The organism is Pseudoalteromonas sp. SWXJZ94C (genome assembly GCF_015864385.1).
Classification (GTDB): Bacteria; Pseudomonadota; Gammaproteobacteria; order Enterobacterales; family Alteromonadaceae; genus Pseudoalteromonas.
This window is the reverse complement of sequence record NZ_JADYXF010000013.1, coordinates 1-57671: the sequence shown is the minus strand read 5'-3', so window position 1 is coordinate 57671 and position 57671 is coordinate 1. Positions and strand designations below refer to the sequence as shown.

Here is a 57671-nt window from a genome sequence, read left to right as displayed (position 1 = left end):
CGTTTGCAGCACTATTACCTGAAGGTGTAGTAATTTTACCGCGCATTGCAGATGACGTATCTGCAGCCATTGCACTTGTAGAAACACCTAGCGCTAAAATTACCGCTCCAGTTAGTTTCGAAAGGCGAAGCTTAGTCATAATGTTGATTTCCCGTGTGTAGGTTATTTAAATTTAATTTGCAGTTTGTGTATCAGTATTCATTTTAAGTGCTGTTTCTAACTCTTTTGCAGAAGGGTCAAATAAAGCATTGAGTAATCCGGCTAAGCGAATTCCCGCTTGTTGAAGGCGAGTTTTTATAATTGGTGTACTTTCATATATGTAGCTATAACTAACTTCATCGTTTGTTGATTTATAAATTTTATTAGCTAAATTACGAGATTCTTCTAGCCACGTTGTTGGCGTGCTTTGTAAGTACTCAGCAATTAATTCGCTATTATTTGTATCAATAAATTGTGCAAACTCGGTATACGATAAGTTTTGGTTTTCAATAAGCTTTGTATCCCAAAGGCTATGAAGATTTGTATCTTGACCAAAAAACTTAACCTTTATGCTGTTGCCGCCTCTGTCTTCGCTTCTACCTGCATGAAATGGTTGATGGCTATCACCCACTAAATGAACTAAAAAACGTAAACTAAACTGTTTAGCATCTAAAGAGCTATTATCGTCAGTTAATGTTTGCATTGAATAATGAATGCCTTCAAGAATATTACTCACCGATTCTTTTGTTTTTGTATGTGAATGATCAAGACTTAAAGGTTGGTTAGGTGCGGCATTAATATAGTGCCAGCGAGATGATTTTTTTTGCCAAAATTCACCAGGAGCTGAGCGCATTTCATCAGGCCATGTTGATATTTGAGCAAGTGACTCACCATTCAGATACGGCAATATTGTTGTTTTTGTTGTTTCGCTTAAATGTAACTCTGCAATTTTACCGACAATACGATGACCATTTTGGCCCCATGCATAGGTGTCACTGCTTGTAAAAACGGCACTAATTAATAATGCTGAGGTTATTGATAGCTTTAAATTGTTATGCATTAGAACTTCCTAAATGAATGTTTCATGTTGCTATTATAATTTATGCGGTCAATTGTCCTTACTTTTGTAGTTAATAGAAAGGAGTCAATAAGATTCATAGTTTCTTATTATTAGTTATTTAAAATCATGCATTTAAAGTTAATGAGTAAAATTACTTGTTGTAATAAGTAAGTAAAATTGTTCAAATGCACGGATAATATATTTTGGGATGGTTTTTCTTTGAATTTTAAACGTATGCTGCTGCATAAAACATTGTTTGTTACATTTTTGTTTATGTTGTTTGTGCTTATATGGCTGTGGGGGCAGGTAAGTATAGACGATGCAGAACTACGTTTTCCGGTCATGATTGAAACTTCAATAGAGTGTCAAACAACCGCAATCGAAAATAAAGATAAGTTAATTGTTTTTACACAATCAAAAAAAATAGCCAAAATATTAACTAAAAGCTTGTGCGACGATAACGTTGTGGCTAAACAATATGGCTCTGTTGTTGGTTATTGGGGTTACAGAACGTCAGATAGTTTTGAGTTTGTAGGGAAGGGAATTGCAGACTTAATTTTAGCGAAAAATAACATAATGGCAGCTTTTAAAGCTGAGTCTACCTACAATTATCAGCCTGTAGTTGGTTTTGCTGATTACACCGCATTTTTTATTTCCTCTAAAGAAAAACCACGACTGACTAAAGAGTATTTTTTAGATAAACGAATTGGTTTACTTGATTACCCTACAAGCCGCTCAGGGCATATTTTACCAAAGCAAACGTTTAAAGAATTGAATATAAATTTAGCAAATTTGAAAATCACCTATGCGCGTTCTCATAACGAGTTACGTGATTTACTTGCCAATGGCAAAGTAGATATTATTGCATCTTTTTGGAAAGAAAGTGATGCTCAGCGTTTTTCAAAAAACTATATTACACCGCTAAGTAATAATGTGTCGGGTACGCGTTGGTATTTAAAAATGCAGCAAAATAATACTGATTTATTGTGTACGGTGCAAAAACACCTACTCGAAATGTCTAAAGATCAAACCTTGCACTACTACCAGGATGTTAAACCATATTGGAATTGCGACAGTAAAAAAATAATCTTTAAAGGAGATAATAATGAGTAAATTTAACTCAACAATTATAACTCTAATATTATTTTTACTGTTTTTGTCAGTGTTTTATTTATCGGTTAATCAAAAGCAACACTATGTAATTAAACAAAAAATAATACAAATAGAAAAACAAATAGCGCTAGATTTACCATTACTCGATTTATCAAATGAGTTATTAAAGCACTCAGGCAATAAAGATGCGGTCCGCAGTTATATTAATAAGTTAAACCGTGTATTAATCGATGAAAGCGTATCTCTTGAGCATATTATTCCTGGGAATGGGTTATCTATTAAATTAGAGCCTAATCAACACATTGATTATTTGCGAACCAATAATGGTCGGGTATTACTTGTATTTAATATCAATTCAAATTTTATAACACTTAGTAATATGGCTTTTTGTTTGATGCTTTTTATATTGAGTATTAGCTTAAGTATGTGGCTAAAGCTTATTTTAGCTAATAATAACAAAGATTTAAAAGCTATTGAGTTGAATAAGCCTATTATAGAGCTAGCTCCATTTATGCTCATTATAGATCTTAATCATAAAACTCTTTCTACTAATTATGCGCACGAGCAACTTACATCATTGGCTAATAAGCCCCTTTGCTTTTATTTGGCTCTTGTGGAGTTTTGCAAGGAAAACAATGATATTGCACTTAACCAAAATAAAAATGTGCCAGAAGAGCTTGTAGAGTTAGCAAATAAATATTTTCATCGATTAGTTGAACTAGGTCACACCGTAAGAAAACGACCTAACTTTAATAATAGTCTTGAAAAAACACTAAGTGAGATTCGCGCTGCACTTGATGAGGTGTTAAGCGAATACCCTGAACAAAAAGAGATTTACTATCCACCAAAGGCATTTGGTGAGGGCTCTCGCTCACGATTACATAGCTACGGGTTAGTGAATATAGATAAAGGAAATATTGATATAAAAGGAAAGTAACTAAGCTATTTGTTACTTTCCTTCTTATTAGCGTTTACTTAGGAGTAAACTCTGCGGTTTTAAGTGGGCTATTTTTTGATATAAAGTCTTGTAGTGCTTGAGCATCTGTTTCGTCAGTGCTAACAAATCCTTTAAGATCTGTAAGAGCAGGGTAGCCGTCACCGCCAGAGGCATTGTAGCTATTTAGGCTCATTCTATAAGTCTTATTTTTATCTAGCGGTTGACCGTTAATCATCACGTTTATTAGCTGATTATTTTTACGTTCAAACGATAGTTTATGATATTGCAAATAAGCACCAGCATCTGGTGGGAAGCTTGTTACTGTATTTAAATAATCCCATAAATCGCTGCCTTGCCAATCCATATAAGTAATGCGATTTTTAAAAGGATGTACTTTTAAAATATCTTTGTAACTTACTTCGCCAGCTTCAATAGAACTACGAATACCGCCACCGCTTATTAATCCAAAGTCTGCACCCACTACATCCATTTGTGCCTGAATTATAACGCGTGCAAGATTAGTTTGTTGATAGCGAACTTTGTTTCTGTCGCCTTCTAAACGGGCATCGATATTACCAATTTTACCTTCAATTTGTTTTGCTCCTTTAGCTTGATATACCGCTAAAAAAGATTCAAGTTTTGGGTCTGGTTTAATGTACTCGTTTGCTAATACTTCTTTTGTAGAACCATCAGTTTGTACTTTATCAACATATAAGTTCACAGGGATAAGTCTGTAATCTAATAATGTTAATTTACCATTTTCAAGTTTAAATTCAGCTTTACCAACATATTTACCCCATTCATGGGCTTGCATTATGTAGGTGCCATTTTGTTGATCTGGTTTACAAGCAAGACCGGGTTTAAAGTTTTCGTCGCTAATATTTTTGCCGGTCATACAAACAGGTTCTTGCGAGTGTCCGCCAATAATCATATCTAATGTATGAGCAGGAAGTGAGCGAGCAAGTGTAACGTCGCCAGGTGCATTTATACCAAACTGAGCATCTACATAATGACCCATATGTGTAAGTGCAATAGTAATATCTGGATTATATTGAGCTTTAATTTTTTGTGCTAATTTTGCTGTAATTTCAACCGGATCTTTAAACTCTAAATGACCAATATATTGCGGGTTCCCAATTTTAGCCGTGTCGGTAGTGGTTAAACCAATAACAGCGATTGTTAAGCCATTCTTTTTGAATATTTTATAGCTATCAAAAGCATGTTCACCAGTAGACTTTTCAAAAATGTTTGCTGATAAAAAAGGAAAGTTCACCCATTTTTGCTGCTGTTTTAATACATCAATAGGGTTATCAAATTCATGATTACCTAATGCCATCGCATCGTAACCAATTAACGACATACCTTTAAAGTCAGGCTCCGCTTTTTGTAAATCTGACTCAGGAATACCTGTATTTATGTCACCACCAGAGAGTAGTAATACTGCATGACCTTGTTTTTGTGCTTCATTACGTAGAGAGTCAATTAACGTTTTACGAGCTGCCATACCATACTCGCCTTTTTCATTGTGCCAAAAGCGCCCGTGATTATCATTAGTATGAAGTACTGTTAAATATTGAGTAGAAGAATTGCTGGAGACGGAGTTTTGAGTTGCAGAAGTGCACCCAACGATACTTAAAATAACTGAGAAAAAAATAATTATACGCATAAAATACCTGTTCATTAAGGTCTACTTAATTTATCAAGCGGGTAGTTTAAACTAGTTTTACGCTAAAAAAACGTAGTTATTTACATTTTTAGTTTAATTGCGGTTTGTAGCTGCTTGCTGCCTGCGTTTTAGTTCTTTGCTCGCATACTCAGATTTTTGATGTTTAGCAGCTATCATCCACGTTAAAAAGCTTGCTGGTAGCTTTGTGTAAGCCTCGCCTTTGTGTAAACCGAAATCGCAAATGGTGTGTTTAGTGTCTGACATGAACTTTACCCGTATTTTATTATTTTGATTGATAGTAACAAAAACACTAAACAAGGAAAGATGATTTGGTTTTAACCCTATAGATTTATATAACTTAAAGGTATATAAAGTTATGTAATTAAAATGTTATCAATACGGTCTAATTTGTATCAATTAGCACTTTGCTATCGATTTATCTGGCAAGTGATATTAATCTACTTGCAAATTAACAATTCGTTCAAATAAATATAACAACAGGATGTAACATGAAAAAACTATTACTTGGCTCATTACTAGCCTCTGCGAGCTTTGCAAGCACTGCAACTATTGTTGAAATGCAAACCAGCCAAGGTATTATTGTGATAAATTTATTTGATCAAGAAACGCCGAATACAGTCGAAAACTTTTTAAGCTATATTGATGACGAAGCGTATAATCAAACTGTTATTCATCGCTCAATTAATAACTTTGTTATTCAAGGTGGCGGTTTTACTTTTTCAGATGATTTTGATGCTATTGAAACTAAACCTGCGATTATTAATGAGCCTATATTTTCAAATGTTAAAGGTACGATTGCGATGGCAAAATTAGGCGGAAACCCTGATAGCGCTACAAGCCAATGGTTTTTTAATATGTCGGATAATAGCGCCGGCAGTTCTCAATTAGATACCCAAAATGGTGGTTTTACAGTATTTGGACAAATTACTGCAGCAAGCCAAGTTACACTCGATAATATTGCAGCCTTGGTTCATTGTGGAGAAACGCCTGTTGTTGGTATTACGTCAGAGCAGTGTTCAAGCAACGATGTAACAATTAGCAGCACTAACTTAGTTTCTATACAAAGCGTTTCGGTATTAGATGACGATCCCAATTCATCACAAGGTTTAACCGTAACATTAAACACGTTAATAGATAATGATACGTCACCTTCAGAACCGGTTTCTGAGGATAGTTCGGGTGGTGGAATTGCTTGGCTTTTAGGTGCTTTTTTACTTGTGCTTCCTCGTTTAAAACGTACTAAGTAAACTTAATATTATAAGCGGCGTAGCTAGGCTAGCGTCGCTTATCACTTGGTATTGTTACTTCAAACCAATGTATAAAAGACGGTTACTTAAAAAGCAAGTATTCGCCATATCATCACAAGCCACAATGCAAATACACAAATACACCCTAGTAAAAATACATTAAAGCGCGCCCGTATATTATTCCCACCTAAATGAATAACACTATGTACAATGCGCGATACTACAAATATGCACGCCAATATAGCCACGAGTGTACTGGCACTATTTAGTTGCAGTGCAAGTAAACACCCCGCAAAAAAAAGTACAGGTATTTCAAACTGGTTTGAAAAGTTTCTATCTGCAACCCTAACAGTGTCGCCAGCGTTATCTAATTGCATTGTTTTAAAATCGCTTAAATTTAGCTGCTTGTTTTTAGCTGCAGCAAAGCGTCTTTTCCCCATTATAATCATTACGATAAGTGAGAGAGTTACTTGAACGAACATTGCTAAAATTATTACTTTTTCCATTGATCTTCCTTATTTATTTGAGTTTACAATTGAGTATGAAGATGTTTTTCACAATGTGTTACACAATTAAGCGTTATTTTGTGGCATATCATTAATTTAAAATGTTAGTTTAGCTTTACTATATTGCTTTCAACTGGCGCACTCTATATTTTGCGCGATGATTTTTAATGGAAAATAAAATGAAAAAAATAATTGGTTTTAGTGCTATCGCATTAGCCGTATTAAGTGGTTGTTCTAACATATCACCTGTTTCTGTGGCGCCTCCGGCCTCTTTATTATCAGACACGTTAGTTGTAAGTCCTAACGATAACCGCGAATATAAAACACTCAAATTAGCAAACGACATTGAAGTTATTTTAGTGTCTGATCCGAGCGCGGAAAAATCGGCAGCAGCACTAAGCGTTGGTGTTGGTTTACTGCACGACCCAATGTCGCAACAAGGTATGGCGCATTATTTAGAGCACATGCTGTTTTTAGGCACCGATCGTTACCCAGACACAAAAGGGTATTCTGATTTTATGACCAAAAATGGTGGCGCGCACAATGCTTACACGTGGCTCGATATTACTAATTACATGTTTAAAATTAATAACGACGCGTTTGATGAAGGGCTAGACCGTTTTGCTGACTTTTTCAAAGCGCCTAAGTTATACCCAGAATACACAGATAAAGAAAAAAATGCAGTGAATGCAGAGTGGTCAATGCGCCGCGAAATGGACTTTTTTGGTCAATTTAAACTCGCGCGTAAAATGATGGGCGATCATCCTGCTAACCGTTTTTTAATTGGTAACCTAGAAACACTTGGCGACAAAGAAGGTAGCTCACTTCATAAAGAAACAGTTGATTTTTATAATAAATATTACTCTTCAAATATTATGAAAGTAGCGCTTATTTCAAATCTATCTATTGCTGAAATGGAGCAAAAAGCGCAAAAATACTTTGCTGATATAAAAAATAAAAATATCGAAAAGCCAACAGTGACTGCAAAAGTTGATTTTGATAACGCTGGCGGAAAACGTGTGTTTTACGCACCAAATGAAGATGTAAAACAGCTGCAACTTGATTTCACCATTGCTAATAATAATAGCGAATTTGCACTTAAGCCAAACCGGTTTGTAGCGTACTTATTAAGTAACGAAATGCCAGGCAGCCCAGCACAACTGCTTCGCGACAAAGGGTGGGTAGCACAGCTTTCAGCTTCAGCTGCACCAAATCAATATGGCAACTACGGGTCATTAAACGTAAATGTAGAACTTACGGATGAAGGTATGAAAAATCGTGACGAAATAGTTGCGACTATTATGCAGTACATCGATTTAATTAAAAAAGAGGGCGTTGATAGCAAGTACTTCAACGAAATTCGTACATCACTAAATAACCAGTTTAAGTTTTTAGAAAAAGGTGATGAGTTTAATTATGTAAGCTCGCTTACACAAAGCATGCAAGATTACCCGTTAAATCACGCTATTAATGCACCTTACTATTATGCAAAGTTTGACGCTGACGCTGTAAATAAAGTACTTGAGCAGTTAAATGCCGATACTCTTCGTATTTGGTATGTATCGCAGCAAGAAGAGACTGACTCGCAACTACACTTTTACGACGGCAAATACCGCATTAGTGATATTAGCGAACAAGAGATTGCCAGCTGGAAAAAACCAAGCGAATTTAAGTTAGTACTACCGACTGTAAACAATTTATTGCCTGATAATTTTGCAATAAAAACTCAAGCATTTAAAGAGCAAAAACACCCAGAACTTGCTTACGATAAAAATGGTGTAAAAGTATGGCGCCAAGCAAGTCAAAAATTTGCAGAGCAGCCAAAAGGGCTTGTTGAAGTTTATATAAATACTCAACCAGGTTTGAACGATATTAAAGCAGAAGTCCTTTATTCTGTTTGGGCCGATTTATATAATATTCAACAAAGTCAGTTAAGTACTGAAGCGGCCGTTGCCGGCATGAGCGTAAGCCTTGCGCCAAGTAATGGTCTTGTTTTATCTATGAGTGGTTTTACAGATAAGCAAGATGTATTGCTTAAACAAGCTTTAACCGGATTAAAAGCCGATGAAACAGCACAAGCATTTAGCCAAGCAGTTGATCGCTTTAAACGTAATTTACTAAACCAACAAAAACAGTTTCCGTATGCACAAGCATTTGGCGAGTATTCAAAACTAACGCGTACAGGTGGTTTTGATACAGACGCACTTATTAAAGCCGCTGACTCAGTGAGTGTTGCCGACTTAGCACAATTAAAAACAGCTACGTTTGCACAAAACGATTTACGCGTATTTAGTTACGGTAACTACAATCAGCAAGATATAGACGCGATTGCAGACGAATTAAGTGCAACATTACCAAACAACCATACACACAGTGAATTTGCACGCAGCAAAGCGTGGTTACCACAACCGGGCGAAACGCTGGTATTGCAAAAAGATATTGATGTAGCAGATGTAGCGGTGGTTGATATGACCGTTCACCCTGTTGCGGGTTACAAACAAAAAGCAGAAGCGGCTGTATTACAAAGCCACTTTAGAACAGTTGCGTTTGATAAAATGCGTACAGAGGAGCAACTTGCATACGCAGTAGGTGCATTAGCTCGCCCAATTGAAGATTACTCAGCAATTGGTTTGTATATTCAAACACCAGTTAAAGGACCAAAAGAAATACAAGCTCGTTTTGATAAGTTTAAAAAAGAGTACGCAGTTGAACTTGATAACATGAGCGAAGAGACGTTTGGGCAACTTAAAAACTCTACCCTTGTATCGCTTAAAGAGCAGCCTAAAAACTTAAGTGACGAAATGAGCCCGCTTATAAATGATTGGTACCGTGAAAACTTTACTTTTGATTCTAAGCAAAAGCTAATAGATGAAGTTGAAAAAGTAACACTTGCTGATATAAAAGACTACTACAAGCAAACAATGCTTAACCCTAATGCGGCACGTTTAAATGTGCAGTTACGCGGTACTAAGTTTATTGAAAGTGATTTTGCCGATTTACCAAATCAAACTAAAATTACAACGCTTGATGCCTATTACAATGGTATTAAACTACAAAAATAAGCTTTATTTATACCAATTCGCGTCAGATTTAATCTCTCAAATTGATTAAGTATTACTGCGGTTTGGTATAATACAGTTAAAAATAAACCCCAATGTATTGCTACATTGGGGTTTTTATTTAAGCAAATTCAAGCCATTATTAAAAAGCCTATAACAGCTAATGTCGCAGCAATTAGCGTGTAAGGCAATTGTGTAACGGCATGGCTCATTAAATTACAACCAGAACCTTGCGCTGCGAGCACCGTTGAATCTGAGTAAAAACACGCTTGGCTACCAAAAGAAGAAGCCGATAATAGCGCACCAATGACCAGTGGTATGTTTGCATCAACCGCATTTGCCAGTGGCATAACAATCGGAATTGATACAGCAAAAATACCCCAACTCGACCCTGTTGCAAACGCTAAAATAGCCATTGAAATAAATACCACGGCTGGTAAATATGCAGCGGTCATATAAGGGCTTAAACTGCCAATAACAAACTGAGGTAAACCAATTAAGTCGCATACATCTTTGAATATAAACGCCGCTATAACAGTACCAATAGCGGGGATCATACTTTTAAAGCCATCAAGCATGCGCTCAATCATTTCACTTACGCTCATTAATTTTTGTAGCGCATAAAACGGGAGAGTGACCGCCATTGTTGCTAGTAAGCCTTTGTATACGTCTATTTCAAAGTAAACCGTAAACGCCACCAATAAAATAATAGGCACTAAAAAGTTACGTAATTTACCTTTAGGGTCGGCATCTTCAAAGTTTTCTTCAGCTGCTTTTACTGCGTATTCATCTGCTGTTTGAACGTCACTGTATTGAGCAGGGTCGACTTGAGCTTGCTCAATTTTCGCCATTTGTTCTGCTTTTTTCATCGGACCAATTGCAGGAATAACACCTAGTACAACAAGTAAAACAACAAGCACGGCAAACCACGCGTAAAACATGTACGGAATAGCTTGAATATAAACAGCAATACCTTTGCCTTCTTCAGCAATACCGTTATCTACCAGTAAGCCACTAAAGAATACCGCCCAAGTAGATAAAGGAACAAGTACACAGATTGGTGCGGCAGTAGAGTCAACAACATAGGCAAGCATTTCACGGCTAACTTTAAATTTATCGGTAATGCGTTTCATGGTTTCACCCACGGTAAGCGCATTTAAGTAGTCATCAATAAAAATAACCACACCTAAGCAAAAGGTCATAAACAAAGATGAGCGTTTACCTTTGGTGTATTTAAGAGCTAGCTTGCCAAAAGCCGATGCGCCACCTGTACGTACTAATAGCGCGATGAGTGCACCAAAGCCACCACATACAAGTATTAGCCAGCCGATGGTTTCGTCTGTCATCACTTTTAGCGATGTACTCGCAAAGTTAGTAAGTACCTGTGCAGGGTCGGCTATAACTAAACCAACTAAAGCACCAATAAGTAAAGATAAAATAGGGCGGCGTAATACAACAGCCAATACAACCACCACTAACGGTGGTAGTAAACTCAACGCAGAAGGTTCAAGCATTTAAGTATTCACAAAATTAAAAGCATGCATAAAAATTAAAAGTATAATTTTTAAACTGCTTATACAAAAACAAAGAAGATGATAAGTTTGTTGTTAAATCATATTCCAAGTCACTGCTTTTGTACGCGCGGGATGGTCACTAAATGGTTATGTTAAATAGCCATTTTAATGAAACGCGTTGGCTTTGGCGCCAGACGGTGCAAGGAGTGCAAACCGCTATTGTTGTGCCTGTAAAAACATCAGCGCAAAAATAATCTGCTTTTTAATTTCAGTCAATAAATAAATGCATTAAATAACATTTATTTTAATCCACAAAGATCAACACGCCCTAGTATTGAACTTTCATTCATCTTAAAAAGCGAATCATAATGCCTAAAATAAAAAGCCTACGCTGTTGGGAAAATAGCGTAGGCTTTAATTATTAACTTGAACTGTAAGTAACAAACCTAAATATCATTATGATTTAACGGACTCGTAAATCCTCTTAATCAGATATAAGCTCGACCAACGTTAATAGCCTTAGTTAATGACTTATTTTAAAGCGAATTTAAAAATGTTAACAATGCTGATTGTTCTGATGAAGTGATGCTTTCATAGGCAATACGTGCACTTTCAGCCTCGCCGCCATGCCACATAATTGCTTCATTGATAGTACGCGCTCGTCCATCATGCAAATAGTTAGCGTTAGGCTTACACACATCATCACCTTGATAACCGGTAGGGTTAGTAACACCACCAGTAACACAAGCGGATAAACCTAAGCCCCAAAGTGGAGTTGTGCGCCATTCTGCGCCTGTTACATTACCAGCGCCTAAGTTATCAGCTAAACCTTCGCCCATATCATGCAATAATAAATCACTAAACGGGCGAATAGTTTGGTTTCGTAATTCGGCTAATGGTGCAAACTCACTGGTTTTCATTGTGCTGCGATGACAACTTTCACACCCAATCTCATTAAATATGGTTTCGCCTAGAATAACATTATCGTTATCAAGGTCGCGTTGTGCACGAACACCTAACAAAGAAATATATTTAACTAAATTATTTAAATTTTCATCGGACAGCTCACTACCCAATTCATTTCCACAGGTTGTTTGATTAGGGCCACAATCAGGTGTTGGCTTTACCGATGTCATTACACCCATGTCAGTATTTAATGCACCAGCAACTTGATGTTTAATAGACGTTGCATTGCCCTTGTAGCCAAAACGACCTAAACGCGTTTCACCAGTAAGTGGGTCTATTGATAATCGCGCTTTACCTGAGATACCATCACCATCAATGTCATCTTTATCTTCTCGCTCTAATATTGTTTCTTCGTTGATTGCCTCAAGCAAACCTAAGCCCACTAATTGAGGTGCCAATCGAGCTGAGAAACGGGCGGGTCTGCCACTAGAAAATTCATAATTTGGAGAGCGCAGACCATTATTTTCAGTCCATGAGGCAATTGTTACCGTACCTTCACCCAAGGCGGAGTTAATCCCAATATTACTAGGCTGTAATACACTCCCTCTCAAAAGGTCTGGCTGAGAGTCAGCATCAGCGATTGCAAATACCCACTTATCTAAAGGAACGCCGGTATCAGCAACTGAAGCCCGACCATTACGTTCATGGCAACCAGAACAAGAGGCATTAACATAATGGGTACCAGCTTTACCTACAAGCTCAGTGAAAATACCATTTTCAACACTTTCGTCGTGTCCACCCGTGGTAAAGTTAGTGTGGTGAATTCGTCGACCTAGTACAAATGCTTGACCGTTTACGTTTGATAAATTGGTAGCCATTTGCATAAAGTGGTTATCAGGTTCGTTAGTGTAGTTATAAGGTAGGGTGGTACCGCCACCTAGGCGACCATTTTGAGCAATTGGGTATGAATCTTCACGTTCAGAATTCTTATCATCGAAGTCGCCAACGGTTTTCCAAGGGGCTAAACCTTCACCAACAATATATAAATAAGTTGTTCCATAGTAGTTTGTGCGACCTTCAGGAACTGATACATCTAAAAATTGGCTCACTTCAAACTCCATACGTTGACCAACTTCTAGAGGCATAACATTAGTTGGAGACCAATTTAATGGGCGATAATCATTAATAACTAATTTATATCGATATTGATTACCTGTATCGCTTATTTTATTAAAATCATGGTCATAACTACCATTATCTAATTCAATCACTCCACCGCCAAGATTACCATGGTATTCTGCAACGGTATTTAAACCTCGATACCAAGCTCTAAATTCTTTGGCGTCTAATTTCCACTCTGTGATAAAAGTGATTTCAATTGAATCGCCGCCTTTAGCAACATAATCAACAAATTCGAATTGTGCGGTACGGTGTGTCCAATAATGCGATAAATAGTGATCGTAAGCTTGAAATTGATCCTCTTTTGCATGGCGATCCCGTCCTCTGTCTGCAAAGCGAGTAACGAGTGCATCACCACGATCAAAAGAAATAGCATGCTCAAGTACTGTTGAATTGTCATATAACGGGACAATACTACCTACGTCAGTTTCTTCTTCATTATCATTAGGCTCAATTATACAACCGACTGCATCAACAACTACGTTAGTTGCTGTGTTAGGGCATAGATCTTCGGTGTCATTAACACCATCATTATCTGAATCTGTACTATCAACAACAGCATTAAAAATATAGGTACTCCAAGGTGAGTCTTTTGCTGCTCCACTCTCATCTAAATAAGTATATGAGTACTTAATAATGTCGCCATTGCTCAAGCCCGGTAGTGTCCTGGTATTACGTGAGCCATTTATAATCATGCGAGCATTATGTTGATTATCGCTGTTTAAAATATAATGTACATCAGCCCAGTCAGATGTATTTACAAAAAATGTAATACTCGTTTGTGAGCTTATTTCAATACCAAACTGTTCATTAGCAACAACATTAGTATCTGTACTTAAGGTATTAAAAATACCTTTATTTAATTGATTATTAACCGTTGCATGTACTTGTGTGATTGAACACAAAGTAATACTAATAGCACAGCCAAGCAGTGTGCTTTTTTTCATATTATTTTCCTTAAAAAATATCCAATTACTAAGGGATTAACCTCAGTTTTTACTACACCTACCGCTTTTATCTTTTATAAAACAGATAATTAAACGTGATATATAAATGGTTTAAAGCTGTTAAATGGTAAGTAGAGTTGCGCAGGTTTTAGGGTTTTATGAAGTTAATTTTTACTTGCTAAAAACAAAGTAAGAATTAAAAAATCATTTACCAACTGCCCAATACCTTTACTCCTTACTATTAAGTTCCTTGCTTTTCGATAATTTATACCTTGTTATCGACACCGTTTTATTACTTCAAAATAGACCTCTAAATTAAGCGAATTGGTATTAAACGAGCATGTATTAATTACATTCATGTATATAAATACACAACCCAAAAGCATGAATGCAAAATACATTGTACCTAAAGTGGGGTTTACAAGGTATCGGTAAATAGTGTGGGGGATGTGTCAGAATTAGGTTTGTGTTTAAATTTAGAGGAGGTATGTTTTTAATTAAAAATACTTTGATATTTGAATTCAAAAAAATGATATTAAGTTTAAAGTTGGTTGCACAATTACGAATGGGGTTTTAGTGAGGTTTTAAGGTATGTTGGAAATGATATTTGAATCTATAAAACGCTAGGGTCTGTTGATCTTTCAAGGTTAAATTTGCAGCAGTCTGTTTGGTATTTAGGCAAGGCAGAGCCTATACAGTGTGGTTATTCCCCATAAATAGGCGATAACGTAGCATTAATGCCAAACAGGCGCTGCCCAAAGGGTTCTTCCTAGGGGCTATTTACTCTTTGTTGCTCGGTTTTGACTTAGCCCACTAGGTTACAAATCTCGCGCCGCGATTAAATAGCCCCTAGTTTGAACAAATTTTAATCCGCAAAGATCAACAGACCCTAGTCAGGGTTAGCAAATATTAGCGAATGTTATGAAATTTTATCGATGTAATATATTTGGAATATACAACAAATTATGAAAGGGCTCTAACACCTTTCGCGCTCGTTTTTCGCTCAGTATAGAGGACCTTCGACCTTTTTATGAGACATTATGCCTTCACATTTATAACTACAGTTACAGCGAGTAAAACTATAACTGTAGTTAGTGCTTTTATTTAATCACTTTGTTCTTGTACTTTTTTGTCTTTTAACGAATAAAGAAAAAATGGCACTAAAATGACCGGCAAAAAAAACAAAATAGAGAATATGCTACCCGATAATATTCCTTGTATTTTTACCATTAAGCTACCACTCAAATATAATGATAAAGGAAAAATGACCAATCCAAATACGATGTAATAACGCGTAAACATTGTGCCTATTTTGTCTTTAGTTTTTCTTTTGGAATTTGTTAAGGCTAATCGAATACCTAAAAATGGGTAAAACATTACATTCCAAGCAATAAATATACCTAAGCCGAAAGGAAGATCTTTTGTAAGTATAAGCAGATGAGCAAGGATGAAGTAGGTTGCAAATACAATGAACAAACCACCTAAGTACTGAAAAAAACCATTAACTTCAAGCGTTGGTTTGTTTTTGCTAAAACCTAATATTACGTCGTAACAAATACGATAAAACATAGAAAAGCAGATAACCAACACGAGTGAGTTAATAAGCATAATACCGCTCATAAATATTTTATGTTGTTCAAGAGAAAGTGCTCTAGATATAGTTAAATGTTGTAATTTTGAACCTATATCTCCATAGGCAAGTTCGTAAAATTGACTCAAATTACTAAAGAGATAATCGAAATTAATGCTCGTTCCGAAGTAAAAATCTTGAATTGTAAACGTAAAAGTAAAAAGGAAAGGAAGGGAGACTGTAACCCAAATAGCTAAGAGTGTTCTAAAAAAAACAGACCTTGTTAAAAATAGTAACGGTATGCACCAGAAAGGGCTAGTAATAAAATATAAAGGTTCTATTAAAGGAACATCAAGAAAGAAAAACTTTGCAGCAATAAAAAAGCTATATGCAGCGGCCAATAAAACAAGCCCGCCAACCCCAGCACTAATCATCTTCCTTTGACTTACAACATGAGCTCGTTCATCATTTCCCATTTGCATTAATTCTAAGTCGGTATAAGCGACCTCAACTTCTTTCATTTATAATTCCGTTTTAAGTTATTGAAAATAGGCAATTTACATGCTGGTTGTTACATACTTTTAAAATAATAATATATTATGAAGGGGTTCATTTTTATTAATTTTAATGACCCCTCATTCTTCTTTTTTAGCTAACTAACAAGTGCTTCTTTAGTGGAAAGCAATGAATAAGCTCAAAACTACAGTCTTGCTTGTTCTATTTCTTTAGCGACATTTAGGTTGATGTTTAGCCATATATTTTCTAGTGCCGAAACTAAACCGTCGTAACCATCATCATCAATAGGGACTAAGTTTGAAAAGTTATGGATGCTGATCAAACGCCTGCCGGTCTCTGGGTGTGTGTAATATAATCGCCAAAGACCCGATATATCTGCATTACCCTTTAAGTCACCATTAAAGTGATGTATTTCGTACTCTAGTTCGTAAAACTTTTGTTGGTCTATTTCTGTTATTACCGGCAAGCCTTTTATTACCATCCAATTAGGCATTGCGTTAAACAATGTTTGCTGAGCCGTAGCAGTTAGCATTACATCTGGCGATTCGCCCCATAAGTTGTAATTAGCAGCGTGGATTTGGTTACTGTCTATTTTCATAGCAATACCTAAGTTATTCAACGCGCCTCTAAGCACAACAGTTTGTATTCTTAGCTGTGCATCTGTTGCGCTAACATTGCGAGACGACGCCCCAATTGGTTGCTCAAACTGATAATATTGCGTCGCAGTTTGTATTGATGAACTGCATGCACTCAATAGCAAAATTAATGTGGCTGATAAAAATAGCGATTTCATTATTGCTTCCTTGGTGTTGGATCGGTAGGGAGTGACTTATCAAAAATCAACATATTGGGTTGCTCGTTTAAACCTCGGGTTAATGGTTGTAGCCCTTCACTCAAACGTTTAAATTCTTTTAACGTTTGTTGTATTTGATGGTGAAGCTCTGAACCGGCTTGGTAACTTGCCATTGTTTTATCAAATTGACGCATAGTCACTTCAAACTGCTCCATACTCTTTGTCATTTTTTCAAAGTTACGGTTAAAGTCACCAGGTAAGTTTTGCGTATCTTTTTGACTTAACAGCTTTCGCATATCGTTAGCAAGCGCTTGGTAATCAGTGAAGGTTGCTTGCATTTGCTCTAAGCTATCTTCAATTTTTAGATCGTTTACTTTATTAAGTACATCAGAAACCTGATCTGCTAGTACGGTTATACCACTAGAAATACTTGGGAAAACATCATACTGCACAAGTTTGTCTAAGTGTGCTTCTGGTGCATCAGGATAAATATCAAAGTCGACATACACAGCACCTGTTAATAAATTACCCGGTTTTAGTGAGGCGCGCATACCGTTTTTAATCCAGCCTTTTAAACTGCCTTGCCAATATTCTTTTGCTGATGAACTATCGTGATAAAGGCGTCCATATTCAACTTTTATTAATACTGGAACGGCGGTATTGTTATTTCTAAAGTGTGCAGGCTTACCGTCAATAATAACATTGGCAGGGGCTTCTACAACGGTACCAACTCGCATACCGCGGTATTCTACCGGAGCACCAGAACGCAAGCCTCTAATAGATTGCTCAAACTCAATAAGGTAGTAATCAAAGTCATAAAAGCGCTCTTCAAGTGCTTCTTTATAGCTTTGGCTTAGTGAAAAGCTATAACCATCATCTGCTATATCGCCAGGGGCTTGTTGCTCAGGCAAACCAACAGATATACCACCTTTTAAAAGTTTACTTAACGAACCTGTATTTATATTAATTCCGTCGGCAGAGAGGTCAATTTCGATTCCGGCATTAACCCAAAAAATAGAATTTAATGTAATAAGATTTTGATACGGTTCTTTAATAAAAATACCGTATTTCATTGCTTGGTTTTCCCAATCAAATGTAGCGGTTTCTATCTGTCCAATTTTATAGTTTTTGAAAAATATACCTGTACTCACATCAAGCACTTCTGCTTTATAGCTTAGTAGCTTAAAGCGCCCACCTTTAACGTCTTTACCAATAAGTGCGGGTTCGTCTTGTAATGTAAATTTTTCTTTTAATTGTTTACTTTCACCAGGCGAAAACTCTAAATACACACCCGATAAAAGGGTACTCATACCGCTTATACCGGTTTCATCAATGCGGGGTTTTACTACCCACATTTTGGCATCGTCAGTTAATAACTCGTTATAATGTTTATCTATTTGGGCTCTAGCAATTACGCTGTCTTGCGTGTCTGATAGGCGAACATGATCTATTTGACCTATTTTAACACTGCGTACTTTTATTTCGGTTTTACCCGCAATAATGCCTTCTGCTTGAGGCATCTCAATAAAAATAGTAGGTCCTTTATTCGACTGATACTGATACAGCATCCAAACACCCACTAACAGCGCAATAGTCGGAATGATCCAGATGGCGGAGATTTTAGGTTCTTTTGTTATTTCGGCTGTTTCGGTCATGCTTTAGTCTCTGAAGTTTTGTTTTTAGGTGAATCCCACAGTAATCGTGGGTCAAAGGCGTGGGCAGCCATCATTTGGCATATTACCATAATCGTAAAAAATACAATGCCTAAACCAGGAGTTACCGACATTAAATTACCCAATTGAACTAAGGCAACTAATATAGCAACCACGAATACATCTATCATAGACCATTTACCTATGAATTCAGTTAGTTGATAAATACGGGTATAACCTTTTGTGTGGCTATTAGCGGGTCTTGCAACCATGATACATAAAAAGCTCAGTACAAATGCTTTAGCGAGTGGGACAACAACACTGGCTAAAAATATAATCGTTGCAATAGGGTACGAGCCACTTTTCCATAGCGTGATTACACCGCCAATTAAAGTCGAAGGCGATTCGTCTCCTAAGCTGGTGGTGTGCATAATTGGTAAAATGTTCGCCGGAATATAGCAAACAACAGAGGTTATTAACCAAGCTGCCGCTTTTTGCACACTATAAGGATTTCTTACATGTGTTTTTGTATGACAACGCTGGCAAACATTCCCACTACATAATTGATGGCACACATGGCATGCCTTTATGTTTTCATCAATTGCACGTTTTGCATGCTGAGCACCTTCAAGTATTTTTATTGGCTTAATTTGAGCCCATAATCGGGGACGGTTTAAGTGGGCAAGCGCTGCTATATATAAAATAACAAAGCCTACATAAGCCCAAAAGCTAATACCAAAGCTAATATCAGCAAGCGACATAATTTTAACCATGCTTACGAGCACACCGATTAAAAATATTTCCGACATGATCCAAGGCTCTAGAGCAAGTGTAAATTTTAGGAGTCTCCTAGCAATGCCTTGTGGTAGTGTTTTTAATACACCAAGATGCAAAGGTATTAAAATAAGGAGTAAGCTCATAGGCAGAGCAATAATGCTTAAATCTATAAATAAGCCGAGTAATTCACTGTCGTAATTAAACAATATACGCGCGGCATCGGGTAGGGTAATCGTTTGTGTTATTCCGCTACTACTAAATGAAAGAAACGGGTAAAAAACACTGCTTAAAAGCATTAGTAAAGCGCTAAAACTAAGCGCAACAATACGGTTATCATGATTAACATCAGCTTCGCACAATTTATGATGACAATGCGGACATATAGCCATTTGTTTTGCAATGATGCGAGGGATATCAACAATTAGGTCGCAGCAAGGGCATACAGTTTGCAAATTGTTAACCTAATATAAAGTGACGTTACTGAATTTTGCTATATTTGCTGCATTAATACAACGCGAAAATCTAATTCGTACTTAGTTGAATACAAAGGCCGCGCGTTAAACTCACATTAATTACGTAGTCATTATAATTTAACACCTTCATTAAGCTGACTTGCTATACAAAGCCCGCTTAATAATTAAGTGAAGTAGGGGCAAGAAAATAGCGCAGTAAAAAGGGTTAAGTTTAGTCATTAAGGCTTAACCACTTAAAAGTTACTTGGGCATTTAAAGGGGTTTAATCAAATAACGCTACAGTTTGGCGTGTTAGTGCAATTAACTCTCCTGATTGCGACCAAATACAACCATCCTCTAATCCATAACCATCTTTTGAATGATGAGTGATTGCTTCAAAACCTAGCCATTCCCCAGGTGTTAAGTTTGGTTCTTGAACAAACTCTAAATACCACGACATGCTACTTGCAGGAGCGGGTTGTTTAAACATTTGTAAAAGTGTTGGCGGCCATGCGTCAGTAAGCGCAATAACATGGGCCTCTGTTATTTGCTCTGGTGTATGTTTAAAGCGCATCCATCCACCTAAATGAGAGGTTTCTGCGCTGCTAAATGGCATAGCGCCTTGTTGTGGACATAAATCAACGTGTTGAAAAAATGCAGGCATTTGATCTTTAACAAATGGTAAAGTATGGCGCTCATTTACTGGTTTTAAGCTTAGTGATTTTGATACAGGTACATTTATTGCTGATTCTCTACTTTTAGCAAAACATGCTTGTACTATTACACAGACTTGATTGTTTTGAATTGCTTTAGCAAGTACTTGAGTGCTGCTTTTCCCCTGGCGTAGTATTTCAACCGATAAAGAAAAAGGCGTGTCGGCAAGTAAAGGACCTACAAAATTAGTACTTAAAGACAGTAAACGACGATCCTCCGTTACCTTACCTCTTATTGCTTGATATAGCAGCGCAGCAGAAAGACCACCAAAAGCCGTTCTGCCTTGGCACCAGTTTTCTGGAAATTGCATTGTAGCCGTTAGTTGTTCTGTACTTTGTGCTTTGCCAATTTTTGCTGCTTGCTCAAGTAAGTGATCAAAATACATGGTAGATATCCTTAATAAGTGCGATTTAGTAAATTTATAACACAGAGAAACTTGTCAGACCAGTAATTAAAAGTCACTGCCAGCGCTTCAAAAACAGTCATTCCTTACAGTTATTAGGGTTATTTTGTAAATAAATCATAAAAAATGAATTTTTTTTCATTTTTACAGTTGAAATAAGTTTGGAGCAACCCTATTTACTAGTCATCGAACGTTTAACGAATATTGAAGTTGGAGAAATTTCATGGGTAAAATTATTGGAATAGATTTAGGTACTACAAACTCTTGTGTTGCAGTACTTGATGGTGGCAAAGCACGTGTTATTGAAAACGCGGAAGGCGATCGCACAACCCCGTCTATTATTGCTTATACGCAAGACGGTGAAACATTAGTAGGTCAATCTGCTAAACGTCAAGCGGTTACTAACCCGACAAACACATTATTTGCAATCAAGCGTTTAATTGGTCGTCGTTTTGAAGACGAAGAAGTACAACGCGATATCGGCATCATGCCGTTTAAAATTGTTAAAGCCGACAACGGTGATGCATGGGTAGAAGCGGGCGGCGAAAAACGCGCTGCACCACAAATTTCTGCTGAAGTACTGAAAAAAATGAAGAAAACAGCTGAAGACTTCTTAGGTGAAGAAGTAACTGAAGCCGTAATCACAGTACCTGCATACTTTAACGATTCACAACGCCAAGCAACAAAAGATGCTGGTCGTATTGCGGGTCTTGAAGTTAAACGTATTATTAATGAGCCAACTGCTGCGGCACTTGCTTACGGCATGGATAAAAACCGTGGCGAAAACGTAGTTGCAGTATATGACTTAGGTGGCGGTACTTTCGATTTATCAATCATTGAAATTGATGAAGTTGAAGGCGAGCACACATTTGAAGTACTAGCTACAAACGGCGACACTCACTTAGGTGGTGAAGATTTCGATAACCGTGTAATCAACTACCTAGTAGCTGAATTCAAGAAAGATCAAGGCTTAGACCTTAAAAATGATCCGCTTGCAATGCAACGTGTTAAAGAAGCTGCTGAAAAAGCAAAAATTGAACTTTCATCTGCACAGTCTACTGAAGTAAATCTTCCGTATGTAACTGCTGATGCATCTGGTCCTAAGCACATGAACGTGAAACTAACACGCGCTAAGCTTGAGTCACTAGTTGAAGATTTAGTAACTAAAACAATTGAACCACTTAAACGTGCACTTGCTGATGCTGATTTATCAGTAAGCGACATCAACGACATTATTCTTGTTGGTGGTCAAACACGTATGCCTTTAGTACAAAAAATCGTTGCAGAGTTCTTCGGTAAAGAACCTCGTAAAGATGTTAACCCTGATGAAGCAGTAGCCGTAGGCGCAGCGATTCAAGGTGGTGTACTTGCTGGTGACGTTAAAGATGTACTATTACTAGACGTTTCTCCATTATCTCTAGGTATTGAGACAATGGGTTCAGTAATGACTGCATTGATTGAGAAAAACACAACGATTCCTACTAAGAAATCGCAAACGTTCTCAACAGCTGAAGATAATCAATCTGCTGTAACAATTCATGTACTTCAAGGTGAGCGTAAACGTTCAAGCGACAATAAATCTCTAGGTCAATTTAACCTAGAAGGTATTCGTCCAGCACAACGTGGTACACCGCAAATTGAAGTAACATTTGATGTTGATGCCGATGGTATCTTACATGTATCTGCTAAAGATAAAGATACAGGTAAAGAGCAAAAGATTACGATTCAAGCATCTTCAGGCTTAAGCGATGACGAAATTGAAGCGATGGTTCGTGATGCAGAAGCACATGCTGAAGACGATAAAAAGTTTGAAGAACTTGTAGCTGCTCGTAACCAAGCTGACGCTTTAGTTCACGGTACACGTAAGCAAGTTGAAGAAGCTGGCGATGCATTACCAAGCGAAGACAAAGAAGCGATTGAAGCTGCTGTTGTAGATTTAGAAGCTGCAATTAAGAGCGACAATAAAGAAGAGATTGAAGCTAAAACTCAAGCTCTTGCTGAAAAGTCTCAAAAACTGATGGAAATTGCTCAAGCGAAAGCACAGCAAGGTTCAGCAGATGCAGGCGAGCAACAGCAATCATCTAAGCAAGACGACGATGTTGTTGATGCAGAGTTCGAAGAAGTGAAAGACGACAAGTAATTGTTGCTACCGCTTCTCGCTAGCCAAAAACACTTAACTCAGTTAGGTGTTTAGGTTAGGATGAACAATTGAGGCGCGCGAGCAATAGCTTGTCGCGCCTTTTGCATGTATTCAAGGTTTAAAAATTCAATGATAAATCGATGCGATTTATCGGTTTATCCAGCAGCCTACGCTGCAAATAGAAAAGAGTAGTGTGATAGATATGTCAAAACGCGATTATTACGAAGTCCTCGGCGTAAGCAAAGATGCGAGTGAGCGAGACATAAAAAAAGCGTATAAACGCTTAGCGATGAAATATCATCCAGATCGTACCGCAGGCGATAAAGATCTCGAAATAAAATTCAAAGAAGTTAAAGAAGCGTACGAAATTTTAACCGACGATCAAAAGCGTCAAATGTATGACCAACATGGTCACGCAGCCTTTGAACAAGGTGGCGGCGGTGGTCACGGTGGTTTTGGTGGCGGTCAGGGCGACTTTGGTGATGTATTTGGTGATGTATTTGGTGATATTTTTGGTGGCGGCGGTGGTCGACGCCAATCTCGTCAACAACGTGGATCTGACTTACGTTACAACATGGACTTAAGCTTAGAAGAAGCGGTTCGTGGTAAAGAAGTTGAAATTAAAGTGCCAACATGGGTTGGTTGTGAACCATGTGACGGCAGTGGTGCTAAAGCTGGTTCTAAACCTAAAACATGTACAACGTGTCATGGTGCTGGCCAAGTACAAATGCGCCAAGGTTTCTTTGCTGTACAACAAACGTGTCCAACGTGTCAGGGTCAAGGTCAAATTATTTCTGACCCTTGTAACAGTTGTCATGGTCAGGGTCGTGTAGAGAAAACTAAAACGCTTTCAGTTAAAATTCCAGCAGGCGTTGATACAGGTGATCGTATTCGCTTAACTGGCGAAGGCGAAGCCGGTATGCATGGCGCGCCATCGGGCGATTTGTATGTGCAAGTGTCGGTTCGTGAACATGAAATATTTGTACGTGAAGCGAATAATTTATATTGTGAAGTGCCAATTAGCTTTACAACGTCGGGTCTTGGTGGCGAAATTCAAGTGCCAACACTAGATGGTCGTGCAAAACTTAAAATACCTTCTGAAACTCAAACGGGCAAAATGTTCCGTATGCGTGGCAAAGGTGTTAAGTCTGTACGCAGTGGTGCTCAAGGCGATCTAATTTGTAAAGTAGTAATCGAAACGCCAGTTAATCTTAACGAGCGTCAACGTGAACTACTTAAAGAACTAGATGAAAGCATGGGCACAGACAGCTCAAAAAACCGTCCTAAAGAGCAAGGCTTTTTTGACGGTGTTAAAAAGTTTTTTGATGATTTAACTAAGTAAATTTAAATTATTATAAATAATGAAACGACGCTTTTAGCGTCGTTTTTTTTGCTTTAAACTTAATTTTTGTTACTGTTAATAAAAACACGATTAGATAGTATGACACCAGCAATAGAGCTACTTAAAAAACAAAAAATTCCTTTTGATGTACTAAGTTATGAGCACGATACAAGTAATAGCCATTACGGGCTTGAAGCGGTAGAAAAGCTAAATCTAAATAGTGAACAAGTATACAAAACCCTTGTTCTTGAAACGCACGAAGGGCAATTAATCGTTGCTATTACACCGGTATCTCAGCATGTTAACTTAAAGCAACTTGCAAAGTGTTGTGGTACTAAAAAAGTGGCTATGGCTGCCGCTCAAAAGGTACAAACTAGCACTGGTTATATTTTAGGAGGTGTAAGCCCATTAGGTCAAAAGAAGCGTTTACCAACCTTTATACATAGCAGCGTATCACAGTTTGAAAATATATACGTTAGTGCAGGAAAGCGAGGCTTAGAAGTAGCCTTAAAACCAGCTGATTTAGCCTTATTAACGAATGCTAAATTTGGCGATTTTTAATGTTTTTTAAATAAAGCAAAGTCGTTTTTGGGATAATTATAAGCGTTATATTTGCTGCATTAACAATTGTTAACTACAGTCTAAGACCTTCTGAGTGCAATAATTACGGCTAGCAAGATGAACTTTAATGATGTTGATTACTTTGCAATATTAATAGCTGCTCTTTCCTCATTTATGCTTCGTGGTGTGTGGTATTCAAAAGTAATGTTTAAACAAGCATGGTTGGAAAGCTGTGGTTTAACAGAGCTTGATTTACAATCGGCAAACCCAAATTGGATATTTGTAGGAAGTTTCATTTTTGCATTAATATCAGCGTTTACTCTATCTCTTTTTTTAGGCGCTGATGTAAGTACTGGTGAAGGCGTTTTTACTGGTTTTGCTATCGGCTTATTTTGGGTAAGTAGCTCATTAGGCTTAAATTGTATTTTTGAACAGCGCCCGGCTAAATTATTTTTAATTAACAGTGGTTATCATATATTGCAGTTCTCTATCATGGGCTTAGTTTTAGAGCTTTGGTCATAGTTTGATAAATATTGAGGTTAAATTGTAATGAATAATAACGGGTTATACTTTTTTCTTGATAGTTTTATATTAGTAAGTTAACGTTTATTCATACTTAAAATTTTAACCAGTGGTAGTAAAACGTATGAAAATACTGGTTGTTGATGATATGCCGTTAATGCGTCACGTACTAATAAATATGCTCAGAAAGTTAGAGTATGACGATATTGTTGAAGCAACTGATGGCATTCAAGCGTTTACCTTGCTTCACCAACAGCACTTTGATTTAGTGATCACAGATTTACACATGCCAAAAATGGATGGTAAAAACTTACTAAATCGTATTCGCGATGATGTTAAATTAGCTTCTTTACCTGTACTAATGGTGACCTGCGAAGATAACGGTGATCGTGTGAAAGAAATAATTGCGGCAAACGTTTCAGGTTTTATAATTAAGCCATTCAATTTAAATGTTTTGTCTACCCAGTTAAACATCGTTATTGGAAAAATGAATAAAACCTAATTTTAAATAGATTGTGGAGTGTGTAGTGGCTAAACCGAATAAAAAAGGACCTTCGAGAACAGTCGATATTTTTTGTAGCCAATGTAAAACTCAATTATATACTTATCGCAAGGGAGGAAAGGGGGCGCTTATTAAGTGTTTTGTTGAGCGTATTGTACAAAACTATACACAACAAATTGGTATTTGCCCTAGCTGTGAGCGTCAATTTGCACGCACAACTGTAATTAGAGGTGTACCTGCTTATAAGATGATTGGCGGTAAAGTTACGTTTAAATAGTCGCTAACCTCAAACCTGAATAATAAATTTATACCAGTGACTATTTTTCAGTGCTAACGGTGCTAACTGTGTTAAAAGCAATTGCAATAAACTAGCTATTGATGTTCAAATTTCCCCTGTTATTTTAAAAATCTCCTACTAAAATTTTATTAAGATTGAAGCTTATAAGTCAGTATCTAGTAAATCACTTAACCTGGTTTTAAGTACGTTAGTATAACCATTACGCTTAATTTTAATATGCCCTACCTGTGTTATGTAAACATTATCAGTGCTTATATTAGTAAACTATTGAGTAATACACTTTTATGATTATATGCAGGACATTTATCCTTGTTCGATTTAAGCAGTTTGTTAGAATCGCCCGGTTTTGCTGTTTCAATGAATGAAAAAATACCCTCCCCATGGATTGGGCCAGTTTTTTGGGTTATTTAAAAAATGGATAAAGGATAGTTTCGTGATAGCACTCTTGTTTGACATTATAGGTATGGCTGGCACCTTTTTGGTTGTTGGTTCGTTCTTTTTATTACAGCTTGGTAAGACTTCTCCGACCAGCCTAATGTACAATATAATGAATTTAACAGGGGCAATTTTATTATTAATTAGCCTGTGTTATAACTTCAATTTAGCCAGCTTTGTGATAGAAATATTTTGGATTGCGGCTTCGTTAATTGGCTTATATAAATACGCAAAAAACAAATCTACTTTAGCTGCAAGTTAATAAATTATAGATTTAGTTTTTTATAGATCGCTGTAAATACCTTTATTTACGGCGATTTTTGTTTTTATACATTCTTGATGTATTTGTTAACAAAAAGTTTATATCTCTATAAAGAATAAGTCGTTACACTAGCGCCCTAAAAATTATCTAGGCTATTTTTGTAGGCGAGCCATGTTTTCTTTTTCAAAAAAAATAATCACCATATGTATATTACTAATATTAATATTGGTATCAACCTTCTGGATCGGTCGCGCTCATGATGTTGAACAAGCAACCTATCAAGCAAAGCGCCAAGTAACACAATTAAATCATTATATTGATACTGAACTTGCTCGTTTTTCTGCTATTCCGCAATTATTAACATACAATGAGCTTATGATTAATTTTGTCAGTGGCGAGCAACAACACTATAGCGTTATTAATAATTACCTTGCAGATATTCAACAAGCTAGCGGCGCATCTGATATTTTTATACTTAATACTCAAGGAGCTGTAACAGCAAGCAGCAATTGGCAAGCAGATTATACTTTTTTGGGTAGCAACTTTGCTTTTAGACCTTACTTTAAACGTGCGTTTGCGGGTGAAAAAGTAGCATATTTTGCTTTAGGTATGCGCTCTAAAGAGCGTGGTATATATTTTTCTCAGGCGGTATATAAAGATAATAAAGCTATTGGAGTTGTTGTTTTAAAAGTGAATGTAAGTAAATTCGAAAACGACCGAGAGCTATTAAACACCTCAAAAGGCAGTCACTTTTATTTACAGCTAGCAGATGACGTTATTGCAATGTCTGATATTGAGGGATGGCGTTTAAACAGTTTTACAGAGCTCGGCATTGAAGCACGCCGTGATATTAAGTTACGCAGAGCCTATCTCGATCACCAACCGCAATATATTAAGCAGCTTCAATTTACGAGTGAAAATATTCCACATTTTAAAATAGATAAAGCGCTATATGTTACTTCATCTATGCCACTTCGTTATTTTAATGCCACTATGAACCTACTTGTTGATGTGTCTAAAGTTAATTCAGCACAAGTTCCTCGTTTATTTTGGGCATTCATTATTTATACTTTACTTATTATTATTGGTTACAGTTTACTTACCCGTTTTGCAGGCTATAAAAAACTATTGTACTCAAGGCACAGCCTAGAGCTTGAGGTTGTTGAGCGTACCCAAGCACTCGAAAAAGTGCAAACTGCATTAGTGCAATCAGCAAAGCTTGCGACAATAGGGCAACTGAGCGCGGGTATTAACCACGAAATAAATCAACCATTGAGTGCTATTAATACCTATTTAGCTTCTGCAAAACGTTTACTTGCAAAAGGCAATGTTACAGCACTTAATGAGAGCTTAATTGTTATTGAAGGGTTAGTTGAACGCGTACATCAAATTGTTGGTCAGCTTAAACATTTTAGTAAACCTTCTGATATGCAGCTTAGACCCTATCCCCTTGCAGGGCTTGTTAATAATGCTTTAATGATTTCGAGCGCGCAATTAAAGCAAGACAACGTGCAAGTAGAGTCTCCTAAATTTGATGAAACAGTTGTGGTATGGGTTGATGCACTTAAATTTGAGCAAGTGCTTGTTAACTTAATTACTAACGCCAGCCAAGCTATGAATGGCGCTATTATACGTAACTTGAGTTTTCATTTAGAGTGTTTTGAAGAGCGTGTAAAATTATCGATATTAGATACCGGCGCGGGCATTGAGCAACATGCATTTGGTAATTTGTTCGAACCTTTTTACAGTACTAAATCAAGTAATGGTTTAGGGTTGGGTTTATCTATATCAAAGCAAATAATTGACTCGTTTAATGGCTGTTTAAGTGCGCATAATCGATTAGAAGGCGGCGCTGAATTTATAATTAGCCTGTCGAGTAAAGAATCAAGCAATCAAGCAAATATTGAAAAAACGCCTACTCAGGAAAATCAAAATGATTGATAACACATTGTGTAAACATGTCGTCGTCATTGATGATGAAGCGATGATAAGAGATTCGCTTAAGCAACTGCTAACACTCGAGGGTTATGTTGTAGAGTGCTTTAATGACGCAAGCACCGCTTTGAGCAAGCTCAATAGGCGCTTTATGGGCATTATACTTAGCGACATTAATATGCCCGTTATGGATGGATTAACACTCCTGGAGCAAGTAACCGCATTTGACAGCGAGCTGCCGGTAATATTTTTAACCGGTTATGCAGATGTATCTGTTGCCGTTAAAGCAATGCAGTTAGGTGCATACGATTTATTTGAAAAGCCTCTTAACGAAAATTTACTCGATTGTTTAGCAAGAGCGTGTGATAAACGCCGCCTTGTTATGGAGAATCGCGCGTTAAAACTTGCAGTGCAAAAAACTTCAGCGCCAGGCGTTCGTATATTGGGTGATACACCTAAAATGCAGCATATGATGCATTTACTAAATACCGTTATAGACACGCCTACCGATGTAATGATTGAAGGCGAAACGGGCACAGGCAAAGAGCTTGTAGCACGTTATTTACACGATCAGAGTAATCGCTCAAGCAGCAACTTTGTTGCTATTAATTGTGGTGCAGTACCCGAACAATTGATAGAAAGCGAACTGTTTGGCGCAGCAAGTGGAGCATACACGGGTGCTACGCAAAGCCGTAAAGGTAAGTTTGAATATGCACAAGGCGGTACGGTATTTTTAGATGAAATAGAAAGCACCCCCATGTCGTTACAGGTTAAGTTATTACGCGTATTAGAAGAGCGAAAAGTAACCCCCGTAGGTGATAATAAAGCTATTGATTTAGATATAAGAATTGTTGCAGCGACTAAAGTAGACTTACTATCGTTAGTTGAAAAGGGTGAGTTTAGAGCTGATTTATATTACAGGTTGAGCTTAGTTAAAGTAAATATTCCGCCTTTACGAGAGCGAAAAGCAGACATACTTTTATTGTTTAAACATTTTAGCTCAATAGCAGCGACTCGTTATCATAAAGCTCCAGCACCTTTAAACAGTGAATTACAGCAGCGTTTATTAGCTTACGATTGGCCAGGAAATGTGAGAGAGCTTAGAAATCAAGCTGAGCGCGCTGTATTATTAGGTGTTGAACTTGCGTTTTCGGTTACAAAAACACAAACCTTAGGTGAGCTTTCACCGGATTTAAGTCTATCTGAAAAAGTATCGTTTTATGAGCAATCACTTATCGAAGACGCACTTGAGAGAAACCATGGAAGTATTAAAAATACTATGGAAACATTGCAAATTGCGCGTAAAACCCTTTACGATAAAATGAGTAAATACAGCCTTAACCGCGATATGTTTATCGATTAAATGTGTGGATAAAGTGACAAGCCTTGCTTTTTAGTGTGTGGGATTTCGCACATTGATGTGTAAATAAAGTACATGTTTAATTTTAAGGTTATGAAATAAATAAGTTTTATATCATTGGCAGTGTGCTTGCTTAGTAAGTTCCGACAATAAGTAGATTCTAATAATTAGGACACACAATGATAAATTTCAAACACACCACTATTTATCTAGCTTCAATAAGCTGCTTAACCACATTTTCGCATACTGCTTTAGCCGTTGATTACACTGTATATGGTAAAGCCGAAGTACAAATTGCTAATACTGACACCGGTATTATGCGTTACGCTGAAAAAGGCACACAAATAGAAGCGCCTTATTCGCGTATTGGTATTAAGGGCGATCATAAACTTAACGAATATTTAAGTGCTGTTTTTAAATATGAAGTACAAGTTAAAGGTTTTGAAGAAGATGATACTGAAGAGCCTTTTACTGCACGTAATACTTACTTAGGTTTAAAAGGTGCTTTTGGTGAAGTTGTTGTAGGTCGTAACGACACTCGCTTTAAATACTCTGAAGGTAAACTCGATAACTTTAACGAAACTCAAGCCGATATGGCACAGGTTATTGCTGGTCAAGACCGCCTCGGTGACACAATAACTTACACCTCAAACTATTGGCATAATACGCAGTTTTCATTTACCTACGCTCCTAAAGACGATAATAAAGATAATGAAGCAGGTTTTGCTGCTACGCTTATTTATGGTGATCGTAATTTAAATAATACGCCATATTACTTATCGTTAAGCCATGTTGATTCACTTAATAATATTACTGCAAGCAGAATTGCCGGTGTTTATAAGTTCGAACAATTACAACTTGGTGCGTTATACCAACATTCAGAATCAGTAGATGGCACAAAGTCGGGCAATGGTTACGTATTAAGTGCAAGCTATGCCCTCGATAAGTGGGTGCCAAAAATTCAATTTGCTAAAGATGACTCAACTCTTCGTCAAGCATCTGAGGCAACGCAATGGAGCACAGGCCTTGATTATGTATTTGATAAGCAAACTACAGCTTATCTTTTATATACCGATCTTAATTTAGAAGAACAAGACGACAGCAGTGTTGCGCTTGGTCTTAAATACAAGTTTTAGAGGCTAGCCATGACAGATAATATATTGACGCAAGAACCAGATAAGAACAGACATTTTCAATGGCTTTTTTTAGTACTGGGCCCTTTAGTAATGCTATTAACATGCTTACTTGATCCGCCAACAGGAATGTCGGTTGCGGCATTTAAAACCGCAGGTTTAGCGTTTTGGATGGCATCGTGGTGGGTAAGTGAAGTTGTACCAATTCCGGCAACTGCATTGCTACCACTGGTAATATCACCACTTGCTGACATAGCAGCAATAAAAAGTGTGGCTGCGCCGTATGCACACCCGTTAATCTTTTTATTTTTAGGCGGATTTTTAATCTCAATTGCTATGGAGCGTTGGGGTTTACATAAACGTATTGCATTAAGCACCATGTTATATGCGGGTAAAAAACCAAGTTTACAAATTTTAGCTATGATGCTTGTTACTGCATTTTTATCTATGTGGATGTCTAATACTGCGACAGCCGTAATGATGTTGCCTATTGCACTTTCAATTACTAATTTGGTTAAGCAATCAGACCCTGAAAATGATGGTTTTGGGAAAGCCTTACTGTTATCAATTGCCTATGGTGCCAGCATTGGTGGTATTGCTACATTAATAGGCACACCGCCTAATGCATTAATGGCTGCTTACTTATCAGATAGCTACCAGATAGAAATTGGCTTTGCTCAATGGATGATTGTAGGTGTACCACTTTCTTTAAGTATGCTAATCATTAGCTGGGTTTGGCTTACTAAGTTTGCGTATAAAGTAGATGCTAATGCTAAAGATAATCAAAAAATTGATACCAAAGCGGTATTTTCTGAACAGTTAAAAAAGCTTGGAATAATGCAACGCGCAGAAAAAGGCGTATTGTTTGTATTTGTGCTTGCTGCACTTTGCTGGATATTTAGACCTTTATTGGGTGATATAACCGGTCTTAAAATTTCAGATACTACAATTGCAATTGCTGCGGCATTACTGCTGTTTGTAATGCCTGCTAATAAAGGCAGTGATGAGCGTATTCTTGATTGGCAAAATGCCTCACAAGTGCCTTGGGGTGTATTATTATTGTTTGGGGGCGGACTTACGCTTGCATCTCAAATTAAATCGTCAGGTCTTGCTGAGTTTATTGCTCACATGATTGAAGGCGCAAGTGCGATTCCTCTTGTTATGAGTGTGCTTGTTGTGGTTGCTTTAATTACATTTTTAACTGAAATTACAAGCAATACAGCAACCGCTGCAGGTTTCTTACCGTTATTAGGCCCTGTTGCTGAATCGATAACAGGTTCACCCCTTGTATGGGTTATTCCTGCTGCTATTGCGTGTAGTTGCGCATTTATGATGCCTGTAGCAACACCACCTAATGCGATTGTGTTTGGCTCAGGGCAAATACAAATGCGCGACATGATAAGAGCAGGCTTTGTACTAAACATCGTCGCAATTGTTTTAATAACACTTGTAACAATGACGATTGCAGCCCAAGTATTTGGCTTTTAAAACTGTACTAAATTAGTTCCAACCAACCTATATCAGAGTAGTTTTGTTTAAAGTTATAACTTAAAGCAAAGCTACTCTTTATATCCAATCTATTTCAGTTAAATTCACGCCATTAGTGTTCAAAAGAGTTGCTTAGGGTAGATTTACCCTTAAAAACTCAAGTTATATATTACGCTTTCAAGCAAATTAGTGTTATTGCTCGAGAAACAGAACAAGGTTATAGTCTCGTATAACTTTAAAAGCTGAGCAATCTATTTTGACCACTGACACATCACACACTGCTTCTTTAATTACACAATTTGATGAGTTACAAAACTCTTTTTTAGCGACCCCGTACTTATCGATTAAGGAGCGCATTGCTGTTCTAAAAAAGTTGCGAGCGCGTGTTGTAGACCTTGAAGAAGAACTCGTTGCAGCAGCATCAAAAGACTTTGGTTACAGAACTGCGTTTGACACCTTACTGGGTGATATATTGCCGACAGTGCAGGGAATTGCCCATATAATAAAAAAGTTACCAAAATGGTCAAAACCAAGTAATAGATCAGTGGGTTTAAGTTTATGGCCTTCAAAGGTCAGCGTAACTTATCAGCCTAAAGGGGTCGTTGGTGTTATAGCGCCTTGGAATTACCCTATTCAATTAGCGATTGTGCCTGTTATAACAGCTATTGCGGCTGGTAACAGAGTAATGCTAAAACTGAGCGAGTTTACACCTCATACAAATATTGTACTCGAAAAGCTATTTAACGACGAAATGCAGGAGCATTGCAAAGTAATACAAGGTGGTAGCGATGTAGCTGCTGAGTTTTCATCGCTCCCATTTGCACACCTACTATTTACGGGCTCAACAGGCGTTGGTAAATTAGTAATGGCGTCGGCAAGTCGTAACTTAACACCTGTAACACTGGAGTTAGGTGGTAAATCGCCTGTTATTATTACTGAACAAGCTGATATTGCAAAAGCAGCAGAAGCTTTGTTATTTGGGAAAATGGCGAATGCAGGGCAAATTTGCGTTGCGCCCGATTATGTATTTGTCCCAAAAGCGCTTGAGCATCAGCTTATCCAACAATTATGTGACTTATATAAAAAGCATTTTAAAGATGGTGTTGAAGGCAAAAATTTAACATCAATTATTAGTGACTCACATTACCAGCGTTTAACAGGCTATTTAGCACAAGCCGAGCAACTTGGTGCGAGTATTGTTAAACCGCTTGACCATAATCAACAAGATGCAGATAAGCATCGCTTGGGGTTACACATTGTTACGCATGTAACTGATGAGATGCAGTTAATGCAAGATGAGTTGTTTGGACCAATACTGCCAATAATGAGTTATGACAAATTAGATGATGCGGTTGACTACATAAAGCGTCATCATCACCCATTAGCACTTTATATTTTAGGTCAAGATAAACATGCCCAAGAATACATTATTAAACAAACGCTTAGCGGCACAGTAGCGGTAAACGATACACTAGTGCAAGTTACAGCAGATGATGCTCCATTTGGTGGTGTTGGGCACTCTGGCATGGGGAATTACCATGGTAGGGAAGGGTTTTTGACCTTTAGCCATGCTAAAAACACGCTTGTTTCAGGCTCGTTTAATCCGCGTATTGGCATGTTACTTAAACAAAGTAAGGTACTTATTAAGTTATTAAAATGGCTTTATATTCGCTAACTTTATTTAAACTTAAAATAAAAAGGCTGATCTACATTTGAAGTTACCTTCATAGTAGTTCAGCCTTTCTTAATTATTTAATGTAAAAAACAAAGCTTAAAACAATCGACCTTCACCTGCATAGGTACCCGCCAAAATTCTAGCGTAAATAGCATCAGCTTTTTCTTTAGCTTCTTCAATTTCTTTTGGCAGCATTTTACGTTCATCAAGTTTACGGCTATGGTTTGCTTCCATATTGCCATTATATTCAGCAATGGTATTCCAAATGTATGATTTTTCTAGATCCTTAGGCATACCTAAACCTTCAAAATACATAAGTGCTAAGTTAAATTGCGCAAGAGAGTAATTATTAGCAGCCGCTTTTTCGTACCAGTTTTTAGCAAGTTCATAATCAAGCGATACACCATCACCATTGGCATACATAACACCTAGGTTAAACTGTGCTGCTGGTAAATTTTTCTTTGCTGCTTTTTCGAATAAAGTAATGGCCATTTGCTTATCAAGTTTTACACCTTTGCCATCACTGTATAAAACAGCCAATGCAAACATCGAATCAGCATGGTTCTTCTTTACACCTTGTTGATAAAGTTGAGCCGCTTTACGGTAGTCACGCGTTACTCCAAAACCACCTTCATACAGTTTAGCTAGCTCATAAATACCAGGTGCAAAGCCTTTATCTGCAAGGTATTCAAACTCTTTTAGTGCGTCTTCAAAATAACCTTCGTTAGCGGCTTTAATGCCATCTTCTAACGTTGCATGAGCAAAAGGGCTCGCGAATAAAACGCCAGCAAGAATTAAAGTTTTTAAATTAAACTGTGACATAACAATGTCTCCAATTAGTAAGAGTAGCAATATGTATTAATACAAATTTTTATTAAAAACATGATCATTTTAGCAAATTAGGTAACTCATCATCACCGTTTTAAACTACTCTCGTACAGCTGCACAAATACATAAGGCAGAGTAATTAAGGAGTAATTGGCAACAAAAACTGTATCTTGTAATTACTGATTTGATATTAAGCTATTAACCAGGCGTTAAAATGAATCACTAATTTAATGCAAATTAATATAATTAAACGTTATTTTATTAATATTTGGGCTAAATGATTAATTGGAACGTTTAAGTACAGGTGCAAAAGCAATGCCTACTGATATGTTTTACGCTTGCTTAAATATAAAAGCAAGACGATGAGGTTTCAGCGGGTCTATATAGTATTTTATAGTTTAAAATAAGGCTTTTGCATTAAATGCATTTAGTATAGAAGTGTAAGATACAGATATTACAGAAAATTTAAAGAAATAAAAAAAGCCCGTTAGGGCTTTTTTGAGTCATATCAACCGTCACTAATATGAGCAATGTAGCAAGTAATTGTGCTCTTTTGTGTTATTACTTGGGTCGAGTAAGCAATAAACACGAAGCGGCACGGTCTTCTTTAATTAATATCAGCATCCTTGCTGTAAGTTCTTCCTTAGGGCACTGAGGTCGTTACACTTTGTTTATGCGAACGATTATCGATTAGATTTAAGCTTAAGTCAACATTAAATGATAACTATTATCAAATGGGTTTATTTACAGTTAACTACATAAATATAAAAACGAGGGACGAGATGCTAAATAACACTAAAATGAAAAAGCTTACACGTGCAGGTTTAGCTATAAGCATGTTGTTTTTATGCAGTTGTTCTGCCTCATTTACTTATAATAATTTAAGTTGGCTTTCATCGTTTTGGGTTGATGATTATGTTGATTTAAATAAACAACAAAACAAACAATTAAAAAAAATTATTGAAACAACGCAACACTGGCACAGGTCAACTCAATTACCAGCATATAAACAAGATATACAAAATATAAAATCACTGTTTAACGAAGGTATAAAACCTGAGCAACTTAAAAACCAAATTGTATTTGCAAAAAAGCATTGGCGTAACCTGCTTGAATACGCTTACGAGCCTTTGGCTGAAGTAGGTTTAACTTTGACGCCATTACAGCGCAAAGAGCTTATAAATAATATTCAGGAACAAATTGATGAAGAACGTGATGAATTTATTGAGCAAACACTTATAGCACGTAAAAAAGATCGTTTAGAAGAACAACTAGAATACTACGAACAATGGCTAGGAAAACTTACTCCTGAGCAAAAAACACTTATTAAATTAACTAACGATAAACATCAGGACTCAGGTGAACTGTGGCTCGAATACAAACAAAAGCGTTTAAATGCAGCTAAAGAAGTGCTTGAAAGTACCACTCTATTGCAAGCTGAGTTTATTGAGCAATTAAGTACCGTAATAAAAGAACGTGAATTGTACATGAGCCCAGTGCAGCTTAAAGTTAATGAGGAAAACCTTAATTTGTACGTCGATTTATTAAATACGTTAAATACCACTTTAAGTGACAAACAACGTGAAAATGTAAATGATCGTTTTGATGAGCTAATCGATACATTGAATGATATTATTGAGGGCTAAAACATTATTAATCAATCACTTTGCTATACAGTCGTTACATAAAGTTACGTAGAAGTAAGGTTGTTGTTCAATTTTTGTAGTTATTTAAATGAATCTCAAAATTGTCACGTAGCGTGGCTGTAATCATCAAAATAAATGATGGTTTGTTAAGGTAAAAGTTATGGTTACTGATTTAAAAAGTATATTAAATAGCTGGGCTCCTCTTAAAGATCAGCAAGAGTGGGTTTTGGCGACGTTATATAAAATTGAGGGCTCAAGCTATCGAAAGTTAGGCGCAATGATGCTTATTTCTAGTTTAGGGCAGCGCTTAGGTATGCTCTCTGGCGGTTGTTTAGAGGCTGATATACAGCGACATGCTAAGCAGGTAATGAGCACGTTAACGAGTAAAACTATAAGTTACGATGCAACAGATGAAGATGATTTAACATTTCAGCTAGGTATTGGTTGTGGCGGTATAGTGCATATTTTACTTCAGCCGATTCATAAGTCTAATGAGTACTTACAGCTTGAGCTTATGAACAAAGCACTTAACGATAATATTGCGGGACGTTATCTTCAGCAAGTTGACCCTATTGTGCCGGTGGGAAATGGGGTGTTTACTCAAAATTCAGAGCAACAAGGGTTATCAATTAATCGAAAAGCTCAGCTAATTGAAATTAATAACGCTACGTCATTACAAATATCTATTTATCCACCTCCTCACATACTTATTGTAGGCGGCGGAGCAGATGCAGTGCCTGTTTATACATTCGCTAAACAACTTGGTTGGAGTGTAACAGTATGGGATACGCGCCCAGCAAATGCTAAAAGACAGTACTTTACACATGCTGATGCTATTTTACGTACTACGCCAAGTGAGTTACGGGAGTACTGTTTAGCTAACAAAGTAGATGCTGCTATTTTAATGGCCCACAGTGTTGAACTTGATGCGAGCGCACTTGCTGCCCTCGCTGATACTTCCTTTAAGTACATTGGCTTACTTGGTCCCAAACATAGACGAGCACAGGTATTAACACAGGCTAACACTTCAGTTGAGCAAATAAAGTCACCTGTATTTGGTCCAGTAGGCTTAAATTTAGGTGGTGACTCACCTGAGAGTATTGCACTTTCGCTAATTAGCGAAATACACGCGGTGCTTTCAAGCAAAAATGCGACCTCGTTAAGTAACTGGGGAAATGATAAGTGTTAATAGCAAAAGTGATATTAGCGGCAGGGCAATCATCACGATTCAATGGTTGTAAGTTAACCGCCGACCTTGGTGCTGGGCAAACGATGATTGAACATGGCGTTAATATTTTACAAGCACTTGATAGCTCGCCTGTGTTTGTAGTGACTGGCGCATGGCATAAAGAAGTAAAAAATATACTCGCAGATACTAAAAACATTAAATTAATTGAAAATAAACAGTGGGATAAAGGCCTAGGTGACTCTATTGCGACAGCAACTAAAGCCATTTTAGAAAATCAGCAACCAGATGGCATTTTATTTATACTTGCTGATCAAGTTGAGCTCACTACAAAGCATTTAAGTGAGTTGGTTACAAACTTTAGAAGGCATCCTTCTCGTTGGTGCGCCAATTATGGTGAGCGCTTGGGAGTTCCTGCGATATTTCCTAAGGTTGATCTATCGAGGCTTAGCGACTTAACTACAGATAAAGGTGCGCAGCATTTACTGCGTTGCACCGATGAAGAGGTTAATACTATTAATTTAAAATGCGCGAGTTTAGATATAGATACTCAAGCGCAGTTAAATGATTTTTTGAATAAAACGCGATAAAAATATTTTAATGAAAGAAATATAACTATGGGTCAATAGTTACATTTTTTAATAGTTATAGTAACTCTTTAAACTATACGCATAGTTTAAAGAGTTGCTATAAAAAGCTTAATCAAGGGGCAAGCTATGGTGACGTTTACAATTAATGGCAAGGTGGTTGAATCACACGCGAGTGAAGATACACCGTTGTTATGGGTTATTCGTGATGAAATTGGGTTAAAAGGCACTAAATTTGGTTGTGGTATTGCAATGTGTGGTGCATGTACTGTGCATTTAGATGGGCAAGCAACGCGTTCTTGTGTATTACCGGTAGGTGCTATTGCAGGCAAAAATATTACGACCATTGAAGGGTTAAATAACGAACATCCGCTTCAAAAAGCATGGGTTGAAGAACAAGTACCACAATGTGGTTACTGTCAATCGGGTCAGATAATGCAAGCAGCTACATTACTTGCTACTAACCCAAACCCTTCAGACGAAGAAATAACCAATCATATGAATGGTAACTATTGTCGCTGTATGGCTTACAAACGTATTAAAACGGCTATTCAACGAGCAGCAGATGAGTCAAAAAGTGTTGTTAATATTTTTGATCCTAATGCACAAGACGCTTAACTGGAGCCGACAATGAAAAAATTATTTCAAAAAAATAGTGAAACCGTTAATTTAAACCGTCGTTCATTCATGATTGGTACTGCAAGCGCAGGTTTAGTTATGGCGTTTGCCCCTGCATTCTTTTCTGGCTCGGTAAGTGCAAAAGAATCAATAGCTCAACAAGCATTTTCACCTACAATTTGGTGGACAATGAACACCGATGGTGGCATTGAAGTAAGCATTGCAAAAGCCGAAATGGGTCAACATATAGGTACTGCATTAGCGCGTATTGTTGCAGACGAACTTGAATGTGATTGGGACAAAGTTTCAATTACGTACGTAGATACCCATGAAAAATGGGGTTATATGGTCACCGGCGGTTCGTGGTCTGTTTTTCATAGCTTTAAACCACTTTCACAAGCCGGTGCTGCGGGCAGAATTGCGCTAATAGAAGCTGGTGCAAAAATGTTAGGTGTTACAGCTGGTACATGTCGTGCTGAAAAAGGCTATATAGTCTCTGGCGACAAATCTGTTAGTTATGCTGATTTAGTTAAAAAAGGCGAGTTTAATCGTACTTTTACAAGTGAGGAAGTAGCAAGTTTACCACTAAAACCAGCCAATAAACGCCATTTGACGGGGCTTAAGCAAGACTTTAAAGCGCTTGATATACCTGCCAAAACCAATGGTACCGCAGTGTATGGCATAGACGTAGAAGTTGAAGGCATGCTCTATGCTCGCCCAGTAATACCGCCAACTCGCTTTGGTAGTGAAGTAATAAGTGTTGACGATACCGCAGCAAAAACAATTAAAGGTTATAAGGGTTATGAAATTTTAACTGACCCAAGTAATACGGTAGAAGGCTGGGTTGTTGTATTAGCTGATAATTACCCAAGTGCAATTAAAGCTGTAGATGTACTAAAGGTTAAGTATAAAAAAGGTAGCGCAGCAAACGTAACTGAGTCTGATATTCAAAAAGAAGGTGTGCGTTTATGTCAGCAAACTGATTCAGGCACTTTATTTGTTGATGAAGGCGATATAAAGAAAACTCAAACCGATGCAAAAGAATTACTCGAATCAATGTATACCACAGCGACCGCGAGTCATTATCAGTTAGAGCCTTTAAACGCGCTTGCACAGTTCAAAGATGGAAATTGGATTATCCACACCGGTAACCAATGGCAATCGCTTACATTGCCAGCCATAGCAAAAGCACTAGAAGTTGCACAAGATAAAGTGATTATTCGCCCGTACTATTTAGGCGGTGGTTTTGGTCGTCGATTATTTGGTGATTGGACTGTACCCGCAGCCCTTACTGCAAAAGCGGTAGGTAAACCTGTAAAGCTTGTGTTTACTCGAAAAGATGACAGTTTATTTGATCAATCTCGCTCAGCGTCTACTACAAAAATGACGGCATCGTTTGACAAAAACGGTGCTTTTACTGGTTTAGAGCATGCTTTTGCAGCAGGGTGGCCAACTAAAGCAATGGCACCAGGGTTCTTAGCTCCAGGTGTTGATGGTAAAGGCAAATTTGATGCATTTTCGGCATCAGGTGCTGATCATTGGTATAGCATGAACAGCCACCGTGCAAGAGCCATTAATAATGGACTTGTACAAAGTACATTTATTCCAGGGTGGTTACGCTCAGTAGGACCAGGTTGGATTGCTTGGGGCCTTGAGTCGTTCATTGATGAAGTTGCACACAAACAAGGTAAAGATCCTGTTGAATTTCGCCTTGAAATGTTAGATGCACAAGGTAAGCAAGCAGGTAAAGCACCTGAGAGTGTAGGTGGAGCATCACGTTTACACAGTGTACTTAAAAAAGTATCTAAAAAAGTAGCCAATGTTAAGTTAGGTGAAGACGAAGGTTTTGGGTTTTCGGCCAGCTCAGGGCAAGAACGCACCATGCCAGCATGGATTGCAACCGCTGCACATGTGCATGTTAATCGTGCTGATGGTAAAATAACGCTTAAAAAGCTGTATGTGGTTGTTGATGCAGGTTTAATAGTGCATCCTGATGGTGCGCTGGCGCAAATAGAAGGTTCTCTACTTTGGGGAGCAAGTCTTGCGCTGCATGAATCAAATACATATAAAAACGGGCAGGTTTCAGCGACTAACTTTAATACTTACCTACCACTTAGAATGAAAGATGTGCCTGATATGGACATTGAATTTGTGCAAAGTGATGAGTTTCCAGTTGGTTTAGGTGAGCCGGGCGTTATTGGTATCGCTCCAGCGATTGGTAATGCCGTATTTAATGCGGTGGGTGTTCGTTTACGAAACTTACCAATGAAACCAGATGAGCTTAAAAAAGGCTTATCTGCGTAAAGCACTAAAAGCAATAAAGCAGTATATGTGTAAGAGGTTTGCATTTTAATGCGACCTCTTTAACATGTAGTAAATACACTTAAGTTATACCCAAGGTTTAGTTATGTTAGTCGATCCAGCAGGACGAGAATTTAGTTACTTACGTTTATCAATTACCGACGTGTGTAATTTTAAGTGTGTTTATTGTTTACCAAATGGTTATCAATGCGACCACGACCGAGACTTTCTTTCGCTTAACGAAATAAGTAATACAATAAAAGCATTCGCCCATCATGGTATTAAAAAGGTACGTATTACAGGCGGAGAGCCAACTCTTCGAAAAGACTTTATAGATGTTATTCGCGCAGCTAAAGATACAACAGGTATAAACCAAATAGCAGCGACAACGAATGGTTTTTCTCTACAAAAAAACATTAATAATTGGGTAGATGCAGGTTTAAGTGCCATTAATGTGAGCATTGATAGCTTTGACCCCCGTATGTTTAACTCAATAACTGGGCACGATAAATTTGCCTCTGTTATGAGTGGCATAGATGCAGCTGTAGATAGTGGTATTTCATCAATAAAAATAAATAGTGTACTGATGAGACAATATAACGCCACAGAGTTAGATACTTTTTTAAGCTGGCTTAAACACCGTCCCGTAACTATTCGGTTTATAGAGCTAATGCAAACTAACGATAATAAAGATTTTTTTGATGCAAACCACCTCTCAGGTGAATCAATAAAAACTAAATTATTACAAAGAGGTTGGCAACGTATAATTCAAGGCGCTACAGCAGGACCTGCACAAGAGTTCTCGCATCCAGATTACCAAGGTAATATTGGTTTAATAATGCCTTACAGCAACGACTTTTGTAGCACGTGTAATAGGCTTAGGGTTTCTGCGTTAGGAAATTTACATTTATGTTTGTTCTCAGAAGAAGGTATATCCCTCAGAGAGCACATGAACAATAATTCAAGTGCAGAGCTAATTGCATTACTATCGCGTTATATTAAAACTAAAAAGCCATCGCACTTATTACAGCAAGGTAATACTGGGATCACCACTAATTTATCTATGTTGGGTGGTTAAAGTCTTTAATTTTTTTGTTGAATGATGAGCCGATCGTCGTCTAATTAATGTGAAAATGTAAATAATAGCCTGTATTTTCACGTTTTTATTTTTAGAGGGCTTGTCATATTATATTTTCACGTTAAACTAAATTTTTATTTATTATTAAGTTATAAGAATGGATATCGCAGCACTTAACAGTACTAAATCATTAAGAAGAGATGTTCTTAAGTGGATGTGTCTTTGCTTTGGTTTTTTATCGTTAGCGTTCGGGGTATTTAATTTAACAGTAAATAACCTTCCTTTACTGGGCTACATAGAAGCCAGCTTTTCAATTTATTGCATCTATACTTTTATTGCGCTTACACGCCATCCATTACAGATTTGGCAATCAATAGTAATGTGCGCACTGATCTCATTTATTGTTGTATTAGCGACTTATTTAGCGTCACCGCGTAACGGTGTTTACGTTTGGTCGTTCGCATTACCTGTTTTATATTACCTTTTAGTAGGTAAACGTTATGGATTTATTTTATCTGCGACTTTACTTGCTGCCCAAATAATTATATTGGCAGGTAAAACAAGCCTTTCACCTTTTGAAACGTTTAATTTGGTACTTAACTTACTGTGTACTTACGTGAGTATTTGGGCTATTTCTCATATTTTTGAAGGTAGCAGATCACAATTTTCAAAACGACTTAAAAACTTAGCATTACTTGATCCACTAACAGGTGCCGGTAATCGTTTGTCTATGAGTCACTATTTTGAAGTTGAGTTACGAGATAAGTCACAGCTGTACGTGTTTTTACTCGATTTAGATTATTTTAAATTAATAAATGACGAACATGGACACGGTGTTGGCGATAAAGTACTTGTAGAAGTTGCAACCCTTTTAAGAGTTGCTCTAGGCCGAGGGTATGTTTTTAGAGTTGGCGGCGAAGAGTTTGCTTTATTTAGTTCGTTTACAAGTGAGGAGGAAGCTCTTAACGCGGCTGAAAAAATAAGAACTCAAGTTGAAAACACAAATTTTGATATTGATGGTCTATCTATAAATATTACTACAAGTATTGGTGTGGCAAAGTTTAAAAGTACAAACACCCTTGAAGGCTTTGTTGAACAAGCCGATAAGCAACTATACAAAGCTAAGCGATTTGGTCGCAATAAAGTGTATTGTAAATTTAAAGCAGAACCAGACTTTGAGATTGCTACGGCTTAATATCAAAACTTAGCATTAAAACTTATAGTCAATAAACTATAGAGTTTGTTAATAATAAAATGGTTAGTACATTTGTTCAAAATTAGGGATGCCGTTTTCCCAAATAGGTTTGTCTTTTCCTAAGTACTCACGTACTGCATCAAAAAATAAGCGCGTTCTGACTGGTAAGTCGCGATGAGGGTATACCGCGTACATAGCGCTGTATTCCATAAGTTTAATATCTGTCAATAAAGGAACTAACTTTCCTTCTTTTATTTCATCACCAATAATAAACGCAGGCGCAACAAAGTAAGTAGTCCCCGAGAGCGTTTTCATTAATAAAGACTCCGCATCGTTTGCACGAAATACACTCTTTATTTTTTGTTCACACGGCTCACCTTTACTGTTGTAGTAATCAATGCTTTCTACTCTAAAAGAATTACTTGCATAACTTGCTGCAGGTAGGCTTGCTAGCTCTTCCATTGTTTGTGGCATGCCGTAGGTTTCAATAAACTCTGGGGCTGCAACTATTAATATGCGGTTTCGGGCAATTTTTCTGGCTATAAGAGATGAATCTTTTGGCTCGCCTACTCTAAACGCTAAATCAAATCCTTCAGATACAATATCCACTAATCTATCATCTAACCTAAGTTCGACTTCAACCTGCGGAAAGCGCTTTTGAAAGTCATTAAGTACTGGTTGTAAGTAACGACGACCAATGAGTGTTGATGAGGTGATTTTTAAAACGCCACGAGGCTCTAAATGGTAGTTTTCGGCCATACGGACGGTTTCGCCAAGAAGCTCTCTGAGGTCTGCGGCTTTTTTTATCATCTCTGCGCCCGCAGCAGTTAGCGAAAACGAGCGGGTGGTCCGATTAAGTAACCTCACACCAAGTTCGTCTTCTAATCGACTAATTTGTTTAGAAATAACAGAACGGTCAATATTACGAATTTCAGCTGCTTTAGCAAAAGAGCCTTGCTCTACCACTTCAAGCAACATTAAAAGCCGACTTGTTGTATCCATTATTACATCTCAATTAATTAATTGATGCCATTTTGGCACTAATGAATTTAAAAATCTATGGTTTTTGTCCGCAAGTTTAATCCGTACCATGCGAAGCTAATTAAAAAAGGAGCGTCTTCATGAAAAAACATTTAATTGCTGCTGCACTCGCTGGCGCATTACTAACACTTGCAGGTTGTGCTGATGAGAGCACACCCCCTTCGGCTCAAGCACAACATCTTCAGCCAATCGATGTTGCACCTGTATTAGTTAAACCAGTACAAAGCTGGCACACCTATACAACTCGCTTAGAGTCTCCTCAAGAAGTGGCTTTAATGCCACGCGTATCAGGTGTTATTGATCATATTGCATTTAATGAAGGCGATAATGTAAAAAAAGGCGACTTATTATTTAAGTTAGACGACCGCCCATTTGCTGCTGTTGTAGCAAGCCTTGAAGCGCAAATTAATAGTGCACAAGCTGCATTAGAACAAGCAAAAAGCGAAGCTAAACGTGCGGTCCGCTTAATGGAGCGTAAAGCTATTTCTACTGAACAAACAGAGTCGCGCACGTCTATTTTACACCAACGCGAAGCGCAACTTGCTGCATTACAAGCACAGCTTACATCGGCAGAACTTGATTTAGAATTTACGTCAATTGTATCGCCAATCGATGGCATAATTTCCCGTGCAAACATCACGAGAGGCAATAACATTATTGCGGGTCAAAGTGTGCTAACAAGCATCGTCTCTAACGAAAAAATGTACGCTTACTTTGATGTTGACGAACGCACTTGGAACAGTGCTTTTAGCAATGTAACAGCGGCAAGTCGCCAACCTGTTGTAATGCAAAAAGTAGGGCAAAGCGATTTTGCGTACAAAGGGTATATCAACTTTATTGATAACCAAATTAATGCTTCTACGGGTACGCTTCGTGTTCGCGCCGTATTTAATGAAGATAACAACCAACTTAGAGCAGGCTCATTTGCACGTATTAAATTAGCGGCTAATTCAATTTCTGAGCAAGTAATAGTGCCAGACAGAGCAATTGGTACTGATTTAAAAAATCGCTTTGTATTAACTGTTGGCGAAAACAACGTGCTGCAGTACAAATTAGTGACAGTGGGTGAGCGTTACGGATCGCTTCGTGCAGTGACATCTGGTTTATCTGAAGGCGATGTGATTGCAGTAAATGGCCCAGCTCGCGTAGGTCCTGGTATGCCAATTGAACCAAATACAGTAACAATAGATAGCAGTGATGTTGCATTCACCCTCTCTAATGACGAATCAAGCGTAGTAGCTAAGCAATAAGGTTTTTTGATGAAATTTTCACACTTTTTTATTCAACGGCCGATATTTGCGGCTATGTTGTCTTTGGTTATTTTAATTGCGGGTGGCATTTCTTTATTTCAGCTTCCGGTAAGTGAATACCCAGAAGTTGTACCACCAACAGTTGTTGTAACCGCAAGTTACCCAGGTGCAAACCCAACGGTTATTGCACAAACGGTAGCAACACCACTCGAGCAAGAAATTAACGGTACTGAAAACATGTTGTATATGTTTTCACAAGCAACCAGCGATGGTCGTATGACCCTAACGGTAACGTTTGCACTGGGTACTGATTTAGACCGTGCTCAAGTACAAGTACAAAACCGTGTAAACAGTGCTTTGCCACGTTTGCCTGAAGAAGTACAACGCTTAGGTGTGGTAGCCGAAAAATCATCACCAGATCTAACCATGGTAGTGCATTTATATTCGCCAGAAAAAACACACGATACCGCGTATTTATCTAACTATGCCGATTTGTATGTTAAAGACGAAATTGCACGGCTACCAGGTGTGGGCGACATTCGCTTATTTGGTGCGGGCAAATATTCAATGCGTGTTTGGTTAAACCCAGATGCTTTAGCAGCACGTGAGCTAACAGCAACCGATGTTGTAACGGCGCTGCGTTCGCAAAACCAACAAGTTGCTGCAGGTAGCTTAGGTGCTCAGCCGGTGTCAAACGACAGTCAATTCCAAATACTATTAAACGTTAAAGGTCGTTTAAATAGTATTGAAGAGTTTGAGCAAGTAATTATTAAAGTAGGTGAGGAAGGGCAGCTAACACGTTTATCTGACATTGCACGTGTTGAGCTAGGTCAAGACACCTATTCACTTCGCGCAGAGCTAGACACTCAGCCAGCGCTTGCTATGCCTATATTTCAACGCCCTGGTTCTAATGCCATTGAGCTTTCTGATCAAGTGCGCGAAACCATGGCGCGTTTATCAAAAGATTTTCCTGAAGGGGTTAAATACGACATTGTTTACGATCCTACTGTATTTGTACGCGGCTCGATTGACGCAGTAATTGCAACGTTACTTGAAGCAATTGTACTGGTTGTAATTGTAGTTATTGTATTTTTACAAACATGGCGTGCGTCTATTATTCCGCTTATTGCTGTGCCTATTTCACTTATTGGTACGTTTGCTGTTATGCAGTGGTTGGGCGTGTCGATTAATACCTTATCGTTATTTGGGTTAGTACTTGCCATAGGTATTGTTGTAGATGATGCGATTGTAGTAGTAGAAAACGTTGAGCGTAATATAGAGCAAGGTTTATCACCACTTGAAGCAACACGCGTTGCTATGAACGAAGTAACCGGCCCTATTATTGCGATTGCATTAGTGCTGAGCGCAGTATTTATTCCAACAGCCTTTATTACGGGTTTGTCTGGTCAATTTTATAAGCAATTTGCATTAACAATTACAATTTCGACCATTATTTCTGCTTTTAACTCATTAACTCTTTCGCCTGCATTAGCTGCGTTATTATTAAAGTCGCACGATGCAAAACCGGATGCGTTTACACGTTTACTAAATAAATTATTTGGTCGTTGGTTATTTCAACCATTCAACCGTGTATTTGACCGTGGCGCTAAAGGGTACGAAAAATTAGTTAAAAAGCTAATTCGTCTAAGCCTAATTGCTATGGTGGCTTATGTTGCACTGGTTGGCGGTACAATTAAATTGTTTGATACCGTACCAGGTGGCTTTATTCCACAACAAGATAAGCAATATTTAGTGGCAATTGCTCAGTTACCAGACGCAGCAAGCCTTGACCGTACTGAAGATGTATTAAGACAAATGCAACAAATTGCCTTAGATGTGCCGGGTGTTGCCCATACGGTTGCTTTTCCTGGTTTGTCGGTAAATGGTTTTACCAACAGCCCTAACAGCGGCATTGTTTTTACACCTTTAGATGCGTTTGAAGACCGCGCCGATCCAAGTAAATCAGCTATGGCAATTGCTGCGCAGTTAAACCAACGTTTTGCCGCGATTGATGAAGCATTTGTAGCGGTATTCCCGCCACCGCCAATTCAAGGTTTAGGCACAACGGGTGGCTTTAAGTTACAAATTGAAGACCGATCAAATAAAGGATTCGAAGCGTTATTTAATAGCCTGCAAACGGTTATTGGTAAAGCACAAAAAGATCCTGCGTTAATAGGGCTTTACTCAAGTTTTCGTATTCAAGTACCACAAATGGATATAGACGTAGACCGCGAGCAAGCACTAATTCAGGGTATTCCACTTGATGAAGTATTTAATTCGCTGCAAGTTTATTTAGGCTCAGTGTATGTAAATGACTTTAACTTGTTTGGTCGTACGTATCAGGTAAACGCGCAAGCAGATGCTGATTATCGTTTAGATCCAGATCAAATTCTTAATCTAAAAGTAAGAAACCGTGCAGGTAACATGGTGCCATTAGGCTCAGTATTAACGGTTACACCAACAATTGGTCCAGACCGTGTAATGCATTACAACGGTTACCCAAGTGCAGAACTTAATGGCAGTCCAGCGCCTGGTTACAGCTCTGATCAAGCACAATTGGCTATTGAAGCAATACTTGCTGATAACTTACCAAGCGGAATTGAATACGAGTGGACTGAGGTTACTTACCAACAAGTACTTGCTGGTAACACCATGGTGTATGTATTCCCACTGGTAGTGTTACTGGTATTTATGGTGCTTGCTGCTCAGTACGAAAGCCTGCGTTTACCATTGGCTATTATTTTAATAGTGCCAATGACCATATTCTCAGCGTTACTTGGTGTGTGGTTTGTAGGCTCAGACAATAATATATTTACGCAAATAGCGTTAATAGTACTGGTCGCCTTGGCATCTAAAAACGCGATTTTAATGGTTGAGTTTGCTAAAGATCAAAACGAGACAGGGTTATCTCATATGGATGCAATATTAGCTGCGTGTCGTATGCGTTTACGCCCAATATTAATGACCTCAATTGCATTTACAGCAGGTGTTATACCGCTTGTATTAGCAACGGGCGCAGGGGCAGAAATGCGCCATGCAATGGGTAATGCCGTGTTCTCAGGCATGATTGGTGTGACTGTGTTTGGCTTATTGTTTACACCGGTATTTTATATGCTTGTTGTGAATAAAAAAGAAAAAGCGCAGGAGTTACCACATGAATAAGTTAGCAAATAAAATGCTAAAAACACGCTTAACAATAAGTGCTGTATTGGTGGCTGCATTTTTATCTGGCTGTGCTAGCAAAATAGATACAGTAAGTGAGCAAAATGCAATTAATGAGTTTGTTGCAAAAGCAGCTGTTGCAGAGCAACTTACTGGTGTTGATGAAACTAGCTGGTGGAAAGGGCTTGATTCAAGCCAATTAAATCAGCTGGTAACCAAAGCGCTTGCAAATAATTACGACTTAAAAACAAGCCAACTCACGCTTAAAAGTGCATTAGCACGGCTAGGCGAGCAAAAAGCGCAATACTTGCCACAAGGTGGTATAGAAATTGGTGCTCAGCGCAGTGGTTTGGGTGATGTAAATAGTCGTCAATCGAGTGCTAATTTAGCACTCGACTGGCAACTTGATTTGTTTGGGCGCATTACAGCATTGGTTGATGCGGCAAATGCATCGGCTATGAGCCAAGCAGAGCAAGTACGTTTACTGCAAATTGAAGTGGTTTCGTCTGTTGTTAAAGGGTTTGTAAGCTATCAGGGTAATGTTGAAAAACAACACATTGTAGCGCTGCAAATAGAAGCGCTTGAACAAAGTATAGAGGTGCTGCAAGCACGAGTAGACGAAGGCGTTGCAAATGAGCTTGATTTAAACCGAACAATGGCGCAGCTCAGACAACAAGAAGCGTTAATACCGGCAATTGAATATGCTAAATATCGCGACTTATCTACCTTGGCTGTACTAACCGGAAACTTAACGCAAGACGTTACTCTTACTAATGAGCAAACTGTTTTAGAGCATGAGTTTACGGTATCCCTTAGTGAGCCAAATAATGCAATAGCGCTTAGACCTGATATAAGCCGTGCTTTGTACAACTTTAGTCAGGCAAATAGCTTAAGTGTTGCAGCAAGCAAAGCATTACTACCTGATATAAGCCTAAGCGGGTTTGCTGGCGTGTTGAGCATTAGCAGTACCGAACTTCGCGATACGCAACAACAGTGGCAAGTTGCACCACAAATTCAGTGGTCAATATTAAGTTACCCAGCACTTTTAGCGCAACGTGATGCGCAGCAGTTTTTAAGTGAAGCTGCGTACAGCGATTATCAACAAGTTGTGCTAAAAGCCGTTAGCGAAAGTGAACTTTCGTTGCAACTTTTGGTCAATCAAACACAGCAAAAACGTTTTGCTGATGAGCGCTATGAGTTTGCTAACAAAGCATTTTTACAAGCAGAGGCAATGTACGAAGAAGGGCAAATTCCTTATCTTGAGTTGTTAGATGCGCGTCAGGATGTTTTAATAGCGCAAGAAAATGCTGTCGATTCAACAATTTCATCGCTACTCGCTAAAGTTAATGCATATCAGTCATTTAACGGGCGATGGAGTTATGCATTAAGTAACACTAATAAGTAGAGCTTTATTGATGTCTGATACTGATGTTTTACATGAATACACCGTACCGCACACAATGCGTGCCATTGTATTAGCAGAGCCTAACGAGGAAATTAAATTAGCTGACGTTGAGTTACCTGTACCTGAGTGTGCAGATAACGAACTACTTATCAAAGTGGAGTACGTAGGCTTAAACCCTGTTGATGGGCAGTTTGCTAAATCGGGTTTTTGCAAATGGCAATACCCTCATATTTTAGGCCTTGATGCCGTAGGTGTGGTGGTAAAAGCCAGCAAAGGTATTTTTCCCAATGTGGGTGAGCGGGTTATGTGGCACGCAAGCGTTGGTGGCCAAGGTGTACTGAGTGAATATACAAAAGTACCTAACTACGCAGTATCGGTTTTACCTAAAGGGCTAAGCCCTGCGGTGGCCGCTATTTTACCTTGTGCAGGTATGGCTGCGCTTATAAGTTTAGATAAACTTAGCATTAGCGAAGGCGATACCGTACTTATTGAAGGTGGTTCGGGCGCTGTAGGGCAGTTTGCTATTCAGTATGCTAAGCAGCGTGGAGCAGATATATTTGCAACTGCATCAAAGCGAAACCATAAACTGGTTAAGCAGCTAGGCGCAGACATGGTTTTTGATTACAACGATAAAAAGTTGTGTGAAAAAATTCGCAGAGAACTTGGTCCACAAGGCTTTGACGCAGTTATAGACACCATTGGTGGTGACTCAACGGCTAGAAATATTGAGCTAATGCGTTTTTGCGGTAAAATTGCGTGCCTAAACCCTCTACCATGCTTTGATCAAGACTTAATGTACCGCAGAGCGCCTAACATTAGCGTGGTATCGCTTGGTGGTGCATGGCTTGCTAATAGCTTATGTGCACAGCAACGTTTAAGTTTTATGGGTAATTTGTTACTAGAAAGCGCATGTAATGGCGATATTAAAACGCCTGCACTCACCGCTGTTGAGTTTAATGCACAAGCGGTATCTGATGCACTTAATAAACAATTAGCGGGTGGTTTTACGGGTAAACAAGTTGTTCATGTAGCACCATAAGCATACGTCACTTTAAAAAACGCAGCATTTTATGCTGCGTTTTTTTGTGCCTATTTTATGTATTTTGCATCCCACCAAATCGTATTTCTATTTATTAGCTGTTTTATTCATCATTTTGATAAAAATAGTTATTTTCAGCGTACAGCTGTAAGCCTTTGCGTTTCAACAGTTTACGTTCAGGTAAAGAAAATAAATTGAAAAAACTGTTAATTAATTGAATAGAGTAATTGATCTAAACGATTTTTTATGACGTAATGTAGTTATTATTTAGCTGGTCGGATGAGTTCAATCATGAGTTTACGTACAAAATTAAAAAAAGTATTACCAAGTATATCTATCACTGAACAAGAAGCGTTAGACGCAGGCGATGTATGGCTTGAAGGTTCTATCTACCAAGGTAAACCTGATTTCAGCGCACTTCGCGACGTACCTGCCGCTAAGCTAAGTGCAGACGAGCAAGCATTTTTAGACGGTCCAGTAAAAGAACTACTGGGCATGATTGACGATTCAGTTATTCAAAACGGCATTCATTTACCAAATGACATCTTAGAGTTTTTGAAAAAAGAGCGTTTTTTCTCGCTTATCATTCCTAAGTCGTTTGGTGGTTTAGAGTTTAGCCCTTATGCAAACTCTACTATTGTTGGCACAATTGCGACTAAGAGCTCTGCAGTTGCAGTAACCGTAATGGTTCCTAACTCGTTAGGTCCGGGTGAGTTATTACTTCACTTTGGTACGCAAGAGCAGCAAGCACACTACTTACCACGCCTAGCAAATGGTACAGACATTCCATGTTTTGCATTAACAAGCCCAGAAGCGGGTTCTGATGCAGGTGGCATTCCAGACATTGGTACAGTTACTAAAGGCATGTATAAAGGCGAAGAAGTACTTGGCCTTGAGATCACATGGGACAAACGCTACATAACGCTTGCACCTATTGCTACTGTACTTGGTTTAGCTTTTAAAGTAATGGACCCTGATGGTTTACTAGGTGGCAAAGAAAGCTTAGGTATTACTTGTGCACTTATTCCAAAAGAACACCCAGGTGTAGAGCTTGGTAATCGCCATGACCCTATGGGTATTCGTTTTTACAACGGTACTACACGTGGTAACAAAGTATTTGTTCCAATGGACTTTGTTATTGGCGGGCAAAAAAATATCGGCCGTGGTTGGCAAATGCTGGTTAGCTGTTTAGGTGCCGGCCGTGGTATTTCATTACCTGCGCTAGGTGTTAGTACAGCACAAGTTGCATTTAAATCAGCATCTGAATACGCAGCAGTGCGTGAACAGTTTGGTTTAGCCATTGGTCAGTTTGAAGGTATTCAAGAAAAACTAGCTGACATTGCAGGTAAAACATACCTACAAGAAGCAATGCGCGTACTTACAACTGAAGGCTTAGGCATGGGCTTAAAACCATCAGTAGTAACCGCAATCGCTAAATACCACATGACAGAGCTTGGTCGCGACGTACTTGATTCAGCAATGGATATTCAAGCGGGTAAAGCGATTCAAAATGGTCCACAAAATACATTAGCAAGTGGTTATGTTGCTCAGCCGATTGCCATTACGGTAGAAGGCGCGAACATTCTTACTCGTAACTTAATGATTTTTGGTCAAGGTGTTATGCGTTGTCATCCATATTTACAATCTATGGTTGAGTCAATTCACAGCGAAGACAAAGGCGCTGACAAAGAATTTAACGGTATTTTACGTAAAACAATCGGCTACAGCACAGCAAACAGCTTACGTGCTTTCCGCCTAGGTGTTTTACCATTTACAGCAAGTGCTAATTCTGAATTACCAGAAGTACGCGACTACGAAAAAGCAGTACATAAATTATCTGCAAAACTTGCAGTGTACGCAGACTTTTCGTTACTGGTACTTGGCGGTAAGTTAAAGCAAGCAGAAATGCTATCGGCACGTTTAGGCGATGTAATGAGCTTCTTATATGCAGCTATGGCATCAATTAAATACTACGAGCAAAAAGTATCAAGTAGTGACCGTGAGCAAGCAGCGCCGTATTTCCATTACGCGACTCGTTTTGCACTACAAAGTGCTGAAGAAGCATTGCATAAGTTTTTAGATAACTTCCCAGCAAGTGGTACACGTAAGTTTATTCGTTTCATTACAATGAACTACTCAACTAAAATGCCAAAAATTAGCGACGATTTAATCCGCGAACTAGCTAAGCAAGCTCAGCTAGATACCGCGTTTAAAGCGCAAATCACGCATTTAGTTAAACCAGTAGAGGGCGATGGCCATCATATTAATGAGCAAGCTTACAAAGCTAAAATGGCATCACTTGGCGAGCTGGCTAAAGTTAAAAAAGCACTACGTGCTAAAGTAATTAAACCAGGTATACGCTTTAACATCACGCTTGATAACGCACTCGCGGCAAACGTAATCACGCAAGCTGAACACGTTCAGTTAATTGATTACAACATCAAACGTGAAAAAGCGATTCGTGTAGATGAGTTCGATTTTGATATGAACCTACTAGACGATAACGCACAGCCGATAAACCCGCTTAAAAGCGTAGTTAATCAGTAGACTGTGAAATTAATTCAATAATGCAAAGCGCCCGCAGTATCGGCGCTTTTATTGTTGAAAAGTATTAGTGTGGAGCCCCGCTTGTGTAAAAATAAGCGGGGCTTTTTTATGTGTTTTAAATAAAAGCTAGCTTGAAAGTAACACTGATACCTATTTTATTTTTTCTTATTAAATTTGAATAACGCTTAAAACCATAATTAGGTAAAAATAAATGAAGCGATTTAGCTATTTGATTACATTCCTAATTGGCTAGTGACGGGGGAATTGTTACATTAATCATCAATTTCTTCAGTAAAGTTAAACCGGAGTGTAACCAAATGAAAAAATGGATAGTACTTTTAACACTATTAATGTCATTTGTGCTACATGCTGCTGATAATAAAAGTGCAGTAGTAAGCGATAAACAAACAACAGAACTTGAAGAGTGTACGGCAGAAAAACCAATAAAGGGAATTCTCAACCCTAAATACAAAGGTTATACAAATTTCACAACAAGTATTAATAAATACGATATTTCTGAGTCAGCCGTTTTTTATAAACTCATGGAAATTAACGTTACTCATGGGGGTTGTGCTCACTATGCTTACACATTTAAATATACATTATATGATAGCCACCTAGTAGCCGACAAAAAACATTATCTAAATAAAGCAATAAATTTACTGGCTCAAACCGAAATGGTTCAAGATTACAAATCTATCCCTAAGGAAATATCTAAGCACTTGAAAGAAAATATAAATAATTCAAACGTATTACAAGAAGGGCTAATAGTTGTTTCTCTTGGATATAGACATATCTATTTTAATTTTTTAAGAGCAGCTGATAACAAGGTAATAATAGAGATTATTGATGACACAGCCCTTTAGTCACATAGCTAATTTTGCCACCTAAATTAACTATGCTAATGCCCTATAATCTGATTTGACAGGCAGTGATTTTTTTAATAGATAAGGAACTATTTTTTACCATGTAGATGAAAATAATGACGACATTCATCATTTTCGGTATAAATATCACCCATCATTGTGCGTGTATTTCACAGCACAGTTTAGCTTCTTCGATTAGAGTGGCTGCCTAGTATACTAAGCTGTATATATAAACAGTTGTTTGTGTTTTATCCAATAACATTATTAAAAGTCGTTTTGGTGTATTTTAACAACAATAACTTTACAAAATACGTAATTACTTGTTTACATGGAAGTTGTTTAGTGGAATTATTGAGCAATGTAATATACGCCGTTTTGGGGTGTTATAACCCCCAAAGTGGTGTCAATAAGCTGTTAGCAGTATTTGGGAGTTTTATGGAACCTGGCAATAGTTTGAAAATTGAAAGCCTAAATGAAGAATGGCGAGATAAAGACTCTGTAATGTTGCATGCCTGTTTTCAGCTACTAAAAGATACAGTCGAAAAAGAAAAGCTGTTTGAGATTATCGATTGGGATGCTGATGAAAAAACTCGTTCAACTAAGCAAGAAATCACAGAGCTTTATAATTGGTGGCTTACATATAACGAAGATCTAGTGCCAGAGCCTGAAGAAATTAGTGAGCAAAATAGAATGTTACATCGGCTCATAGATGTTCGATGGGCATTGTGGACATAAATACTGCTAACAAGTTGCTTAAACGGAATAAAAACAGTTGGTTATCGCTTCGCGATTTTAACCAACCATTTTTATCCGCTTAGCAAGGCGTTGAGGCTGTAGAATTACTCTTTTTAGGAACGTATCCAACTATTCTTGATTGGTTGCTTTTTAACCTTGAATCCATCTGTTCGCTGTGATCTAATAGATATTATTCACCCACGGTAAACTGTTATGGCTAACTACAAGCCTGACTTATCCTGTCAAAATAAATTCATTCCTATCAATTTCGCTGAGCAAATTCTGCCTGGCACTTTTGAGTATGCCCTTTGTTATATTGTCGAAAATAAACTCGATTTATCGGGATTTGACGCGTGGTATAACAATGACAAAACGGGCGCGGCGGCGTATCCACCTTCGGTAATGCTAAAGATTATTTTACTGGGCTATGCACATGGTTTGATCAGTAGCCGTCGAATTGCTAAAGCGTGTGAGACGAACATTTTATTTATGAGTGTGTCGGGAGATATCCAGCCGCATTACACATCAATAGCAGGCTTCGTTGCTAAAATGCATGAACAGATTGAGCCGATTTTTACGCAAGTGCTGATGATATGTGATGAGGAAGACTTGATAGGCCGCAACATGTTTGCCATTGATGGGTGTAAATTAAAGTCCAATGCGAGTAAAGAGTGGAGTGGCACATTCGATGAGTTAGGTCGCAAAAAAGCAAAACTAGAACGCGCAAGCAAACGTATTATTGAACGCCACCAATCACAAGATGGACTGGGCGAAGAGTTAATAACTCAGGATTTAAAACAAAAAGAGAAGCTAGATAAAAGTGCAGATAAAATCACCGAGTTTTTAGCCACTCACAAAGAAAAAACAGGCAGTAAAGGCAAGCCAGTTAAAAGTAATATCACCGACCCCGACAGCGCGAAAATGACGACCTCAAAAGGGACAATTCAAGGCTACAACGGCATCGCGATTAATGACGATAAACACCAAATTATACTGCAAGCTCAAACGTGGGGCTCAGTGGGTGAGCAACAAACCCTACAGCCAGCTGTTAAGCAATTAAAGCAGCAGCTTGATAAATTGAACACTGACAAGCGCAAAGACGATCACACGATTAAGTTCACCGCAGACAGTGGGTTTAACAGCGAAGCAAATCTCGAATTTATGGCGCAAAGCGGGTTCGATACCTACATTGCGGATAATCAATTTAGAAAACGAAATCCGCTGTTTAAAGACAGCGAAACATACGAAACGGAGCAAGAAAAGCGCCGACTAAAACGCAGTAAAGGCAAGCCACGGTTATTTACCTCAGATGATTTTCATTATGATGAAGCAAACCAAACATGCCGCTGTCCTGCAGGTAATGATATGTGGCGAAGTGGGGTTAATGTAAAAAGTCATAACCAGCAATACACGCGATTCTGTGGTTACTTAAAAGACTGTAAAACATGCCCGCTAAAGCAGCAATGCATGCGAAAGCCACCCATTAAAACGGGGCGACAAGTACAGTTTATAAATAATGAATC

At 38.0% G+C, this 57671-nt stretch carries 45 protein-coding genes (1 of these 45 running past the window's edge); 31 read left to right on the top strand and 14 right to left on the bottom strand.

What is annotated here, in order from left to right:
* Together I6F65_RS07515 and I6F65_RS07510 are read right to left on the bottom strand one after the other, a co-directional pair.
* On the bottom strand, positions 1-139 hold the start of the coding sequence (locus I6F65_RS07515; RefSeq protein WP_197112256.1) for a TonB-dependent receptor. Its footprint begins 3044 nt before the window's first position; the window shows 139 of its 3183 coding nt (coding positions 1-139); it begins with the start codon at positions 137-139; its stop codon lies beyond the left edge, outside the window.
* A 33-nt stretch (positions 140-172) separates the two neighbouring features.
* On the bottom strand, positions 173-1039 hold the full coding sequence (locus I6F65_RS07510) for a S1/P1 nuclease (RefSeq protein ID WP_197112254.1): 867 nt from the start codon (positions 1037-1039) through the stop codon (positions 173-175).
* 219 nt (positions 1040-1258) lie between these two features.
* On the opposite strand from I6F65_RS07510, the gene I6F65_RS07505 reads away from it, so the two are divergent.
* Together I6F65_RS07505 and I6F65_RS07500 are read left to right on the top strand one after the other, a co-directional pair.
* A complete protein-coding gene (locus I6F65_RS07505; RefSeq protein WP_231613133.1) occupies positions 1259-2152 on the top strand; it encodes a phosphate/phosphite/phosphonate ABC transporter substrate-binding protein in 894 nt (297 codons plus the stop codon).
* On the top strand, positions 2145-3089 hold the full coding sequence (locus I6F65_RS07500) for a hypothetical protein (RefSeq protein WP_197112252.1): 945 nt from the start codon (positions 2145-2147) through the stop codon (positions 3087-3089). The genes I6F65_RS07505 and I6F65_RS07500 overlap by 8 nt, the downstream gene beginning before the upstream one ends.
* A gap of 34 nt (positions 3090-3123) precedes the next feature.
* Here the strand turns inward: I6F65_RS07500 and ushA are convergent, their stop codons facing one another.
* Together ushA and I6F65_RS07490 are read right to left on the bottom strand one after the other, a co-directional pair.
* On the bottom strand, positions 3124-4755 hold the full coding sequence (ushA, locus tag I6F65_RS07495) for a bifunctional UDP-sugar hydrolase/5'-nucleotidase UshA (RefSeq protein ID WP_166114843.1): 1632 nt from the start codon (positions 4753-4755) through the stop codon (positions 3124-3126).
* Between the two features lie 93 nt (positions 4756-4848).
* Positions 4849-5019: a hypothetical protein gene (locus I6F65_RS07490; RefSeq protein WP_173399987.1), complete on the bottom strand. Its 171-nt coding sequence runs from the start codon at positions 5017-5019 to the stop codon at positions 4849-4851.
* 245 nt (positions 5020-5264) lie between these two features.
* Here I6F65_RS07490 and I6F65_RS07485 point away from each other — a divergent pair, with 245 nt between their 5' ends.
* Positions 5265-6023: a peptidylprolyl isomerase gene (locus tag I6F65_RS07485; protein WP_024611132.1), complete on the top strand. Its 759-nt coding sequence runs from the start codon at positions 5265-5267 to the stop codon at positions 6021-6023.
* An 86-nt stretch (positions 6024-6109) separates the two neighbouring features.
* On the opposite strand, the gene I6F65_RS07480 is transcribed toward I6F65_RS07485, so the two are convergent.
* Positions 6110-6529, bottom strand: coding sequence for an MAPEG family protein (locus tag I6F65_RS07480; RefSeq protein WP_166114851.1), 420 nt, complete (start codon positions 6527-6529; stop codon positions 6110-6112).
* Between the two features lie 179 nt (positions 6530-6708).
* On the opposite strand from I6F65_RS07480, the gene I6F65_RS07475 reads away from it, so the two are divergent.
* Positions 6709-9591: an insulinase family protein gene (locus I6F65_RS07475; protein ID WP_197112250.1), complete on the top strand. Its 2883-nt coding sequence runs from the start codon at positions 6709-6711 to the stop codon at positions 9589-9591.
* 128 nt (positions 9592-9719) lie between these two features.
* Here the strand turns inward: I6F65_RS07475 and I6F65_RS07470 are convergent, their stop codons facing one another.
* The 7 genes from I6F65_RS07470 to I6F65_RS07440 form a co-directional block, all read right to left on the bottom strand.
* Entirely contained in the window at positions 9720-11102 is a 1383-nt protein-coding gene (locus I6F65_RS07470) for a Na+/H+ antiporter NhaC family protein (protein WP_197112248.1), read from the bottom strand.
* Between the two features lie 536 nt (positions 11103-11638).
* Complete coding sequence (locus I6F65_RS07465; protein ID WP_231613132.1) at positions 11639-14134, bottom strand: di-heme oxidoredictase family protein; 2496 nt, start codon at positions 14132-14134, stop codon at positions 11639-11641.
* 1104 nt (positions 14135-15238) lie between these two features.
* The gene (locus I6F65_RS07460) at positions 15239-16225 is read right to left on the bottom strand and encodes a hypothetical protein (protein ID WP_197112246.1); all 987 of its coding nucleotides are present in this window, start codon (positions 16223-16225) and stop codon (positions 15239-15241) included.
* A gap of 179 nt (positions 16226-16404) precedes the next feature.
* Positions 16405-17013 (bottom strand): PqiC family protein, encoded by a 609-nt coding sequence (locus tag I6F65_RS07455; RefSeq protein WP_197112244.1) that lies wholly within the window; start codon positions 17011-17013, stop codon positions 16405-16407.
* Positions 17013-18668, bottom strand: a complete 1656-nt coding sequence (pqiB, locus tag I6F65_RS07450) for an intermembrane transport protein PqiB (RefSeq protein ID WP_197112242.1) — start codon at positions 18666-18668, stop codon at positions 17013-17015. The genes I6F65_RS07455 and pqiB overlap by 1 nt, the downstream gene beginning before the upstream one ends.
* Complete coding sequence (locus I6F65_RS07445) at positions 18665-19831, bottom strand: PqiA/YebS family transporter subunit (RefSeq protein WP_024610938.1); 1167 nt, start codon at positions 19829-19831, stop codon at positions 18665-18667. The genes pqiB and I6F65_RS07445 overlap by 4 nt, the downstream gene beginning before the upstream one ends.
* A 346-nt stretch (positions 19832-20177) precedes the next feature.
* Positions 20178-20993 carry a thioesterase family protein gene (locus I6F65_RS07440; RefSeq protein WP_024610937.1) on the bottom strand — a complete coding sequence of 272 codons (816 nt, stop codon included), beginning with the start codon at positions 20991-20993 and terminating at the stop codon, positions 20178-20180.
* Between the two features lie 241 nt (positions 20994-21234).
* Here I6F65_RS07440 and dnaK point away from each other — a divergent pair, with 241 nt between their 5' ends.
* From dnaK to I6F65_RS07380, 12 genes are all read left to right on the top strand, one after another.
* Positions 21235-23151, top strand: coding sequence for a molecular chaperone DnaK (gene dnaK / locus I6F65_RS07435; RefSeq protein WP_166113899.1), 1917 nt, complete (start codon positions 21235-21237; stop codon positions 23149-23151).
* A 202-nt stretch (positions 23152-23353) separates the two neighbouring features.
* A complete protein-coding gene (dnaJ, locus tag I6F65_RS07430) occupies positions 23354-24493 on the top strand; it encodes a molecular chaperone DnaJ (RefSeq protein ID WP_024610935.1) in 1140 nt (379 codons plus the stop codon).
* A gap of 99 nt (positions 24494-24592) precedes the next feature.
* Complete coding sequence (ybaK, locus tag I6F65_RS07425) at positions 24593-25054, top strand: Cys-tRNA(Pro) deacylase (protein WP_166113896.1); 462 nt, start codon at positions 24593-24595, stop codon at positions 25052-25054.
* 117 nt (positions 25055-25171) lie between these two features.
* Complete coding sequence (locus I6F65_RS07420) at positions 25172-25576, top strand: DUF1761 domain-containing protein (RefSeq protein WP_166113893.1); 405 nt, start codon at positions 25172-25174, stop codon at positions 25574-25576.
* A gap of 124 nt (positions 25577-25700) precedes the next feature.
* On the top strand, positions 25701-26078 hold the full coding sequence (locus I6F65_RS07415) for a response regulator (RefSeq protein WP_024610933.1): 378 nt from the start codon (positions 25701-25703) through the stop codon (positions 26076-26078).
* Positions 26079-26103: 25 nt separating this feature from the next.
* Positions 26104-26355, top strand: coding sequence for a hypothetical protein (locus I6F65_RS07410; protein ID WP_024610932.1), 252 nt, complete (start codon positions 26104-26106; stop codon positions 26353-26355).
* 454 nt (positions 26356-26809) lie between these two features.
* Positions 26810-27073, top strand: a complete 264-nt coding sequence (locus I6F65_RS07405; protein ID WP_024610931.1) for a hypothetical protein — start codon at positions 26810-26812, stop codon at positions 27071-27073.
* A 171-nt stretch (positions 27074-27244) separates the two neighbouring features.
* On the top strand, positions 27245-29014 hold the full coding sequence (locus tag I6F65_RS07400) for a cache domain-containing protein (protein WP_197112240.1): 1770 nt from the start codon (positions 27245-27247) through the stop codon (positions 29012-29014).
* Complete coding sequence (locus I6F65_RS07395) at positions 29007-30371, top strand: sigma-54 dependent transcriptional regulator (protein WP_024610929.1); 1365 nt, start codon at positions 29007-29009, stop codon at positions 30369-30371. The genes I6F65_RS07400 and I6F65_RS07395 overlap by 8 nt, the downstream gene beginning before the upstream one ends.
* Positions 30372-30547: 176 nt before the next feature.
* Positions 30548-31504: a porin gene (locus I6F65_RS07390; protein WP_197112238.1), complete on the top strand. Its 957-nt coding sequence runs from the start codon at positions 30548-30550 to the stop codon at positions 31502-31504.
* 9 nt (positions 31505-31513) lie between these two features.
* A complete protein-coding gene (locus I6F65_RS07385; RefSeq protein WP_024610927.1) occupies positions 31514-32989 on the top strand; it encodes a DASS family sodium-coupled anion symporter in 1476 nt (491 codons plus the stop codon).
* A 256-nt stretch (positions 32990-33245) separates the two neighbouring features.
* The gene (locus I6F65_RS07380; RefSeq protein WP_024610926.1) at positions 33246-34664 is read left to right on the top strand and encodes a coniferyl aldehyde dehydrogenase; all 1419 of its coding nucleotides are present in this window, start codon (positions 33246-33248) and stop codon (positions 34662-34664) included.
* A gap of 96 nt (positions 34665-34760) precedes the next feature.
* On the opposite strand, the gene I6F65_RS07375 is transcribed toward I6F65_RS07380, so the two are convergent.
* On the bottom strand, positions 34761-35486 hold the full coding sequence (locus I6F65_RS07375; protein ID WP_024610925.1) for a tetratricopeptide repeat protein: 726 nt from the start codon (positions 35484-35486) through the stop codon (positions 34761-34763).
* A gap of 788 nt (positions 35487-36274) precedes the next feature.
* Here I6F65_RS07375 and I6F65_RS07370 point away from each other — a divergent pair.
* The 7 genes from I6F65_RS07370 (at position 36275) to I6F65_RS07340 (ending at position 44103) form a co-directional block, all read left to right on the top strand.
* A complete protein-coding gene (locus tag I6F65_RS07370; RefSeq protein ID WP_197112236.1) occupies positions 36275-37138 on the top strand; it encodes a DUF6279 family lipoprotein in 864 nt (287 codons plus the stop codon).
* 160 nt (positions 37139-37298) lie between these two features.
* Positions 37299-38327 carry an XdhC family protein gene (locus I6F65_RS07365; RefSeq protein ID WP_197112234.1) on the top strand — a complete coding sequence of 343 codons (1029 nt, stop codon included), beginning with the start codon at positions 37299-37301 and terminating at the stop codon, positions 38325-38327.
* The gene (locus I6F65_RS07360) at positions 38321-38914 is read left to right on the top strand and encodes a nucleotidyltransferase family protein (RefSeq protein ID WP_197112232.1); all 594 of its coding nucleotides are present in this window, start codon (positions 38321-38323) and stop codon (positions 38912-38914) included. Before I6F65_RS07365 ends, I6F65_RS07360 begins: the two co-directional genes overlap by 7 nt.
* Before the next feature lie 126 nt (positions 38915-39040).
* On the top strand, positions 39041-39529 hold the full coding sequence (locus tag I6F65_RS07355) for a (2Fe-2S)-binding protein (RefSeq protein WP_166113875.1): 489 nt from the start codon (positions 39041-39043) through the stop codon (positions 39527-39529).
* 12 nt (positions 39530-39541) lie between these two features.
* On the top strand, positions 39542-41833 hold the full coding sequence (locus I6F65_RS07350; protein ID WP_166113871.1) for a xanthine dehydrogenase family protein molybdopterin-binding subunit: 2292 nt from the start codon (positions 39542-39544) through the stop codon (positions 41831-41833).
* A 103-nt stretch (positions 41834-41936) separates the two neighbouring features.
* Positions 41937-42908 (top strand): GTP 3',8-cyclase MoaA, encoded by a 972-nt coding sequence (gene moaA, locus I6F65_RS07345; RefSeq protein ID WP_024610919.1) that lies wholly within the window; start codon positions 41937-41939, stop codon positions 42906-42908.
* A gap of 157 nt (positions 42909-43065) precedes the next feature.
* A complete protein-coding gene (locus I6F65_RS07340; protein WP_197112230.1) occupies positions 43066-44103 on the top strand; it encodes a GGDEF domain-containing protein in 1038 nt (345 codons plus the stop codon).
* A 63-nt stretch (positions 44104-44166) separates the two neighbouring features.
* Here I6F65_RS07340 and I6F65_RS07335 read toward each other — a convergent pair whose 3' ends face one another.
* On the bottom strand, positions 44167-45105 hold the full coding sequence (locus tag I6F65_RS07335) for a LysR family transcriptional regulator (RefSeq protein ID WP_197112228.1): 939 nt from the start codon (positions 45103-45105) through the stop codon (positions 44167-44169).
* Positions 45106-45224: 119 nt separating this feature from the next.
* Here I6F65_RS07335 and I6F65_RS07330 point away from each other — a divergent pair, with 119 nt between their 5' ends.
* The 8 genes from I6F65_RS07330 to I6F65_RS07295 form a co-directional block, all read left to right on the top strand.
* Positions 45225-46394 (top strand): efflux RND transporter periplasmic adaptor subunit, encoded by a 1170-nt coding sequence (locus I6F65_RS07330; protein WP_197112226.1) that lies wholly within the window; start codon positions 45225-45227, stop codon positions 46392-46394.
* 9 nt (positions 46395-46403) lie between these two features.
* Complete coding sequence (locus tag I6F65_RS07325; RefSeq protein WP_024610915.1) at positions 46404-49556, top strand: efflux RND transporter permease subunit; 3153 nt, start codon at positions 46404-46406, stop codon at positions 49554-49556.
* Positions 49549-50961 (top strand): TolC family protein, encoded by a 1413-nt coding sequence (locus tag I6F65_RS07320; protein ID WP_197112224.1) that lies wholly within the window; start codon positions 49549-49551, stop codon positions 50959-50961. Before I6F65_RS07325 ends, I6F65_RS07320 begins: the two co-directional genes overlap by 8 nt.
* A gap of 10 nt (positions 50962-50971) precedes the next feature.
* Positions 50972-52000 (top strand): zinc-binding dehydrogenase, encoded by a 1029-nt coding sequence (locus tag I6F65_RS07315; protein WP_197112222.1) that lies wholly within the window; start codon positions 50972-50974, stop codon positions 51998-52000.
* Positions 52001-52291: 291 nt separating this feature from the next.
* Positions 52292-54547: an acyl-CoA dehydrogenase gene (locus I6F65_RS07310; protein WP_166113854.1), complete on the top strand. Its 2256-nt coding sequence runs from the start codon at positions 52292-52294 to the stop codon at positions 54545-54547.
* 317 nt (positions 54548-54864) lie between these two features.
* Positions 54865-55413, top strand: a complete 549-nt coding sequence (locus tag I6F65_RS07305; RefSeq protein ID WP_197112220.1) for a hypothetical protein — start codon at positions 54865-54867, stop codon at positions 55411-55413.
* Positions 55414-55848: 435 nt separating this feature from the next.
* Complete coding sequence (locus I6F65_RS07300) at positions 55849-56148, top strand: hypothetical protein (protein WP_166113849.1); 300 nt, start codon at positions 55849-55851, stop codon at positions 56146-56148.
* A gap of 213 nt (positions 56149-56361) precedes the next feature.
* Positions 56362-57671: transposase (locus I6F65_RS07295; RefSeq protein ID WP_197112218.1), on the top strand; the 1310-nt coding region annotated here is incomplete at its 3' end.

What these genes read in the sequence shown, in the direction of transcription:
- I6F65_RS07460 (WP_197112246.1), bottom strand. Translation starts at nt 16,225, where the DNA reads ATGAAAGAAGTTGAGGTCGCTTATACCGACTTAGAATTAATGCAAATG.
- I6F65_RS07365 (WP_197112234.1), top strand. Translation starts at nt 37,299, where the DNA reads ATGGTTACTGATTTAAAAAGTATATTAAATAGCTGGGCTCCTCTTAAA.
- I6F65_RS07465 (WP_231613132.1), bottom strand. Translation starts at nt 14,134, where the DNA reads ATGAAAAAAAGCACACTGCTTGGCTGTGCTATTAGTATTACTTTGTGT.
- ybaK (WP_166113896.1), top strand. Translation starts at nt 24,593, where the DNA reads ATGACACCAGCAATAGAGCTACTTAAAAAACAAAAAATTCCTTTTGAT.
- I6F65_RS07440 (WP_024610937.1), bottom strand. Translation starts at nt 20,993, where the DNA reads ATGTATTTTGATCACTTACTTGAGCAAGCAGCAAAAATTGGCAAAGCA.
- I6F65_RS07420 (WP_166113893.1), top strand. Translation starts at nt 25,172, where the DNA reads ATGAACTTTAATGATGTTGATTACTTTGCAATATTAATAGCTGCTCTT.
- dnaJ (WP_024610935.1), top strand. Translation starts at nt 23,354, where the DNA reads ATGTCAAAACGCGATTATTACGAAGTCCTCGGCGTAAGCAAAGATGCG.
- I6F65_RS07510 (WP_197112254.1), bottom strand. Translation starts at nt 1,039, where the DNA reads ATGCATAACAATTTAAAGCTATCAATAACCTCAGCATTATTAATTAGT.
- I6F65_RS07305 (WP_197112220.1), top strand. Translation starts at nt 54,865, where the DNA reads ATGAAAAAATGGATAGTACTTTTAACACTATTAATGTCATTTGTGCTA.
- I6F65_RS07330 (WP_197112226.1), top strand. Translation starts at nt 45,225, where the DNA reads ATGAAAAAACATTTAATTGCTGCTGCACTCGCTGGCGCATTACTAACA.
- I6F65_RS07490 (WP_173399987.1), bottom strand. Translation starts at nt 5,019, where the DNA reads ATGTCAGACACTAAACACACCATTTGCGATTTCGGTTTACACAAAGGC.
- ushA (WP_166114843.1), bottom strand. Translation starts at nt 4,755, where the DNA reads ATGCGTATAATTATTTTTTTCTCAGTTATTTTAAGTATCGTTGGGTGC.
- I6F65_RS07445 (WP_024610938.1), bottom strand. Translation starts at nt 19,831, where the DNA reads ATGGCTATATGTCCGCATTGTCATCATAAATTGTGCGAAGCTGATGTT.
- I6F65_RS07325 (WP_024610915.1), top strand. Translation starts at nt 46,404, where the DNA reads ATGAAATTTTCACACTTTTTTATTCAACGGCCGATATTTGCGGCTATG.
- I6F65_RS07475 (WP_197112250.1), top strand. Translation starts at nt 6,709, where the DNA reads ATGAAAAAAATAATTGGTTTTAGTGCTATCGCATTAGCCGTATTAAGT.
- I6F65_RS07485 (WP_024611132.1), top strand. Translation starts at nt 5,265, where the DNA reads ATGAAAAAACTATTACTTGGCTCATTACTAGCCTCTGCGAGCTTTGCA.
- pqiB (WP_197112242.1), bottom strand. Translation starts at nt 18,668, where the DNA reads ATGACCGAAACAGCCGAAATAACAAAAGAACCTAAAATCTCCGCCATC.
- I6F65_RS07300 (WP_166113849.1), top strand. Translation starts at nt 55,849, where the DNA reads ATGGAACCTGGCAATAGTTTGAAAATTGAAAGCCTAAATGAAGAATGG.
- I6F65_RS07375 (WP_024610925.1), bottom strand. Translation starts at nt 35,486, where the DNA reads ATGTCACAGTTTAATTTAAAAACTTTAATTCTTGCTGGCGTTTTATTC.
- I6F65_RS07315 (WP_197112222.1), top strand. Translation starts at nt 50,972, where the DNA reads ATGTCTGATACTGATGTTTTACATGAATACACCGTACCGCACACAATG.
- I6F65_RS07470 (WP_197112248.1), bottom strand. Translation starts at nt 11,102, where the DNA reads ATGCTTGAACCTTCTGCGTTGAGTTTACTACCACCGTTAGTGGTGGTT.
- I6F65_RS07350 (WP_166113871.1), top strand. Translation starts at nt 39,542, where the DNA reads ATGAAAAAATTATTTCAAAAAAATAGTGAAACCGTTAATTTAAACCGT.
- I6F65_RS07335 (WP_197112228.1), bottom strand. Translation starts at nt 45,105, where the DNA reads ATGGATACAACAAGTCGGCTTTTAATGTTGCTTGAAGTGGTAGAGCAA.
- I6F65_RS07500 (WP_197112252.1), top strand. Translation starts at nt 2,145, where the DNA reads ATGAGTAAATTTAACTCAACAATTATAACTCTAATATTATTTTTACTG.
- I6F65_RS07480 (WP_166114851.1), bottom strand. Translation starts at nt 6,529, where the DNA reads ATGGAAAAAGTAATAATTTTAGCAATGTTCGTTCAAGTAACTCTCTCA.
- I6F65_RS07395 (WP_024610929.1), top strand. Translation starts at nt 29,007, where the DNA reads ATGATTGATAACACATTGTGTAAACATGTCGTCGTCATTGATGATGAA.
- I6F65_RS07320 (WP_197112224.1), top strand. Translation starts at nt 49,549, where the DNA reads ATGAATAAGTTAGCAAATAAAATGCTAAAAACACGCTTAACAATAAGT.
- I6F65_RS07390 (WP_197112238.1), top strand. Translation starts at nt 30,548, where the DNA reads ATGATAAATTTCAAACACACCACTATTTATCTAGCTTCAATAAGCTGC.
- I6F65_RS07340 (WP_197112230.1), top strand. Translation starts at nt 43,066, where the DNA reads ATGGATATCGCAGCACTTAACAGTACTAAATCATTAAGAAGAGATGTT.
- I6F65_RS07355 (WP_166113875.1), top strand. Translation starts at nt 39,041, where the DNA reads ATGGTGACGTTTACAATTAATGGCAAGGTGGTTGAATCACACGCGAGT.
- I6F65_RS07370 (WP_197112236.1), top strand. Translation starts at nt 36,275, where the DNA reads ATGCTAAATAACACTAAAATGAAAAAGCTTACACGTGCAGGTTTAGCT.
- I6F65_RS07310 (WP_166113854.1), top strand. Translation starts at nt 52,292, where the DNA reads ATGAGTTTACGTACAAAATTAAAAAAAGTATTACCAAGTATATCTATC.
- I6F65_RS07415 (WP_024610933.1), top strand. Translation starts at nt 25,701, where the DNA reads ATGAAAATACTGGTTGTTGATGATATGCCGTTAATGCGTCACGTACTA.
- I6F65_RS07385 (WP_024610927.1), top strand. Translation starts at nt 31,514, where the DNA reads ATGACAGATAATATATTGACGCAAGAACCAGATAAGAACAGACATTTT.
- dnaK (WP_166113899.1), top strand. Translation starts at nt 21,235, where the DNA reads ATGGGTAAAATTATTGGAATAGATTTAGGTACTACAAACTCTTGTGTT.
- I6F65_RS07400 (WP_197112240.1), top strand. Translation starts at nt 27,245, where the DNA reads ATGTTTTCTTTTTCAAAAAAAATAATCACCATATGTATATTACTAATA.
- I6F65_RS07455 (WP_197112244.1), bottom strand. Translation starts at nt 17,013, where the DNA reads ATGAAATCGCTATTTTTATCAGCCACATTAATTTTGCTATTGAGTGCA.
- moaA (WP_024610919.1), top strand. Translation starts at nt 41,937, where the DNA reads ATGTTAGTCGATCCAGCAGGACGAGAATTTAGTTACTTACGTTTATCA.